Raw genomic sequence first — 50,130 nt, forward strand, 5'->3', positions numbered from 1 at the left:
GCGATGGGAATCGATTTTAAAATGAAGGAAAATGTAGGTCCGTGGCTGGATACCCCGATAAGAACCATGGAACAGGTGCAGAACGTTGCAGGTCCGGATGTGAATGATACCTTAGGCTATGTTTTTGCTTAACAGTCTTTTAATAAGAAAAACCGTCTTCATTAATGAAAAAAATGAATTAATGATTGAAACACAAAGTGGGAAGGTATTTCCTTTAATTAAATTAAGCTCTGGGGAAAAACAATTAATAATAATCTTTGGACAGGCCGTATTACAAGGCGAAAATCCTCATATTTATATTGCAGATGAACCCGAACTTTCTTTACATATTGATTGGCAAGAAAAATTAGTGAAAAACTTAAAAAGCATAAATCCAAATTCTCAAATTATTTTTGCGACACATTCTCCAGACATTGTTTCTGATTATTCTGACAAACTTTTTAATATTGAAAAAAGCTTTAAAGATGGAAGGATTTAGACGGACACGTAATGGAATAAGTAACTTATTTCATTTTTACAATGTTGATTACGTTGTGTATTTGGAAGGAGGAAAAAATAGTTTTAGTAAAGACGATATTCTTGAAAGTTCTGATAATTACACTTCTGACAGTGAAGATATATCTTTTTGGTCAAAAATTTTTGATAATAATATAAACGGAAAGAAATTTAAGTATAAATCTATAGGTTCAAAAAAAACTCTCAAAGAAATTGCAGATGATCTAATTTTAGGACAAATTAGAAATATATATATAGCAATGGATAATGAATTTGATGAAATCTTAAATAAAAGATTATTGCATCCTAATATTTTATACACCCACGGCTATAGTTATGAAAATGATATTTGGAATGCTAAAACAGTTATAGACGTGTTAAAGGAAATAACATCTACAAATGTTGATGAAAATTATATCAATAATGGGTTTAATCGTTTTATAAGCGATATAAAACTGGGGGTGTTTTGTGATGCATATTTATTCAAGAAAAATTTATCCTTTTTTGAAAGAAAATCTGGTATTTTATTTTGTATTGACTGTAGCAACCTTGATACTTTTCCAAGTGTAAAAAAAGATGTTATTGAAGATAGAATTTTATTAAAATCATTAAAAGTTAATACTGTTAGAAATTACGCTTATAAAAATAAAATAAATACATTAAAACATTGTTTTGGCCATCTCTTAGCTGACTTTTGTTGCAGAATAATCAATCATTATATAAGGATTAAACACAATTTTAATACAATTACAAAAGATATAATATATAGATTAGCAATAAATAGGTTTTTTAATGAACAATATCCAACTTGTGCATTTGTAGACCATTATAAAAATCAATTCTCAAGTTAAAACTGCCTCCCATAAGAGGCAAGTTTTTTAACTCAAAAACCAATAATAATCAGAATTACCATTGAGACTTTGTTGAATACCTTTAGTAAAATTAAAAGCATTCAAATTTCTATCTAAATATATATCTATATACTGCTATTATTGCCTTACGTATAAGGACAATACAAGTTCTAAATATTCATATTTTATGTATTATTTCTGCAGAAACTCCCATCTTTGTAATAATCTTTAATAATGGTATGATCATCAGCAAATTTGAATAATGGTATCTTCAATTTTTTTACCGTAAGTAATTAAAATATGTGATTTAATATGCAATCCAAAACTTAAAAGTTGTAAACAAATTGTATGCTTTTTAGATAACAAAATCAAACTTTAATAAGGTATTGTAAACTATTGGAAAAACAGCTTTAATAAAACCAGAAAAGCACCTACAAATGTAAGTGCTTTTCAACGTGGTCCCACTTGGGCTCGAACCAAAGACAACCTGATTATAAGTCAGGGACTTTATTCAATCTCGTATCTTCATATTTGGTCCTTTCGGTTTTAAGAGTGACCAACCAGTCGAGATACATCCCTTCCGGCATGCTTCGGTAGCCGATCTTATGTATATGGGCATATTCCTTGTTCATCCGGTCAAATAGTTCTTTTGCTTTCGGATCGCTTAATACAGACTGGATATCCTTTGTGTTATGCATTTTCATTATCTGCTGAAACAATCTTTTGTGGGTTTCTGCCTGCAACAACAGGGCATTCGCCAGATAAGGATCTATCTGTATGGCACGTTCAGCACATTTTATGGGAAAATCGCCACCATTATCCGGATAGCTTTTGTTATAATTGTTTCCAAGATCTGCCAGCAACAAAGCCAGACTTTCTTTATTACTTAAGGCCTTCATAAAAACGCCGTTCTGGATAGCATCCAAATGGATAAATCCCGAAGCCATAAGCCAGGAATCCTGCGGAAATATCCCGCTTGTGAGTTCGGTATTGTACCAGCCTAAAGATTTTATATGGTGCTTGATATAGATATGATTGGGTGCGAGTGCCAGGTTAGCCTCCACGCCCAGTTCTTCAGCCAAAATCTTATAGAGATAAGGCAAAGAATTACAGTTGCCTTTCTGGGTATCCAATAGTTTCGAAACAAAAAGATTAGACGGTTGCCGATGTCCAAAAACATCATCAAAGTCGTAAGTAAACGGTTTATATCTTATCGTATCGTTGTTTACAATAACCGGAGTGGCTTCACACATCACCGAATAAATTGCCGCATACTTATTTACTTTGTTTTCATCCTTTTCAGAATAATTAAGCTTTCTGTTTTTTAGTAAGGTCAAACAGAAATTTCTAAGAAATCTGACTTTACCGTTTAGTTCAACGGTATCTAATTTGCCCTGATAGTACGCATTTTCTACAGCATATACGCCTTCCCTGAAGCTGTACTTCTGTTTATCGTTGAGCATATTGTCAATGGTTTGATAAGCATCAGAATAAAACCGGTTGCTTTGACTTTTGATACCTGTGCAAAAAAGTATAAGTACCAGCACTGTTATTTTAAAATTCATACTTTTTCATTGAAGTTAGTGATGTAACTCATTATGCACATAAAGCTATTTAGGGCAATTCATCTCAAAATGAGCCAATCTATTTTTTTCAGTATCATAAGTATCCGTAATCAGCGGTGTGTAATCCAGCTTTACAACTTCCCCACTTGCCGGTCTTGGAATATTATCTGCGACTTCAACATAATTCAAAGAGTTGTTGGATATGAACAAAGAAAACGGACTGTTAATTAAGGACGTAAATTTTAATTCTTTTCTTTCCGGTACCAGATAGCAAAGGTAATTCCAATAGTCTGCACCACGTGCAGAAGCGCCGGAAGATTGCCCGATGGCTACAACTGCGTCTTTATCACCATTTCTTAGCAAGTAAAAACGTGTATCTGTAGTGTAAGAAACAAAGTCCCTAAAATTATCGGTTGCAGGCTTATTTCCTGATGTATCTAAAAATTGGAAAATTTTTGTAGTATCAACATTGTAATAGTCAGAATTCGCTGACGACTTAATGTTTATTTGTTTATAAACATCCCCAAAACAATATTGATTTTGATAGGTCTTAAAATCGAGCTTATTCGCGGCTTTAAGATCTAGTTCTGTCAATTTATTTTTGTTAGTACAGCCTATTAAGATTATGGCAGTAATAAAGGCCTGTATTGTTATTTTGAAATGTACCATCTTTTTCCTGGGTTTATGTATCTTGAGAAAGTTGTATTGCCAATTGCACTCGTTGATTGAAATTTATATTGTCCGTTCACTTTGTAATTACCTTGATTAAATAAGTCGTGAGAAGGATTTGTAAATAGATATCCTTGTAAATATCTCGCTTTGTGACCTCCACCCGATTTAAAATCAACTCCATCCCAATGGGTTCCTCCATTCGTGAGATCAGTCTTACTATATATTGCATGCGCTATAGCTCTATGAATATTATTACGCTTCGCATCTGCATCAGAACCTGTTTCATTGGAGTAAGAATATTTATAACCGCTTTGCGAACCGTTATCAGTTTTTCTAACTCCATAAACTCCATAAGGAGATTCATCAGAAAGCTGGTCCATTAAGCTATTTCCTTGATTTGCTGCTCTATTTTTCAGAACATTTACAATTCCCCAAGATTCCAAAAAACTGCCTGAACTTTCTGCATATAGAGTCTGGGCCAATAAGTTAAATTCTCTGGATGTTAAATGCAAATTAGCAGATGAATTTTCTTTTTTTTCTAACTTATCAAAATAAGCAGCTCTGTCGCTTTTAAAATCTTTTTTTGCTGTATTAATTTCGTTTGTAGTAGCTACTATAGTTTGGTCTTTTCCATCTTCTATGTGTGTTTTTTTACCTGAAAAAACATCAATAAAATCAGTTTCCGGAGCCATACCTGTAGGATCTGTAAACTTCAGAGGATTAGAAAACACAAAATTATAAGGCGACCAACTTGAAAACTCCTCACTCAAAGGGTCGGGACTCATCCATCTTCCGTGGGTGTCACCGATAGGCTGCGCATCCGGGTCAGATAAGTCGATATCCAATACTTCAATTACTTTTTGCTGCTTTGTATTGTACTTTACCGAACCAATGATCACAATAGAATCTTTATCGTGGAACTCCAGATATTTCCCTCTGCTTAATGTAGCGACTTTCGGATAATAACCGTATTTCGCAAACGGATTTCCGGCTGCAATATTTTTCCTTCTGCGTTCAGCTTCTTTCGGTGTCAGAGAATCCTTTGTTTTCAGAACCTCACTCATATAAGGTCGGCTCCGTTCTTCTTTTGTCAGCTTGACAGGATTAAGCCATTCTTTTTCTATTTTGGGTTTTGTAGTTTTCCTTTTTATCTGTGCCTGCGATAAGGTTGTTACTGCTAAAGCAGTAAAAAATAATAATTTTTTCATTTCATTAGTTTTTAAGTAAGTACTGGAATCAGGTAAACTTTTGGGGCTTCCTTTTTCGGGGTTATTCTCTGTTTTTTTTGTATTTCTTGTTGTTTTCTTTTTTGCGCTTCAACAGCTTTTATCTTTTCTAAAATTTCATCATTTAGTTGCTTATTCTCTGCTTTCTGTATTGATCCGAGCCATTTTTCATATTGCTCCGCCGGCATTTGTGCAAAACCTGAGCGGTCTATAAAATCAAACTGCCCGTTGATATTATCCAGTTGCAGAACCAGATCTTTATAATTGCTAATTTTCTGCAACTCTTCCTTATTATGTGGATTAATACCCAGATGGTCACAGGATTTTTCGAAACGCTGTTGATTGAGATTGGATTCCCAAAGAACAGCATTGATATTATGAGGATTAAGCTCCTGGGCTTTATTTAAAATTTCCCCTACAAATTCGTCGTATCCAAATTTATGGATATATCCGCTTGCCAGATCAACAAAAGTTTGTGACAATAGCTGCCTTTTACTCAGGCTCTGCATATAGAGCTTATTTTGTAAAGCTTCGGATTTTATATAACCATTATTAAGGACAAATGAATTAGCCGTAAACATTCCGTTAGTCAGCTCAATATTCAAAGGTTCTCCATCGTTGTCATTAAAACGTATATAGGAATGATTCGGAGACATTACCAGAGAAGCCCTGGCACCAATTTGTTCAGCTAAAATCAGGTAAAGCAAAGGCATTGAATGACATTGGCCGGTATTGGTCCGCATCAGCTTGGATACAAACATTTTGGAATAATCTTTAGTGCCCCAATAATCATCAAAATCATACTTGACGGCTTTATGCAATACTTTGCCGTTCTGTCTGGTATCCGTTGAAAAGTATTGGAATAAGGTTAAATTCTTTGATGCATTATCATCATCGTCAATGTTCTGCTGCCTGATTTTATTTCGGATAATATCACTTGCTTTCCGGATATAATCCTGATACATGCTTTGAAATTTCTTATCATTATCGTAAAAGGCATTTTCTACGAAAAATGTGGCATCTGCAATAGAGTAATCTTCAGGATTAAGCTTGGACAGGCTCTTAAAAGCAGAATGATATGCTGGTGCTCCTTCTTTATTGGCCAGAGAAGGTAACCGGAAATTCTGTAAAAATTCTTTTTCTTCATTATCCGAAGAAAGTGGCTTTTGCTGCTCTTTACTCATAGCATTGATGCTCTTCTGAGTTTCCTGTATTAAAGTTTGGTTTTGTTTTTTCAGTAATACATTGCCAGGACTAGGAATATGAGCTGCATTCTTAATACTACTGCCGGACATATTCACAAAATGCGGAATATTAACGGCAGCAGATGGTGCACTAGTTTGAGGCGTAGGGAAATTCGGAATTTGTGAAAAGCCTATACTACAAAAGCATAAAAGCAGGCTGAAAAATAATTTTTTTTTCATTTCATTAGTTTTTGTTTTTTGTTGATACAAGTTTAATAAATTTTTCAGAAATATGAAATAGCAATTTAAAAATGTTTTATAAACAATTATTTATGGTTTTAATAAAAGTTTCAGATATAAATACCAACAAACAAAAAAGCACCTACAACAGTAGATGCTTTTTAACGTGGTCCCACTTGGGCTCGAACCAAGGACAACCTGATTATGAGTCAGGGACTCTAACCAACTGAGCTATAGGACCTCAAAAATTTGGTTAAATTTTGTGATTGCAAAAATAGTAAAATTTCTGTTTCTACAAAATTATTTAGGGTTTTTCTTGGCACAATTCTACGAGGACGCCGTTGGTGGATTTGGGATGAAGGAAGACAACGAGTTTATTATCAGCACCTTCTTTGGGTTCTTCGGAGATAAATTCAAAGCCTTCTTTTTTCAGTCTTTGCACTTCGGCCGCGATATCGTCCACCCCAAATGCCAGATGGTGGATGCCCTCCCCTTTCTTGCCGATGAATTTGGAAACGGGGCTGTCTTCCCGGCTCGCTTCCAAAAGTTCGATTTTGCTCTCGCCGGCGGCATAGAAGGAAGTGGTCACGCCTTCCCGCTCCACCGATTCTTTTTTATAGGATTCCTTTCCCAGCAGTTTCGCAAAAAGTTCGTCGGAAACCCCTAAGGATTGTACGGCAATACCGATATGTTCTAATTTCATAAAGAATAAAATAAATTAAGTCGTAATTTTGAAAGAGCCGCCGAATTTCGGGGCAGCAATTCAAACAAAAGTACTAAATTTGCAGAAATTATGGAAAGTAACAGACAAAGAAAAGTAGCCCAGATCATACAGGAAGATTTCGCAGAACTTTTCCGCAAGCAGGCATCAGAAAGCAAGCAGAGCATTCTGGTAACGGTTTCGGATGTAAAGGTAACGCCGGATCTCAGCATTGCCAAGATTTATTTAAGCATCTTCCCGCAGGAGCATCGCAAGGCGGTGATGAAGGAGATTGACGAAAACAAAGCGCAGTACCGGAATTTCATCGGCCAGAAAATGGCGAAGCAGGTGCGTGTGATCCCGAATCTCAATTTTTACCTGGATACAACGCTGGACGATGTTGAAAAGCTGGAGCGCGAACTGAGAGGCGAAGGCGATAATCCGATTCTTTAAACCTTGAAAAACATTGCTTTTTATATTGCTTCCCGTTACCTTTTGTCAAAAAAAGGGAGCACGGCCGTGACCTTTATTACCTGGTTGGCGGTGGGTGCGATGACGGTAGCCGTAACGGCAATGTTTGTCATCATCTCCGTTTTTTCGGGGCTGGAAGATCTCAACAAAGACCTGATCTCCAACCTCCACGCCGACCTTACCATCAAAAGCACTTCCGGGAAAACCCTGAAAGACCTGGACCGGATCACCTCCGTTCTGAAAAACAACAAGGAGATCAGCCATTTTTCGAGGGTGATCGAAGAAAAAGTCTACATCAGCTTCAACGGCAAAGGCGACATTGCCTACCTGCGGGGTGTTGATTCGGCCTATACCAAAGTGAATCCCATCGATAAAGAAGTGTTCTTCGGTGTTTATCCAGGATTCAAGTACTCCAATGAAGTCCTGATGGAAAATTCGCTGGACATCCGGCTGTCCGTGCCGGTAGCCACGGAGAACGGCTATGCGACGGTATTCATGCCGAAGCCGGGAACCGGGATCATCAATAAGGAAGAAGACATCTACAATAAAAAAGACATTCTGGTTACCGGACTTTTCCCCGGAAAAGACCAACTGGACAACTATATTATTGCCCCGATCGAACTCACAGAGGAACTGCTCAGCCTGCCGAAACATTCGGCTTACCAGATCGTGATCAAGCTTAAAAATCCTGAAAATGCCGATGCCGTAAAGCAGCAGCTTACCACTTCTCTCGGCGGCAGCCTCAAAGGTGAAAAAATACCTGCCGGAAAACAGCTTGAAATCAAGACCAAGCAGGAGGAAAACGCCGCGTTCTGGAAAATGATCAACACCGAAAAGCTGTTCATTTATTTAATTTTCGCCCTGGTTATTTTCATTACGACTTTTAATCTGGCCGGAGCCATCATTATCCTTCAGCTGGATAAAAAGGAACAGGCAAAATCTTTGGTTTCCTTAGGATTTCCGTTAAGCCATCTGCGCCAGGTCTATTTCTATACCGGGATCCTGATCGTGGTATTGGGAATCATCTCCGGTTTAATCCTGGGCACCGGCCTCTGCTATTTCCAGCAGTACACGGAATTCTTCAAGGCGAATGAAAGCCTTCCTTTCCCGGTAAAAATCGTCGGCAAAAACTACCTGATCGTAGCCCTTACCGCTTCCCTTTTCGGGTTTGGCATTTCCTGGGTATTCTCAAAGATCAGCAAAGACTATATTACTAAAAATTAACATCTTCCGTCTTCATTTTTTTGTACCTTTACGGCCCCAATTTTTAAAAATGAAACGACATTTATTCCCTTTTTTACTGGTTTTTGCATTCGCCAGTGCGTTTGCACAGATTCCAACCGGTTATTATGACGGCACAACGGGCCTTACCGGAGCAGCTTTAAAAAGCAAGCTTAAACAGATCATCACCAACGGACACGTAGACCACGGTTACAGCGGGCTTTGGAGCGGATACCAGACTACAGACCGAGACAACATTTCCATGCCGGGCTATGAAAACGACAACACGATCCTGGATATTTATTCCGAAAATCCAAACGGTACAGACCCTTACAACTTTACCTATGGCAGTACCCAGTGCGGTGGGTCAGGCTACAGCAACGAAGGAGATTGCTACAACAGGGAGCATGTAGTACCACAAAGCTTGTTCAATGAAGGTTTCCCTATGAAATCGGATATCCATTTCATCCGTGCTACGGACGGAAAAGTAAACGGGATGAGATCAAACTATCCTTTCGGGAAAGTAGGGCCCGCCTCTTTTACTTCCCAGAACGGATCCAAATTAGGAACTTCCGTTTCTCCGGGATACTCGGGGACGGTTTTCGAGCCGATCGACGCATTCAAAGGTGACGTCGCCCGGATGATCCTGTATTTCGTAACAAGATATGAAACTCAGCTTTCCGGCTTTAGTTCGGGGAATATGCTGGGTGGTTCGGCTTTTCCGGGGTTACAGGACTGGGAACTGAACCAGCTGCTGGCATGGCATGCGGCAGATCCCGTTTCAGCGACTGAAATTGCCAGAAACAATGCATCTTACAATTATCAGGGAAACAGAAACCCTTATATCGATCACCCTGAATATGTGGCCCAGATCTGGGGAACACCGGTTGCCGATACCCAGGCACCGACCGCTCCTTCTAATTTAATTACCAGCAACCCTTCTTCCAATTCCATCTCGTTGAGCTGGACAGCTGCTACCGATAACGTGGGAGTGGCGGGGTATGACATTTATAAAGACGGAACTTTCTATGCGACTGTTACAGGAACCACGGCTACCGTTTCCGGCCTGAACCCATCCACGACCTATAACTTCTACATCATTGCAAAAGATGCGGCAGGAAATGCTTCTGCAGCCAGCAACACCGCTCCGGGAACCACCCTTGCCGGCGGACAGCCGGGAGGAAACTGCGGAACGGAAGACTTTGAGAACATTCCGGCCAACGCCACAAATTATACGACCCGGACATGGACCAACAACAATATTACCTGGACGGCGACGGATGCCAGAACGGATCAGACGATCACCGGCAAGGCCATTACTATCAAAAACGGAAGCTTAACGAGCTCTACGGTTTCCGGAGGGGTCGGTTCTTTAACGGTTACGACGAGGCTTCCCTTCTCTTCCGATACGGCAGGAACCCTGACGTTACAGATCAACGGAAACAATGCAGGGACGATTCCTTTCAGCAGTTCAGCCACAACGACAACGATCAGCAACATCAATGTTCCTAACAATGCCGTTATTAAGATCATCAATCAAAATGACAAACGGATTGCTATTGATGATCTGAGCTGGACGTGCTACAGTGCATTGGGAACTGCGGAGATTTCGAAAGACAAACCGTCTTTCAGCATCTACCCTAACCCGGTAAAAAACAATGAGCTGTTTGTAAAAGGAGAAAACCTGAGCCGGATTTCAAAAGCACAGATCTATGATTTCTCAGGAAAACTGATCGAAACCATTGAGCATCCTTTCAAACATTCCAATAAAATCGATCTTAAAGGCCTGGTAAAAGGAAATTACATCCTGAAAACCGATGCTTTTGCTGCGAAATTCATCGTAGACTAAGATTTAAGAAATATTTCATCCTGAAGACCGGTTTTATCCGGTCTTTTTTTTATTTTTAGGGTATGGATTCCAATAAAAAATTAGGGCTGATCGGGAAAAACATTTCCTATTCCTTTTCCAAGAAGTATTTTGAAGATAAATTCCAGAAGCTGATGCTGAAAGGCTATTCCTACAGCATTTTCGATCTCCCGGAAGTCCATGAGGTAGAAACCCTTCTGGCCAGCCCGGAATTGTTGGGATTCAATGTTACGATTCCCTACAAGGAAAAAATCATCGACTACCTGGATGAGCTGAGCAATGAAGCACAGAAAATCGGTGCCGTCAACTGTGTCCGGATTGAAAACGGCAAAAAAACGGGCTATAATACCGATGCCTTCGGGTTTGAAAAGACGCTGATGCTCCATAAAAAGCCGCATCAACGTTCCGCGCTTATCTTAGGGAACGGCGGAGCAGCCAAAGCCGTGAAATATGTGCTGGATAAACAGGGAATCCCTTCCCTTACCGTTTCGCGGACGACGGAAATCAATTATGAAAACCTTGATCAGGAAACAGTGGCCCAGCATCAGATTATTGTACAGTGCACCCCGGTCGGGACCTTCCCCAACGTGGAAGACTGCCTGGATTTTCCTTTCGACGGCCTTACCGGAGACCACCTGATCATCGATTTAATTTACAACCCGAATTATACGAAATTCATCATCAACGCTTCCGAAAAAGGAGCCAAAACCGTGAACGGCTATTATATGCTCGAACAACAGGCAGAAAAAGCCTGGGAAATTTGGAATTTTCAAAAAAAATAACTTAACTTAGTATTGTATTTGGCTTTTTAGCCATATATTTAGAGGATATTATAATGCCACTCACATAAACGATTTGCTATGATTACAGAAAACAATCTTTCTGAGAACGAGGAAAACAAGAACGATCAGGAAATCCCTCAGGAAAAAACATCAGAACATGTTGCATCCCAGGATGAAAACACCCCGCATGAAGAGCCGGAACATGAAGAAGAGCACGAAGAGGTAGAACTCTCCCTGGCTGATGCGCTGAAAGAAATGGAAAAAATCATCAATGCACCGAATGCCGGTGAAGATTTCAAAAAATTCAATCAGCTGAAAGAAAAAGCAAGTCATTACATCCATGATGAAGTGGAAGACAAAAAGCACGAGTATACCGATGCCGGAAATGCACCGGAAACCTTCAGCTACGAGCATCCTTCCCAGGCAAGGTTTTCCGCTCTGGTAAATATTTTCAGGGAAAAACATGATGATTTCCAGAAAGGCCAGGAGGAAGAGCAGAAGAAAAACCTCGACCACCGCCAGAGCATCATCGAAAGGCTGAAAAACCTGTACACCAATTCCGAGCCGGGAACCAACCTTTTCAAATCCATCCGTGAGATCAAGGAAGACTGGTCCAACGCCGGGCAGGTGGCAAAATCCGAATTCAGGATCCTGAACAACAACTATTTCCATCACCTGAACCAGTTTTATCAGATGCTGGATCTGAATAAAGAATTCCTGGAGCAGGAATACAGCCATAACCTGGAAAAAAGGCAGCACATCATCGAGCGTGCCCGCCAGCTGGAGCATGAGCCGGTGATCCAGAAAGCACTGAACGAACTCCAATACCTTCACAAGCTCTGGAAAGAAGAAGCGGAGCCGGTAGCGGAAGAATTCCGTGAAAAGACATGGGAAGAATTCAAGGAAATCTCCAATAAGATCCACGAAAGGAAATCCGAGCTTTCGGCAGCCATCGAAACCGAACAGGCCGGTAATCTTGAAAAGAAAAACCAGATTATCGCCGACATCAAAAAGCTGTCTGAGCCGGCGGAAAACCCGAACCACAATTACTGGCAGAACGCTATCCGGAAAGTGGAAGACCTCCGTACCGAATTCCTGAAAACCGGAAGTGTGCCGAGAAAGCTCTCCAACCAGAACTGGAATGATTTCAAAACAACGCTCAGAAATTTCAACACGACAAAAAACACCTATTATAAATCGTTAAAGGGTTCCCAGCAGGCTAACCTGGAAGAAAAATTAAAACTGATCCAGACTGCCAAAGACAACCAGAACAACGAAGAATGGGATATCGCCGTTCCTTTATTTAAAAAGCTCCAGGAAGACTGGAAAAAGATCGGCCACGTTCCCAAGAGCATGACCAACAAAATCTGGGATGAATTCCGTGACGCCTGCAATGCATTCTTCAACAATTACCGCGAGAAAAGCAATGCCTCTACCGACAACTGGAAAGAAAATTACAAGCAGAAGAAAGCGATTCTTGAAGATCTGAAAACCGTCAGCAATGAAGAAGGCAGCATCGAAAGGATTGAAGCCATCAAAACGGCCTGGAACAACATCGGGAAAGTGCCGAGGGATAAAATCTCCATTAACACCGAATTCAACAAAACGCTGAGGGAAAAGCTGAAGCTTAACAAGATCAATGAATTCGAGCTGAAAGAAGAAGGGCTTTCTGAAAACCAGCTGACCGATAAAGCCAGAAAGATGAAGAGCCAGATCTCCGATCTTGAAGCGGAAATCGTAAAACTGGAAAACAACCTGGCATTCTTCAAGAATCCATCCCGAGAAAACCCGCTGCTGAAAGATACCTACGATTCGATCGACGAGAAAAAAGCGCATCTGGAAAGCCTGAAACAAAATCTCCACAATATTATTGCCGGAGAATAAAAAATAATCTTAAATCTTAAAAGCGGAGCAAACCATTTGACTTCGCTTTTTTCATGGACTATGCAGGACGAATTGTATATTAAAAGAGGAATTGAGCTGGCTAAGAAAGCCCTGGGCCACACCTACCCCAACCCTTTGGTAGGAAGCGTGATCGTACACAACGGTAAAATTATCGGGGAAGGCTATCACCATAAAGCCGGGCAAAACCACGCGGAAATCAATGCCATCGAATCAGTGCAGGACAAATCCCTGATTCCCGAATCGACGATTTATGTAACGCTGGAACCTTGTGCGCATTATGGGAAAACGCCGCCGTGTGCTTTAAAAATAAAAGAACTCGGCTTCAGGAAAGTCGTGGTCGGAGCCATGGATTCCCACGACAAGGTCAACGGAAAAGGAAAAAAAATCATTCAGGACGCCGGCATCGAAGTAGTGTCGGGAATTTTAGAGAAAGAATGCATTGAATTAAATAAAAGGTTTTTTACCTATCATGAAAAAAAACGGCCTTACATCATCCTGAAATGGGCACAGTCAGCTGACGGTTTCCTGGATAAGGATTTCCAGCCGACGGCCATCTCGAATCCTATAGTCAATCAGTTTGTACATCAGCTGAGAGCCGACGAACACGCCATCCTGGTAGGAAGCCAGACCGCGCTTAATGACAATCCTTCCCTTACGGTAAGAAATGTGGAAGGCGTCAATCCGGTGAGGATACTGATTGATTTTAACCTGAAAGTTCCTGCAGATTTCAGCATCTTTAATCAGGAGGCGAAAACCATCGTGATCAATTCCGTGAAGGAAGAAATCCGGGGGCATATTCATTTTATTAAAATTAAAAAAGAAAATTTCCTGCAGGAACTGATGGAGGCCTTATATAAAGAGCAGATCCAGTCGGTGATTATCGAGGGCGGAAGGTTTACTTTGCAGCAGTTTATTAACGGGAATCTTTGGGATGAGGCTATCATTATTAAAAATGAAAACCTGAAGCTTGAAAACGGAACCAAAGCACCGGAATTTACCGGTAGGAAACCGTTACGGACTGAGGATTTCAGAGATAATATTATAGAATTTTATCACCAGTAAACCCCAAAGTTTTCACTTTCAAAACGTACCTCAATCGCACGTTTATCCCGATAAGTCAGTCCGGAAACGGAATGATAGAATATGTTTTAGCTAACCAATACAGAAGAGAACCTGAACAGCACTCTTTTTGTTGTCCTGATTTTCAGTCTTCCCTTAAAAATTTTACCTTTGAAGAATAATCCTGAAATACAAGGCAGAATCATTTTTCCCAATTCCTATGTTCAATTTCAAAACGATAGAATCCCCGGTCGAAAATATTTTATTAAAAGAAAAAGGAAGCAAGTTCATTGGGTTTGCTTTTCCGGTAAATAATGAGGAAGAACTTAAAGCCGCTTTGGAAAAGATCCGCTCCGAACATCCGAAAGCAACGCATCATTGTTATGCTTTCAGAATGGGGCTGAATGGGGAAAACTACCGCGCCAATGACGACGGCGAACCTTCAGGAAGTGCCGGACTGCCGATCTACAACCAGCTCCTTGCCAACGAAATCACCAATGTCCTGGTGATATCCGTCCGCTATTACGGCGGGACAAAACTCGGCGTTTCCGGTCTGGTAAAGGCTTACAAGGAATCCGCAAAAATAACGCTTGAAGAAGCCCGTATCATTACCAGAGAACTGGAAACCACAGTGGAGATTGAGTTTAATTTTAATCAGCAGAACCTTATTTTCACGCTGCTTTCAAAATATGACGCGAAAGTTTTACAGTTTGATGCCGATGAGAAATGCATCGTCACCGCCTCTTTAAAACTTTCCCAAAAAGAAAGCATCTCGGAAAAGCTTTCCGAGATGCAGTATGTTTCATTTGATTTTTCAGATTAATCCCTTCTTCCGCCCATCAGCAGGGAAGCGAAATACATCAGCTGAACCAGCGAGCCTATGGCTGCCACCACATAGGTTCTGGCCGCCCATTTCAGGCTGTCCTTTACGCCTACATACTCTTCTGTCGTTACCGTTCCGGTATCTCTCAGCCACTTCATCGCCCGGTTGCTTGCATCATATTCCACCGGAAGCGTAACGAAAGCAAAAAGCGTTGTCAGGGCAAACATAATAACCCCGATGGTTAAGATCAGTTTATTTCCGCTCATGGCCATCACGATGATGCCTCCCATGATCACGAACTGCATCAGATTCGAGCTGATGCTCACTACCGGTACAAGCTTGGAACGGAGCTGCAACATGGAATAGCCTACTTTATGCTGAACGGCATGCCCGCATTCATGGGCTGCAACTGCTGCTGACGCCGCATTTCGCTGCATATAAACTGCTTCGGAAAGATTTACCGTTTTATCTTCAGGATTATAATGATCAGTCAGCTGTCCCGGAACCGACATTACCTGAACGTCATTGATTCCGTTGTCCCTCAACATTTTTTCCGCCACCTCCTTGCCGGACATCCCGTTCCGGAGATGCACCTTGGAGTAATGTTCAAATTTTGATTTCAAACGCCATGAGACAAACCAGCTCACCGCCATTGAAATAATTATAATTAAATAATAACCGCCCATCTAATAACTTTATAATATATTTTTTCAACCCAGATGATGTAAAAACTGTGCCAAAGTTTTATATTAATTTATTTATATTTGTTCCATAATTCTCCTAGAAAATCATGTCAGAAATTTCAGTTATTGAAGTAAAAAGTGCTGATCAGCTCAAACAGTTTGTAAGATTTCCGATGGATCTGTATAAAAACAATCCGTATTATGTCCCTTCCTTTGTGAATGAAGAAATCAACATCTGGAATCCGGCGGAAAATCCGGCACTGGAATATTCGGAGGCCCGGCAGTTTTTAGCCTATAAAGACGGTCAGCCTGCCGGCAGGATTGCAGTGATGATCAACCACAAGGAAGAACGTGAACTAGGGATCAGAAAAGTGCGTTTCGGGTGGATTGATTTTATTGATGACGAAAATGTCTCCCGGGCGCTGATTCAGAAAGCCATCGATTACGCCAGGGAAAAGAACATCGCGAAAATTGAAGGACCGATGGGTTTTACCAATCTCGATAAAGCCGGGATGCTGACGATGGGCTTTGACAAGCTGGCCACCATGATCGGCATTTACAATCATGCTTATTACCCGCAACATCTGGAAAAACTGGGCCTGACGAAAGAAAAGGAATGGGTGGAATTTGAGCTGGAGTTCCCGAAAGTACTGCCGGACAAAATCCACAAGTTCAACGAACTGATTTCCCAAAAATATAAACTGAAGGTTCTGGAATTCAAATCGAAAGAAGAAATCATTGAATATGTGGATCCGATGTTCGACCTTCTGGACGAAACATACAAACATCTATCGACTTACACTCCCATCTCAGACGAGCAGCGTAAAACCTATAAGGAGAAATATTTTAAACTGATCGACAAAGATTATATCGTCTGTGTGGCCGACGATACCGACCAACTGGTTGCGTTTGCCATCACCATGCCTTCGTATTCCAGGGCGTTGCAGAAATCCAAAGGAAAACTGCTGCCTTTCGGATGGTGGCATTTCCTGAGAGCCGGAAAGAAAAACGACCGCGCCAACTTTTACCTGATCGGCATCCATCCGGATTACCAGAGAAGGGGCGTCACTTCCATCATCTTTAAGGAAATCTGGAAGCTCTTCCGTAAAAAAGGAGTAAAATACCTGGAGACCAACCCTGAACTGGAAGAAAACAAAAGCGTCCAGCTTTTATGGCAGGATTATGGCCCGGTGAACCATAAAAGAAGGAGAACGTACGCGATGGAGATAAGTAATAGTTAAATTGATGAATTCCTATTTTTTGGTACCGGACACTCTAAAACCTTCATATCTTCATACCCTAACATTCTAAAACACAATAAAAAAAACAACACATGAAACCACAGCTTATCATTTTCGGTGTTTTAGTGGCCGGATATATTTCGTACAATCTTTTTTTCCGGATTGCTGACGAACGTACCAATACCGTTGTTAATATCTTATTTGCAAGCGTTATCTTCGCTTATATCGCTTTTATGGCCTTCTCGCTTCTTAAAAAGATGAAGAAATAGCTGATTTCCGCTTTAAAAATCACCATTCTATGAATAAATTCCTATTTTTACGGAAATCTATTCCATGAACAAACTATTGAAGAGCCTTTCACTTGTAATTTTACTTTTTTCAATTCAGACCACTGCTCAGGATTTTTTCGTTAATACCATTGATTTCGGACCCGGAATTCCGCCTTCCGATAATGTATACAGAATGAATGTTCTAAACGCTTCTGAAACTGTGGAGAGTTTCTGTCTTCCAACCGGGGTAATAGATGCAGGATATACGGACATTGCCGTCGATAAGCTCAGCAATTTCTATTATGTAACCAGTACGGGACTCCTCTACCGGTATAATAAGCAGGAAGGTGCCTGCGAGTTTCTCGGGGATTTTTCTACCGGTGATATCAACTCACTTGTGGCAGACTCGGAAAATAATTTATACGCCATCGGAACCGAAGGAATTTTATATAAATATGATGTCATTGCGGCCGCATTTTCCGTTATGGGCAATGTTCAGGGAGTTACCGCGGGAGGAGACCTTTTCTTTTATGAAAGCAGATTGTTTCTCACAATCACCACAGGAATACTCGAGATCAATATGACAGATCCTTCCCAAAGCTGTCCGTTCATAAATACCGGTTCGCAGTATCCCAGTCTGTACGCAGCTTTTTCCATTAACTACGGAACGTATTCCAAAGCGTACATCACCAGCCTGGCCGGACAAAATTCATTGCTTTACGAGGTAGATATGGTCAATAAGCAGATCGGAGATCCCATCAGAATGTACAACCACCGGATTTACGGGGCTGCTACAGCATACAGCCTGACTTCCGGGAATGCGAGCTGTTCCCCTGTTTTAAGCACCGTCGAAACCGTGAGCAACCACCGGTACTTCGATGTAATCAATCCATCCGGCAGTGCCATTGCTATTAAAACCGATATCGGTATTCATGAGGTAACGTCTATCCGTCTTTATGATCTTACGGGAAGAATGATCAGGGATTTCCCAGGTCAGAATCATTTGCAGTATCTCGACATCAGCGGTGTCTTTCCCGGAAATTATTTATTGACACTGACTACAAAAAAAGGAGAAATCTACACTAAAAAAATAATTGTCAAAAGCTAATTTTTATTGATTCTAAATTACCGGTTTGACGGATTTTAATTCCACTTTTAACCTCATAAATTTCATGCTTTCTTGTTTATTCGCTAAATTTGCAAATTGAGATAATAATGCAAAAATGAATTTACCTGAAAGTTATATTCCAATCCTTTTACAGGCGGGCGTTGCGATAGGTTTCGTAGCGATTTCCCTGCTTGGAGCACATTTTTTAGGCCCGAAACAGAAAAAAGGAGATTCTGTGAAAAACCAGAGCTGGGAATGTGGAGTCCCGGTAGAAGGAAATGCAAGAACGCCGTTTTCCATCAAATACTTTTTAACTGCGGTACTGTTCGTATTATTCGATATTGAAATCGTATTTTTTTATCCGTATGCCGTTAACTTCAGAGAGTTCGGTATGGAAGGCTTCCTGGCGGTACTTACCTTTGTCGCAATCTTCTTCATGGCATTTTTCTATGTCTGGAAAAGAGGCGCGTTGGATTGGGATAAGTAAAGGAATAGAAATTTTAAATGACTGTTTTAGATAAGACAACTGAGGTTTGAAACTAACATTAACACTCATTTGTAATCTAAATTAAAATCTTAAATCAATCAAATGTCAGATAACAAACCAGTAATAAGAACAGATGCACCGGCTCCGGAAGGATTTGAAGGAGAAGGGTTTTTCGCAACGAAACTGAGCAGTGTCATCGGAATGGCCAGAAAATTTTCTCTATGGCCGCTGCCCTTTGCCACTTCTTGCTGTGGTATCGAGTTTATGGCTACCCTGAACCCGACGTATGACGCATCAAGATTCGGGATGGAAAGAAACTCTTTCTCCCCGAGACAGGCAGATTTACTGATGGTCTGCGGAACCATATCCAAAAAATTAGGGCCGGTCCTGAAAGAAGTATACACCCAGATGGCTGAGCCGAAATGGGTAGTTGCCGTAGGTGCCTGTGCATGCAGCGGTGGTATTTTTGACACGTATTCCGTATTGCAGGGAATCGATAAAATAATTCCGGTAGACGTTTACGTTCCGGGATGCCCTCCGAGACCTGAGCAGATCATCGAAGGAGTAATGCAGGTTCAGGCCCTTGCGGAAAGCGAAAGCATCAGAAGAAGAGATACGCCTGAATACCAGAAATTATTAGATTCTTACAACATTAGCAACTAACGGAAAATGACCAACGAATTTGTATTAGAAGCCATCACCAGAGAATTTCCGGAATCCGTTATTGCAAGCTCGGAACCGTACGGGATGCTGACCGTTGAGGTAAAAAAAGACGATATTAAAAAAATCATCCATTACCTGAAGGATTCCTCTCTGGAAATCAATTTCCTCACGGATGTATGCGGAATCCATTACCCGGAATTTCCGGACAAGGAAATCGGAGTGGTATACCACCTGCAGAATATGATGGCCAACTTCAGGCTGCGCCTGAAAATCTTTATGACCAGAGAAAACATTGAAGTGGATTCTCTGGTAGATCTGTATGCAGGCGCCAACTGGATGGAACGGGAAACCTATGATTTCTTCGGAATTAAATTCAAGGGACATCCGGATCTCAGACCAATCCTGAATATGGAAGACCTGGGCTACCACCCGATGCTGAAGGAATATCGTCTGGAAGACGGCACCAGGACCGATAAGAACGATGATATGTTCGGAAGATAAAAATATAAATGATTAATGATGATTGATCAATAATCAATTATCACTTATCGATTATCAATTATATATTATGAAAGATAACTCATTATCTAATATACTCAACCAATACGAAAGTAAGGAACAGATTGACGGACAACTGTATACCCTCAATCTAGGACCTACCCACCCTGCTACCCACGGGATCTTCCAGAATATCTTGACGATGGACGGAGAAAGGATTCTTCACGCGGAACAGACAGTGGGCTATATCCACCGGGCATTTGAGAAAATTTCCGAAAGAAGGAACTATTCCCAGATTACCACCCTTACCGACCGTATGAATTACTGTTCTGCGCCGATCAATAACTTGGGCTGGCACATGACGGTTGAAAAACTGATCGGGGTAGAAGTTCCGAAGCGTGTAGATTATATGCGTGTTATTTTAATGGAGCTGGCCAGGATCGGTGACCACCTGATCTGTAACGGGGTAACCGGGATGGACTCAGGAGCTATTACGGGACTTACCTATATGTTCATCGAAAGAGAACGTATTTATGATATGTACGAGCAGATCTGCGGAGCAAGGATGACCACCAATATGGGAAGAATCGGCGGTTTTGAAAGAGATTTCACCCCGAAATTCCATGAGTTGCTTAAGGATTTCCTTAAAACCTTCCCGCCAAGATTCAAGGAATTCTGTACTTTACTGGAAAGAAACAGGATTTTCATGGACCGGACCATCGGAGCTGGAGGCATTTCTGCCGAAAGAGCCTTAAGCTATGGTTTTACAGGTCCGAACCTTCGTGCGACCGGCGTTGATTATGACGTAAGAGTAGCGCAGCCTTATTCTTCTTACCAGGATTTCGATTTCATTATCCCTGTGGGAACCTCAGGAGATACTTACGACCGTTTCATGGTCCGTCAGCAGGAAATCTGGGAATCGATCAAAATCATTAAGCAAGCTTACGAAAACCTTCCTGAAGGTCCGTTCCATGCGGATGTTCCGGATTTCTACCTTCCTGAAAAGGCAGATGTTTACAAGAAGATGGAAGCATTAATCTACCACTTCAAAATCGTAATGGGCGAAACGGATGTTCCGAAAGGAGAAGTTTACCATGCCGTAGAAGGAGGAAACGGGGAATTAGGATTCTATTTGGTAAGTGACGGTGGAAGAAGCCCTTACCGACTGCACTTCAGAAGGCCTTGTTTCATCTATTACCAGGCTTATCCGGAGATGATTACAGGTTCTGTGATTTCCGACGCGATCGTTACCATGTGTAGTATGAACATTATTGCGGGAGAATTAGACGCATAAAACGGTAAAAAGTATAAGGTGGTAAGGTACCATGTACTTGGAAAATATAAACAGATAATAATACTTTGTACTTTGTACAATGTACATTTTACAACAAAATAAAATGAGCGAAACAATAGCTTTTAAACCGGAAAGTTTAGCACAGGTGCACAAGATGATGGCAAGATATCCTGAGGGAAGACAGAAGTCTGCCCTTATCCCTGTACTTCATCTTGCACAGAAAGAATTCGGAGGATGGTTGGATGTTCCCGTAATGGATTATGTTGCGGAATTGCTGAGCATCAAGCCTATCGAAGTATATGAAGTGGCTACTTTCTACACCATGTTCAATATGAAGCCGGTTGGTAAATATGTGCTGGAAGTATGCAGAACGGGGCCTTGTATGGTTTCGGGAAGCGAAAAGATCCTGAACCATATCAGGACCAAACTGAACATCAGGGACGGAGAAACTACGGAAGACGGAATGTTTACCTTAAAGCCTGCAGAATGCCTTGGTGCCTGCGGATATGCTCCGATGATGCAGCTGGGAAAATTCTTTCATGAAAATTTAACGATCGAAAAAGTAGACGAAATCCTGGATCTTTGCAGAGAAGGGCAGGTTGCTTTGGACTAATTGAATTTTAAATATCAAATAAATAAGAAGCGTACCACCGGAGCCAGAAGCTATCGGCCATTCGCTAAAAGCATATAGAAATGAGTAAAAAACTTTTACTTAAAGACGCACATATCGAAGGCATCCGCTACTTTGAAACTTACCGCAAACAGGGAGGTTACACAGCCGCTGAAAAAGCCTTGAAAATGACACCGGACGAAGTTCTGGAAGAAGTGAAAGCTTCGGGACTTCGCGGACGTGGAGGAGCCGGATTCCCTACCGGAATGAAATGGAGCTTTCTGGCAAAACCGGAAGGCGTTCCGAGACACCTTGTGGTAAATGCCGACGAATCGGAGCCCGGGACTTTCAAAGACCGGTACCTGATGGAATTCCTTCCTCACTTACTGATCGAAGGGATGCTGATTTCATCTTACTGTTTAGGTTCCAACACTTCATACATCTACATCCGTGGAGAATATTCATGGATTCCCGATATTCTGGAAGAAGCAATTGAAGAAGCCAAAGCAGCCGGATTTTTAGGTAAAAATATATTGGGAACAGGTTTCGATCTTGAAATCTATGTTCAGAGAGGTGCCGGCGCCTACATCTGTGGTGAAGAAACGGCATTGCTCGAATCCCTTGAAGGAAAAAGAGGAAACCCGAGACTGAAACCGCCGTTCCCGGCCGTGAAAGGACTTTGGGAAAGACCTACCGTAGTCAACAACGTGGAATCGATCGCAGCGATCGTTCCGATCATCGATATTACCGGAGCGGAATATGCCAAAATCGGCGTAGGAAGATCTACCGGAACCAAACTGATTTCAGCCTGCGGAAACATCAACAAGCCGGGCGTTTATGAAATCGACATGACGATTACCGTTGAAGAATTCATTTACTCCGACGAATACTGCGGCGGAATCAAGGACGGAAAAAGACTGAAAGCCTGTATTCCGGGCGGAAGCTCCGTTCCGATCGTTCCTGCCAATTTATTACTGAAAACCGTAAACGGAGAACCGCGGTACATGAACTATGAATCTTTGGCTGACGGTGGTTTTGCTACCGGAACCATGATGGGTTCAGGAGGTTTTATCGTGCTGGATGAAGACCAGTGCGTGGTAGAGCATACCATGACCCTGGCAAGATTCTACAACCACGAAAGCTGCGGACAGTGTACGCCCTGCCGTGAAGGTACGGGATGGATGTATAAGATTTTAAAGAAAATCGAAAAAGGAGAAGGGAAAATGGAAGACATCGATCTGCTTTGGGACATCCAGAGAAAGATCGAAGGAAATACGATCTGCCCGTTGGGTGATGCTGCGGCATGGCCGGTAGCAGCAGCAATCCGTCATTTCAGAGACGAATTTGAATGGCACGTGAAAAACCCTGAATTGTGTAAAACACAGAATTACGGACTGGCTCATTATGCAGATCCAATTCCTGTCGTTGAGAAGAATGCTTAGGATGAAAAATTTAATGCTGGCAGGGTTAATGATGTCGGGTTTTGTCTTTGGACAGGTGCAGAAGGACACATTACGGGAGAGACTCCTGGATTATCAGGAAATGAATGTGAAAAAGGAAAAGCCAATGCCTTTGACTAAAAAAGGTCAGGTCTTCGCTTTCTTCGGATGGAACAGAGGCGCTTTCAGCAACTCGGATATTCACTTCACCGGAAACGGTTATGATTTTCAACTCAACAATGTATCGGCGAGAGACAGACCTACGAAACTTGGAATTGTATATATTGATCCGTCATGGTTTACCGTAGTTCAGTATAATTTCAGGGCAGGTTATTTTATTAAAGATAATTTAGCTTTGGTTTTAGGAATCGATCACATGAAATATGTAATGAACCAAAACCAGACCGTTGATTTTTCAGGAACAATTTCCGACCCGAAATATGCATCAATGGTTCAGAACGGACAGGTGAATTTATCAGATGAGCAGTTCCTTACCTTTGAACATACAGATGGTCTCAATTATGAAAATTTAGGCCTTGAAAAATATAAAAATCTTGTTCACAAGAAAAATGTAGACCTGGTATGGTCTTACGGAGCCGGTCTCGGTTTCATGTTTCCGAAAAGTAATGTGAAGCTTTTTGGCAATGAAAGAAGTGACCGCTTCCATGTAGCCGGTTTGGGAACTGATCTGAGATCGAGCTTAAACCTGGTTTTCTGGAACCACTGGATGATCAGGGCAGAAGCCAAAGCCGGATACATCAACATGTGGGACATTAAAACCACGTTGAACAACAGACCGGATAAAGCCCGTCAGGATTTTGTTTTCGGACAGGTGCTGGCAGGAATCGGATATACATTCAATACAAAAAAGTATAATTAAACAGAGCTTAATGGCTAAGGCATAAGCGAAAAGCATAGAATATGAGCGAAGAGGTTAAAAAATTTAAAATAACTATAGACGGACAGACTGCCGAAGTTTTGCCCGGAACTTCTATCCTGGAAGCCGCAAGACAGATCGGTGGAAAATCGGTACCTCCGGCAATGTGCTACTACAGCAAATTGGAAACCAGCGGAGGAAGATGCAGAACCTGCCTGGTGGAAGTTTCCAAAGGGTCTGAAGCAGATCCGCGTCCTATGCCGAAATTGGTGGCCAGCTGCAGAACCAATGTGATGGACGGTATGGAAGTAAAAAACCTTACTTCTGAAAAAGCACAGGAAGGCCGTAAAGCCGTAACCGAGTTTTTATTGCTGAACCACCCGTTGGACTGCCCAATCTGTGATCAGGCCGGTGAATGCCATCTTCAGGATCTTGGTTATGAATACGGTAACGAAAACACCAGAACGGAATTCGAAAGAAATACCTACGATGCGGATGACTTAGGTCCTCACATCAAACTGAATATGAACCGTTGCATCCTGTGTGCAAGATGCGTCCTGACCGCTAATCAATTAACGGAAGAAAGAGAGCACGGAATCCTTTTCAGAGGGGATCACGCTGAAATTTCAACCTATCTGAATAAAGCATTGGACAACGACTTTATCGGAAACGTTATTGATGTTTGTCCGGTAGGTGCATTAACGGACAGGACAGCTCGTTTTTCCAGCAGGGTTTGGTTTACGAAACCGATGAATGCTTCGTGCAGCTGTGGAAAATGTTCAGGAAAAGCCGTGGTTTGGATGAAAGGCGACGAAATCGTAAGGGTAACCGCCAGAAAAGACCAGTGGGGCGAAGTGGAAGAATTCATCTGCGATACCTGCCGTTTCGAAAGAAAAAGCTTAAGCGACTGGAATATCGAAGGGCCTAGACATATCGACAGACATTCGGTAATTTCCCTCAACCATTACGAGAAGCCTAAAGACGAATTAAGAGTCTTAGACAACCCAATGGCAAAAGAAATCAGCGAAAAAGACGAAAAATAAAAAAATTGGATGCTGGAAGAAGGAAGCTGAAAGTTTAAAACTTTCCCTCCGCTTTCAACATCAGCCATTTAAAAATATAAAAAACCGGTAATGTGATGATGAGTTGATGTTAAGATGTACTGAACATCCGCTTCCAGCTCCCATCTTCAAAACATTTAAACTAAAATGGATTTAATTACATTTAAACTTATACTTGTATTAGCCCTTTTCCTGCTTTCGCTGACGATTGCAGCCTACTCTACCTGGGCGGAACGAAAAGTGGCCTCGATCATGCAGGACAGGATCGGCCCGAACAGAGCAGGACCTTTCGGATTGCTGCAGCCCCTGGCGGATGGGGGAAAGTTTTTCTTTAAAGAAGACTTTACCCCTGCCAATGCGGAAAAATTCCTTTTCGTGCTGGGCCCGGCTTTGGTAATGTTCATTTCACTGATCACCGGAGCAGTTATTCCATGGGGTAAAAGTTTAAATATTGCCGGCACTTCTTACGATCTTCAGGTGGCCAACATCGATGTGGGGGTTCTTTTCATTATCGGAATGGCTTCCATCGGGGTTTACGGAATCATGATCGGAGGCTGGGCCTCCAACAATAAATATTCATTATTAGGAGCCATCCGTGCTTCTTCCCAGATGATTTCTTATGAACTGGCGATGGGATTGGCTTTGCTGTCCATCATCATGATGACGGGAAGCCTTGATCTGAAAGAAATTACGGCCAGCCAGACCAACGGAAAATTATGGGGTATTATTCCATGGGTATCGGGTCTGAACTGGAATATTTTCTATCAGCCGATTGCTTTCCTTGTATTCTTCGTAGCTGCCCTGGCGGAAACCAACAGACACCCTTTCGATTTACCGGAATGTGAGTCTGAACTGGTAACCGGATATTCTACGGAATACTCATCAATGAAACTGGGACTGTATATGTTCGGTGAATATGTGAACATGTTTATTTCCAACGCATTTATGGTGGTTCTTTTCTTCGGAGGATATAACTATCCGGGGATTGAGTGGGTGACGCAGCACTGGGGGGAAAATACCGCAGGAATCCTGAGCATCGTAGCGTTTTTAATTAAAACCATTATCGGAATCCTGATTTTCATGTGGATCAGATGGACGCTGCCGAGATTCAGATACGACCAGCTAATGCACCTGGGATGGAAAACGCTGATCCCAATGGCACTGGTGAATTTATTGATTACCGGAGCAGTGATTTTAGCCTTCGGCAGTTAAGCATTTGAAATTAAATTAATTTGAAAATTTGATAATGTGAAGATGAGTTGATGTGATGATGCAATTTATTTCCGTCTCCGGCTTTCATCTTCTAACATTTAATAATAAAAATAATGAAACTTACAAACAGATCAAAAGTTGTTTCCAATAAAGAAATGACCCTTGCTGAAAAAATCTACCTGCCTGCCATTTTTACAGGAATGGGGATTACCTTTAAGCATGCTGTAAGAACGGTGCTGAAAGGAGCTCCGGCAGTGTATGCCTATCCGGAGGTACAAAAGCCGAGAGCCGAAATCTGGAGAGGCCAGCACGTTTTGAAAAGAGACGAAGAAGGCCGGGAAAGATGTACCGCCTGCGGATTGTGTGCAGTGGCCTGTCCTGCAGAAGCCATTACCATGACGGCTGCTGAAAGGACAAAGGAGGAAAAGCATCTGTACAGAGAAGAAAAATACGCATCGGTATATGAAATCAATATGCTGAGATGTATCTTCTGCGGGATGTGTGAAGAAGCCTGCCCGAAATCTGCGATTTATCTTACCGACCGGCTAGTAGATGTGGAAACCAACAGAGGGTCTTTCATTTACGGAAAAGATAAATTGGTGGAAAAAATAAATGAAAGGATTGACATCACTGAAAGACAATCCGAGAAACAAAAAAATGCGGTAAAATAATGGATCAGTTTTTATTTTTCTTGGTGGCGTTTTTAGCAGTGGCCAGTGCGGTATATTTCGTATTTGCCAGAAATCCTTTATATGCTATTCTGTCATTAATTGTTACGATGTTTTCGATTGCAGGCATGTACATTCTTCTGAATGCACAGTTTCTTGCAATTATCCAGATCATTGTCTACGCCGGAGCCATCATGGTATTGTTCCTGTACATCCTGATGATGCTTAATCTTAATAAGCAAGACGAGAGTAAGAAGAGCAATACTTTAAAATTTGCCGGAGTTTTTACGGCAGGTCTTGTTTTGATCGGCGTTTTGGGGGTGTTCAGAGGGGTACAGCAAAACCACGTGGTGGTTGAAAATGCAGACCGGGGCATCGGGCTTACCAAAAACCTGGGCAGACTTTTGTTTAATGAATATGTTTTACCGTTTGAGCTTGCATCCATCCTTATTTTGGCAGGTATTGTAGGTGCGGTATTAATCGGTAAAAAAGATTTATAAAATTATGGGAGAAGTAAATACATTTATACAAAGCATCCCTCTGAATTATTTCATCATTCTTTCGTCAGTATTATTCTGTCTGGGAGTGTTGGGCGTATTGTTGAGAAAAAATGCTATTGTTATCTTGGGTTGTGTAGAGCTTATGCTGAATTCGGTAAACCTTTTACTCGCTGCTTTTTCAGCGTACAAAGGAAACGGCGACGGACAACTTTTAGTGTTCTTCATTATGGTGGTGGCTGCTGCGGAAGTGGCAGTAGGCCTGGCAATTATTGCTATGCTTTATAGAAATACCCGTTCTGTTGATGTAAGTATATTTAATAAATTAAGAGGATAAGAATGGAAAATTTAGTGTATGCAATAATACTTTTACCCCTTTTAGGTTTTCTTATTAACGGTTTATTCGGGAAAAATCTGCCAAAAATTGTAGTCGGCAGCCTGGCAACGGCAATGGTCTTTGCTTCTTTCTGCATTGCAGTAAGTATTTTCCTGGGTTTCAATTCCGAAAGCCAGCCGGTTATTGTAAAAGCCTTTGAATGGTTCAGGGTAAACGGGGTTCAGATTAATTTCGGATTCCAGATTGATCAGCTGTCTCTGATGATGGTAATGATCATTACGGGAATCGGTTCTTTAATCCACCTCTACTCTATCGGATATATGAGCCACGATAAAGGATTCTATAAGTTTTTCACTTATCTTAACCTGTTTATCTTCTCCATGCTTTTATTGGTCATGGGAAGCAACTACCTGATCCTTTTCATCGGATGGGAAGGTGTAGGATTATGTTCTTACCTGTTGATCGGATTCTGGTATACCAATGAAGAGTACGGTAAAGCAGCAAGAAAAGCATTCATCATGAACAGAATCGGTGACCTCGCGTTACTGATCGGGATCTTCATGCTGGCTTCTCAGACGAACGCTGTAGATTACCTTACGATAAAAGAAAATGCAGGAAAATTTGAACTGGACGGAAGCGTAATTATCTTTATTACGGCAAGTTTATTTATCGGTGCTACCGGTAAATCCGCTCAGGTTCCTTTATATACATGGCTGCCGGATGCGATGGCCGGCCCTACTCCTGTTTCTGCGTTGATTCACGCGGCGACGATGGTAACGGCAGGGATCTACCTGGTGGTACGTTCAAACTTCTTATTCACCCTTGCACCGAGCGTTCAGGATATTATTTTATTTATCGGATTCCTCACGGCTGCGCTGGCAGGATTCTATGCACTGCGTCAGAACGACATCAAAAAAGTATTGGCTTACTCTACCGTTTCACAGCTTGGATTCATGTTCATTGCATTAGGATTGGGTGCTTATACCACAGCGATGTTCCACGTAATGACACACGCTTTCTTTAAAGCTTTATTGTTCCTGGGGGCAGGTTCTGTAATCCACGCAATGAGCAACGAGCAGGATATGCGTTTCATGGGAGGACTGAAAAAATACATTCCGATTACCCATGCCACTTTCCTGATCGGAACCCTGGCAATCTCCGGATTCCCTTTATTATCGGGGATGATCTCAAAAGACGAAATTCTTGTAGCTGCTTTTTCTAAAAACCCGATCTATTGGGTAATGCTATTCATCCTGGCAGCAGTTACGGCAACTTATATGTTCAGACTGTATTACCTGACGTTCCACGGAGCATTCAGAGGTACGGAAGAACAGAAGCATCACCTGCACGAAAGCCCGTCTAATATGACGCTGCCATTAATCGTTCTGGCTATCCTTTCCGTAGTAGGCGGTTTCATCAACCTTCCACACTTCATCGGGCACGGCCACTACGCCAAATTAATGGAATGGCTGAAGCCGGTGCTTACTGAGGAAAGTTACAACCAGATGGAATCTACCCTTTCAGGAGTTCCTTTCGGGACTGAAATGATCCTTTTAGGGGCGACGGTTCTGATGTTCTTTACAGTTTGGTTTTTGGTTAAGAATACATATGTTAATAAGAAAAAGCAGGCTTTGCCGGAAGAAATGTATACCGGATGGGAAAAGCTGTCTGCGAGAAAACTATATGTCGACGAACTTTACAATGCGATTGTTGTAAAAACGGTAGAAGGATTAGGACGCGGAGGAAGAATGTTTGATAAAGGGATTCTGGACCGTTTTGTAGATTTCGTGGGCGATGGCGCTGAAGACAGCGGAAGAGCCATGAAGCGTATCCAGAACGGAAATGTAGAGAACTATATTCTTATCATGTCTTTGGCAGTGGGAATTATATTAATTGTTAACTTTTTATTACAATAATAATGTCGGGTTTGTTATTAACATTATTGCTATTACCTCTTGTAGGTTCGGGATTAGTTTTTGCCTGGAAAAACAATTCCAGCAAATATTTGGCACTGGGAATTGCGTTGGTACAGATGCTGGTTACCTTCTACATTGCAGCGGATTTTGATTTTAATCCGACCGTAGACAGCGTATTGCAGCACGAGATCAATTATCCATGGTCACAATTTATGAAGAGCTCTCTTCACTTCGGTATCGACGGGATGAGTCTGCTTCTTTTATTGCTGACGAATATTTTAACGCCGATTATTATTTTATCTTCATTCAATGAAAATGTAAGTTACAGGAATACCTTCTACGGTTTGATCCTGATGATGCAGTTTGGTCTGATCGGGGTGTTTACTTCGCTTGACGGCTTGCTGTTCTACATTTTCTGGGAAGTAACTTTGATTCCGATCTGGTTTATCGCCGGACTTTGGGGTCAGGAAAATAAAAGATTTGAATTCACAACAAAATTCTTCGTTTATACCTTTGTAGGATCATTGTTCATGCTGGCAGGATTGATTTATGTTTATAATCATTCGGCATCTTTTGCACTGACGGATCTTTACAATGCCCAGCTGAACGAAACGCAGCAGACCGTGGTATTCTGGTTTATCTTCTTTGCTTTTGCCGTGAAGCTGCCGGTATTCCCGTTCCATACATGGCAGCCGGATACCTATACCTATTCGCCGACTCAGGGATCGATGCTTTTATCAGGGATCATGCTTAAGATGGCGATCTATGGGGTAATGCGCTACCTGCTGCCGATCACACCACTTCCGATTGCGGGGATTTCGGGACAGATTGTTATTATTCTGGCCATTATAGGAATTGTTCATGGAGCTCTGATTGCGATTATCCAGACTGATATGAAAAAAATCATCGCGTATTCGTCTTTCTCTCACGTTGGATTAATGGTAGCGGGTATTTTTGCCTCTGCCGTGATTTCTTTAAGAGGAACCTTCAATATCGAAGGGGCTGAAGGAGCTTTGGTACAGACATTCGCTCACGGGATCAACGTGGTAGGTCTGTTTTACTGCTGCGATATTTTATACAAAAGATTTAAATCAAGAGACATCAGGCAGATGGGCGGCCTTGCAAAAGTAGCTCCTAAGTTTGCCGTGCTGTTTCTGATTATTATACTGGGTTCGATGGGAGTTCCATTAACCAATGGATTTATCGGAGAATTTATCCTGTTGAAATCCGTATATGATTTCAACGGATTGGCAGCGGTGATTGCCGGTCTTACCGTTATCCTTGCTGCAGTCTATCTGTTGAGATTCTACGGAAAGGCTATGTTCGGACAGGGCGATGAAGCAGTACTGAGTACGGCAAAAGACCTTTCTGCAGTTGAATTTTCGGTATTGGCAAGTTTAGCTGTTTTGGTGATCGTATTTGGGATTTTCCCACAGCCGATTATCGAAATGGTGAATAGTTCGTTGAAGTTTATCTACCAGTCAATGGTAAGCTAATTTGATATTTTAAGAAATGAGTGTTTTAATTATTGTTTTCCTAACGGCAGTTGTTGCGTTATTTTCAGGAGTTTTTGAACAAGGGAAATTCGCAAGATACATTGGGATTTTGGGATTAATCATCGCATTATGGGTAAGTTTTATGCCGGAGCTTTCGTTCTTCGGACAGTACAGGCATATGTACGACTACACCGGAAATACGGCGCTGTTCACTAAAATATCAATCGTAACGACTTTATTGTTGTTCTTTTTGGGAGGTTTTGCATTCAGCAACCACAGAAGCCACCAATCGGAACTGTATGCTTTGATGCTTTTTGCCCTTTGTGGCGGGATCATCCTTTTCGGATACCAGAATATGGTGACTTTATTCCTTGGAGTTGAAATTCTTTCTATTCCATTATATGTAATGGCAGGGGCCAACAAAACGGATCTGAGATCAAATGAAGCTTCGATCAAATATTTCCTGATGGGTGCATTCGCAACAGGTTTCCTGTTGTTCGGGATTGCCTTTATCTACGGAAGTGTCGGAAGCTTTGACTTATATAAAATCCAGGATTTCGGAGTTTCCAATCCTAAAGACGTAATGTTTATTCTTGGGGTATTGCTCATTCTTTGTGCCCTGGCATTTAAAGTAGCATTGGCGCCTTTCCACATGTGGAGCCCGGATGTATATTACGGAGCCCCCTCATTGATCACCGCTTTTATGGCGAGTGTGGTAAAAATCTCAGGATTCTTTGCCCTGTTCAGATTAATGACCATCGGATTCGGTGGCGTTACTGCGGAATGGATCAACGTTTTCGGGGTGTTCCTGATCATTACCTTATTGTTGGCGAACGTAATGGGCCTTGCCCAGACCAATGCCAAAAGGATGCTGGCGTACTCTTCCGTTTCCCACGCAGGATATATCGGATTGGTATTCTTCGGAATGACAAGCCTTTCCACGTACAACCTGGCTTTCTACCTATTTGCCTATGCTTTATCAACCGTAGGGGTTTTCATGGCCCTGATCTATGTTGAAAAACTAAAACGGGAAACCTCTTTCGGAGCTTTCAAAGGGCTGGCAAAAACAGAGCCTTTACTGGCGACCGCTGCGGCAATTTCCATGCTTTCAATGGCCGGGATTCCATTAACTGCCGGCTTTATGGGGAAATTTGCCCTGTTTTCCCAGGCAATGAATTCAAAGCACGGGGTGTTCCTGGTATTGGTAGCCGTATTGGGATCTGCGGTTTCTATCGCTTACTACCTGAGATTAATTATCTCCATGTTCTTCTTTAAAGAAAGTACATTCAAATCTTCAGAAAAAGTAACACTAACGTACAATATCGTGGCCGTATTTGTGATCGCCTCGATTATTGTTCTGGGTGTTTTCCCGGACCTGTTTGCAAAACAGTTCGGATTATAAAATATATTTTAAATGAATAAAGTGAGCACAGCCTGATGGCTGTGCTTTTTTATATAAATTATTGCAGGGTCAGAAGTCTATTTAACAATTGATATCCTTAATCAGTACCCTTACCTTAGAATAAGCAAAAAATTTTATTAAACCGATCTTCTTTTACTCCGTACACCTGTACAACGGCGTCTTATTTCAATATAGACATAAAACCCGTGTTATTGACAGACTCCGATATTAACGGACCGTATTTATTGCTGTCATCTACAAGTGGAATATATTATGCCGAGCCTACTAAAGTCCTGTTGCCATCTGAAATATTCAGCAACCGGCAAGCTTTCTTAATATTCCATAACATCATATCTGATACAGCTCTGGATCTATCTAAAATAAATTATCCGTAATCATTTGCCTCATCCTTTGTAATTGACTTTAATAAATTAAGGCATTATTATCAATGGTTTCATTCTCAAATAATTAATATTTTTATAAAAGAGACATTAGAAGCTTATAATTTAAACAACATATCATTTATTTATAAAAAATTTTAATAAAAATCATCTCATTTATTTAAATTATAAATAAAATCTTATACTTTGGCATTCAAATTGTGTATATTGCAACGACTAATAATCTATGCTAAACATAAAACCGTGAGGATTTTACATTTTATCGTTTACTGATAATTTTCCGGGGAATACTTAATGCTGCTATAGAACAATATATATTGTTCTGATAAGAATTTCACTCTATATGATAAATAAGAGTGCCTATATCTCTATGTCTTAATCTAAATAATTAAATAAAATAATAATGACCATGAAAATTGTAAATCAATTATCTCCATCCATGAGACAACGCCTGAGGCAGGCTTTGTTTTTCACCTTATGTCTTCCATCGGCAGCTTTTGCCCAGACCAGGATTATTGTAAATCCCGGGCTGGAATTTGGCGTTACCAACGGAACAGTTGCCCAGCATGATGCCAATTTCGGATCAGGTGCTGCTTTTGATGCCGGATCAGACGTCACTTCTCCCTGGTACACCTCTCATCCGGCACAGAATGGTGTCTGCTCACCGGGTTTTGTTGGCCAGTGCCACCCTATCGAAGTATGGGGAACCGGATTCAACGGGATTCCGGCTGCTCAGGGGACCAACTTCGTAGAGCTTAATGCTTATCAGGCATCGATGATCTATCAGAACATGTATTTAAGCAACGGCGACGACATCAATTACTCATTCAGGCACAGAGCCCGCGGAGCAACTTCCGAACAGGCAGCCATGGTGATCGAGGATGAAAATGAAGTAAATATTGCCACTGTTCACACAACGACCCTTCCTTCAAGTACAGCAGCATGGTCCGTTAACCAGGGTAGCTATACCTTTACAGGCGCTACCGGCATTTACAGAGTCGGATTCCGGGCCCTTAATTCGTCCAATGCAGGTTTCGGCAATCTCCTTGACGACATCCGGGTATCTTTAAAGCCTATTATAGATTTCAAATTTTCCAATCCTTTGGCTTCCTGTGAGGGCTCAAGCCATGGATACCTTTTTATGAGAGTCAATGGTGCGGTCATGGGGACAACAACCATAGCAATCGAAATTATAGATTCCGGTACCGGTATGCCGTTTATTAATGATAATGATATTATTTTAACTGGTGTATCGAATTCAAACGGTACGCCATCGATTTCCCATACGCCGGGTACCAATATTTACTTGGTAACAATACCTCCGGGCAATTATGACGGCGGAACTATCCCGGGATATATGAGCCCCAATAATGATATAGACGGTATCGCTATTAATGTTTCCTCAGTAAATGACGGTACTGATGAACCTACCGAATCGTTCAAGTTCGAAATCAAGCCGCAGGGCACGAACGGCTCCACAGATAATTTCTTCTCCGATATGTCACCCGTATACGGCGATACCTATTATCCCCAAACCGGCGAATATTCTATCCAGCGATGTATCTGTTATGATGATGCCAATACTTCAGGCCCCGGCATTGACTCAAAATTCGGGGTCACGCTCCTCAGGACCGGAAGAGACAGCGGCAACTGGCCTATGGTAAGGAAATCGGCATTGGCCGTCCTGGAATCCAACAGCAAAGGTTTTGTCATCACCCGGATGAATACGGCACAGATCGGTGCCATCACAGCTCCTCAGGACGGCATGATGGTATACGATACCGATGCCAAGTGCCTGAAAGTATATGACGGCAATGCCTGGTATTGTTTTAATACCCCAACCTGTCCTTAATTGTAACCTCTTATAAATTCCAATAAAATAATCATGAAAAAAATCATCGTGTGCCTATTTACCGCACAAGCCCTCATCATAAATGCCCAGGTCATCATTGGTGATGCCATTGGTACGGCTTATGATAAAACATCTGTCCTCCTGGATTTTTCGGCCAACCAAAATAAAGGCATTGTTTTGCCTTATGTACGCACGCTGCCCCAGAGCCCTTCTGAAGGAACGTTGGTGCTGGATGCAACCACCCCTTCCCAGGCAAGGGTAAAATATTATAACGGCAGCTGGATCGACCTCAGCTCACAGGACGCCGATATTACCGGTCAACTTTCAGATCAGCCGACGAACGTACAGACCACGGAAGTGCCGGGAGCAAAAACCATTATCGGGGCAGCCTCCACCGCGGCAGACGGCGTCCTGGTTCTGGAATCAACGACCAAATCCATGATTCTTCCGATTGTAGATGATGTGCAGAACATCATTAATCCTTCACCTGGAATGATCGTGTATATCAACAAAAGCGGCTCCAAACGCCTGGCGGTTTACAATGGCAGCAAGTGGTCTTTCTGGAAGCCATAAGAGTAAATTCAATAAATAATATTTCAAAATTAATTTAAATCATAGAATTTTAATCAAGTGTTAATGCAATCTCTCTGAAAACCTCTTATGGGGTTTTCTTTTTTTTAGTGGTTATCTCGACACAGATGCTCACTACAAATCACGGTTTTTTCATACCTTTACTCTAAATTTCAGCTTTGTCAGACCTTTATAAAAAAGACACTCCCTTTCAGGTGTACATCTCATTCGGAAGATATCTGGATGTGCTGGAACATATCCGGTATAACGACCGGCTGGAATACCGGGTCAACTATGCAGAGTCTTTAATAGAAAAAACGAAAAATTTCCAGGAACTCCGGGACGGATTCCAGGACACTTCCCTACTGGAAAAAAATGAAGACCTCATCCGGCTTTTGCTGGCAGATCTCTTCCCCACCGGATTGACCCACAATGAAATAAAAGCGGCAAGCATTCCTCTTTCAAACATTACCTTCAATTACACCGAAAGGTTTAAAGCCATTCTGAAAGATGCCGGGAAAGATTTTTCCATTGAGCTCAGGAACATTGATGACGATGAGTTTTATGTATTCTGCTGCTGCCTGATCCTGCAAAGCTATTTTAAAAGAGATATTAAGAGCAACCTGCCTTTTTATTATGACATTCCCAACCGGCAGGGTGTCATGAAACATTATAAAATTTCGGTAAATGCCGATTTTACTGAAGTATATCCTACGGAAGATGCCCGGATTCCATCGGAGGAGGTGATTGATATGCTTCTTGAAAACCTGGATGATTTTAAGCTCTGGAAAAAATATTTCCCCTCAAAATCCTGGATTCTGAAAGGGTTCTCCATTGTTTCGCTGGTTGACTGTACCTCCGAAGTGGCACTATCCGATCTGAAATCAAGCATGATCCAGATCGATCCCGAAAATATAAAACCGGACGAAAACCTGGTTGAAATTTTCAAATCCTATTTTGATGTTGCCCAACTGAGCTTTGGGCTTATGCTCTTTAACAAAAAAGACCAGCGTCTGGAAAAGCTGCCGATTTACGAAAACGTTTTCACCAATCATATCCTGGATTTCTGGATCAATACCTTCGATGCGGAAACCAGAAAGAAGACCTTCACCAATCTCAATTATAATTCCAGGCCCATCGTCGTTTCCAATATTGAAAACCTGGACCACCCTATCAAATCTTTGCCGTCGTTCAGCATTTTAAGGGATAACCACATCAACAGCTTTATGGTGATCCCGATCATGAAGGATGGCGAACTGATGGCCATGATGGAGTTTACTTCTCCCATTGCGAACAGCTTTAACGGATTAAAGCTCAAGAAAATGGAGTTTTTTACGGATATGATCCTGTTTTCCCTCAACCGCTTCAGTTTTGAAAAAAATTACCAGATCGAAGCCATCATTCAAAGGGAATATACAACCATCCATGACAGTGTGGTCTGGAAGTTCAGAAATGAAGCCGAAAAATACTTTAATGCTTCCCTGTCTAAAAAGATTTATACGCTGAAACAGATTTCATTTAAAAACCTGACGCCGCTTTTCGGCTTTTCCGATATCCGTTCCTCCTCGGAAAAAAGGTACTACCTGATGCTTGAAGATCTGAACCGGCAGATTGGCTGCCTTCATGATATTTTTCTGATCATCAACTCAGAATCTGAAAAATACCTGCTGGCTCTGGAAATTTTTGAGTACGAGCTCAATAATGAAATTAAAGCCGACACCGAACAGCGTTTCCAGCGACTGTTAAGGGACGAAATCCATCCTTTTCTCCAGGGACAGCTGGAAATAAAATCATCCGGTGAAATAAAATCAAAAATCAAAGATTATTTTGCACAGGTCTTTATCCAGAACGATCTCTTCTATACCCAAAGAAAGAGCCTTGATGACTCCATAACCCTGGTCAACAGAAAGCTTGCGGATGTACTGGACCAGGCCCAGCTCGAGGCCCAGCAGATTTTTCCGCATTATTATGAAAGGTTTAAATCTGACGGGATTGAACATAATCTCTACACAGGACAGAACATCGCTCCGGACCTTCATTATTCTTTTAAAATAGTGCATAAGCTGAGATACTGGCAGCTGAATACCATCTGCAATATGGAACGGGAATTCCGGAATTTCAAAAAAGATCTTCCGTTAGACCTCGATATTGCTTCGCTGATTTTTGTGTATAATGAAAAGATCGACATCCGTTTCAGAATGGATGAAAAACGTTTCGATGTGGATGGCGCCTACAATTCTTATTATGAAGTTATCAAAAAACGCCTTGATAAAGCGCATGTAAAAGATTCTGCCGACCGCATTACCTGTCCCGGGAAAATTACCGTCGTGTATTTCGGCATGGAAAACCAGCGGGAATACCTCGATTATATCGGCAGGCTGCAGAAAAAAGGGATTCTTCAGAATGATATTGAATTTTTAAAAGTTGAGGACCTCCAGGGGATTACAGGCCTTCTGGCTTTGAGGGTTTCCCTAGCCCAATGAAAAAACCCATCCGAAAAATGAATGGGTTAAACAATCTTTATTTTCCTGAATATTAAAGGCTCAGGAAAGCATACCCGAAAGACAGCACGGAAATAATAATCCCGGCCATGAAGATCTGATAGGTAATCGACAGCAGCCTGTATTTACGGTCCAGTACTTTTCCCAGATAATACAGGTCTTTCACCATGGAATCGTAAATATAATCCCGGTCTTTGATCAGAATATCCATTGCATTGCGGTAATCGTCAAAAATCATCCGGTTAAAATTTCCGAAGAACAACAGGTTGACCTTCCGGTCGGCCACATCCTGGGCGGTAAAGCGTACTTTGGTAACATTCGGCTTCGTGGACAAGATAGCAAATATTATCGTTAGAACACTGGATACCAAAAGTATAAAACTCGGAATAATCAGATGTGAATTTTTCGGCGCATCAAGCTTCGGTACCAGCACGGAAAGGCAGACCGAGATTATGATGGCATTAACGGACAAAAGGATATTCGCTTTGCTGTCTGCAATGTCGCTTAACCGGGTATGATTTCCCAGGGTTACCCTGAATAATGTATCTACGCTCCGGTCGGCTTTCGGCTCTTTCTCCTTTTTACTTTCAGAAAGTTCTTTTTTGCCGTCGTCTTTCTCAAGTTTCTTCTCGATCTTTCTGATGTTTTTTTCCTTCAGCGGCTGCCAGTTCTGCTTGGCGTAATCCGTATAAAAGCGGTGCTTGTTTTTAAGCATATCCAGATTGCCTGCATTCCACTCGTCATTGGAAAAGCAGCGGACATTCGTCAGTTCCCACTCTTTCCTTAAGTCATCGGAAATATCGTTGTAATCGTGGCTTGCAAAATGGCTGCAGTCGGCATCCTTTACGATTTTCTCCAGAAGGTTCCGGGGCTGATAGGTGATTTTGGTCGCCAGGATCAGCTGGGATATTTCTTCTATATCCTTCTCAGGGTAATTCTCATTCATCAGGAACGTTTTTGCAATCTTTACGCCGGCTTCCTCATGTTCTTTGGCACATTCTATGTACCCTGTATCGTGAAACCAGAGTGCCAGCAGTACTTTTTCCTGATCTTTCTCGGAAACATCCGTATTTCTGAGAATTTCCTCAGCTTTATTTACCGTAAATGTAGTATGTATGAAATTATGATAAAAGTATACCGAAGATAGTTTATCTTTGAATAAGGTTTCAACATAATCTTTGGCTTTCTGTAAAATATTCATCACCAAAATTTTATTAATGTAAATTTATGAATTTATACTTAAAAACGCATCTAAAAAATTCGTCTGTTGCGCTCAGGCTGGTACTCTCTGCCGGAGTGCTCTATTCCTGCGCCACCTATAACGTAAAAAAAGGGAAAAACTTATCTGAAGTAAGCCGTCCCGGCATCAGTTCCGGAAACGATTACCAGCTTTTCCTGGTAGGTGATGCGGGAAATGCGGATGAGCCACAGGCACAGCAGACCCTTACAATGCTGAAAAGCCAGCTGGATAGTGCCGGCAGCAACTCGATGCTGATTTTCCTCGGTGATAATATTTACCCGAAAGGAATGCCGGAAAAATCCGATAAAAATTATGAGACGGCCAGAAAGAAACTGGAAGACCAGCTGGCCATCACAAAAAACTTTAAGGGCAGAACACTGGTGATCCCCGGCAACCACGACTGGTACAGCGGGCTTGAAGGGATCAAAGCGCAGGAAGATTTCGTAAAGGGTTATCTGAATGATAAAAAAGCGTTCCTGCCTAAAAATTCCTGCCCGATTGATGACATCAGCTTAACCAAAGACATCAAGCTGATTGTAATTGATTCAGAATGGGCACTGCTGAACTGGGACAAATATCCGGGTATCAACAAAGGCTGTGATATCAAAACCCGTGAAGACCTTTTTGTGGAATTCAAGGATTTAATTAATAAAAACCAGGATAAAAGGATCATCGTTGCGATGCATCACCCGCTGATCAGCAGCGGGACCCATGCAGGATTCACTTCTGCCCGATCCAATCTTTATCCGTTTAAAGGGAAGATTCCCGCCCCCGGTGTGGCCAGTCTTCTGAATGTGGTGAGAAGCTCTTCAGGAGCCAGCCCGGAGGATATCAACAACAGCCGTTACGCAGATCTGGCCGGCCGTATCCGAAGCATTGTCCAGGACAAGGAAAATATTATTTTTGTCTCGGGGCACGATCATAACCTGCAATACCATAAAAGCCGCAACATCCGCCAGATCATCAGCGGTGCCGGCTCTAAGGTAGATCCGGCTTCGATAAGGGAAAATGCCGACTTTTCTTACGGCGGGAGCGGTTTTGCCGTGTTAAACCTCCGGAAGGACCAGAGCTCCGATGTGGAATATTTTTCTACCAAAGACACTACCCTGCAAAGCCTTTCCCATATCCAGGTGATGGCTCAACCGAAAGATTTTGTGAACAATTATCCCGATTCCTTTCCGGCAACTGTTACATCAACGATATATCCCGAAAAATTAACCCAAAAAGGAAAGTTTTACACCTGGCTTTGGGGCAGACATTACCGGAAATATTACAGCATGCCGATTGAAGCTCCGACCGCCAACATTTCCACGCTGGACGGCGGCTATACCCCTTTCCGCGAAGGCGGCGGGAACCAGTCGAACAGTTTAAGGCTGAAAGCGAAGGACGGCCAGGAATTCGTGATGCGCGGCGTGAAAAAAAGCTCCCTCCGTTTTCTTAACGCCATGGCCTTCAAAAGAAGTACTTTCGGAAATGAACTGGCCAATACCTTCCCGGACCGTTTCCTGCAGGATTTTTATACCACCAGCCATCCCTTTACCGTATTTTCAGTAAACAACATGGCTGAGAAGATAGATCTTTTCCACAGCAATCCCGAACTGTATTATGTACCGAAACAGAAAGGACTCGGACGATACAACAAAGATTACGGCAATGAAATGTACATGATCGAGGAACGGTTTTCTTCCGATCCGAAGACTTTACAGTACCTTGACAATGCTTCGGATGTGGTTTCTACCCAGGATGTATTAAAAAACCTGAGAAAAGATGCCAAATATTCCATAAACCGGGATGAATATATCCGAGCCAGGCTTTTTGATATGCTGATCGGCGACTGGGACCGCCATGAAGACCAATGGAAATGGGCAGAGTACAAGAAAGACGGAAAAATCATTTACCGCCCGGTCCCGAGAGACCATGACCAGGCATTCAGCAATTATGACGGTGCTGCCTTTAAAGTTATTATGAACGTTCCGGCAATCCGTCATATGAAATCATTCAAAGAAGAAATCAAAAACGTGCGCTGGATGAATATGGAGCCGTATCCGCTGGATATGATCCTCCTGAAAAATGCTGAAGAGAAAGACTGGACTGCCCAGGCCCAGTACATCCAAAAGCATCTTACGGATACAGATATCGATGAGGCCTTCAAAAATCTTCCGCAGGAAGTACAGGACGGAACCATCAGCGATATTCAGAGGAAACTGAAACTCCGGAAAACCGCAATTAATGATGCCGCTGTAAAATACTATCATGTCCTGCAGGAAAAAGTGCAGCTGGCAGGTACCGTAAAACCGGATAAATTCGTTATTATAAAGAACAGGAATGGAGTTACGGTAAAACAGTATAGCCTCAGCAAAGACCGCCCGGAGGAGCTGGTATTTGAAAAAACCTATGACGACAAAACCAGAGAGCTCTGGATCTACGGACTTGAGGAGGACGATATCTATGAAGTTTCAGGAGACGGGAATCCCAAAACCAATATCCGCCTCATCGGTGGCTATAACCATGATACTTATAACGTGGCAAAAGGCAGCCGGGTGAAAATCTATGACTTCAAATCACAGAAAAATACCTATAACGCCCGGACAGCTTCCAAACGGATTACCGATGATTACGAGCAGAATACCTACAACTGGAAGCATCCGAAATACAATTTCTTTGCAGGCTACCCGAATGCCAACTTCAATCCGGATGACGGCGTAATTTTGGGAGTGGTGGCCAATTACACCGTGAATAATTTTATCCGTGATCCGTTTACCCAGAAACATACCCTCAGGGCAAATATGTATACCGCTACAGGCGGATTTAATGTCGGCTACAAAGGAATCTTTAAAAAAGCCATCGGAGGATGGGATGCCGGAATTGACGCTTCATATACCACCCCGTTTTTCGCAAGAACTTTCTTCGGGCTGGGCAATGAAACCATCTATGACAAAGACGCAGTGGACCGGGATTATAACCGGGTGAGGATTTCACAGTTTAAATTTGCGCCTTCTGTTTCCACTACCGGCTGGCACGGACTGAAACACCAGTTCCAGCTGAGTTTCGAACAGGCCAAGGTGCAGAGAAACGACGACCGCTTCATTGCCGTTTCCCCGGATGTGAATCCTGAAGTTTTCAGCGGGCAGAAGTTTGCGGGAGCCAATTATACCTTCGGCTTCAGAAACCTGGACAACAATGCCTTCCCCACCCTCGGATTGGAACTGGCCCTGAATGCAGGATGGAAAGCGAATTTGTCGGAATTCAACCAGAACTTCGCTTCGTTCCAGGGAACGCTGAATATCTTCCACCGGATCGATAAGCGCGGGAAATTTGTCCTGGCCAATTCGGCCAACGCCATGATCATCAACAACAATAATTTTGAATTCTACCAGGCAGCAGCCATCGGCGGGAACAATAAAATGAGGGCTTACCGGAACGAAAGGTTTGCCGGAAAATCCTATTTTGTGAACAATACGGAAGTCCGTTGGGATTTCGGACGCATCAAGAACAATATCGCTCCTGCCAATATGGGGGTCCTGATCGGCTATGATCTCGGAAGGGTCTGGATGGACCGTGAGTCTTCCGATAAATGGCACCAGGGCGTAGGCGCCGGATTCTGGCTCAACATCCTGGAAATGTTCTCTGCAAGGATAGATTATTTCACCGGCGAAGACGGGGGCAGGATTTCAGGCGGTGTAGGCTTGAGTTTTTAGACAATTGTCAATATTTTACTGCCTAATGAGATCTTAATTAAATACATAATCCGCAGATGATTTTCTCTGCGGATTTTTGATTATTGAAAATATAGTATTATCTGACCGTCTGAATTATAACTGTATGTCCATTCAGCATTACCATATCCCGGAGGAAATTGTGTATTTTGCAAGTCTTTTACCGTATACGCTATTTTCCGATAATTATTTTCCGATAAACTTTTCTCATAGAAATTATCATTTGCCAAGTACAGCTTTTTATAAGGATTTTTTGAATGATCAAAATCCAGGTACATGGTGGTAGTCAATTTTTTATCAATACCACCGGACTTTTCCAGTTTTTCAGCTTTGATTAAATTTTTATGAGAATCGAAAAAATAGGTAGTGTAAAATTCCCAAGTGTACATTTTTTCAGAAACAACAATCTTATCAGCTTCATAAAAATAATCTTTTTTGCTGAACAGCAGATTATTTCCATCATACAATTCAGCCTTTTTAGGCCTCCCTTTTTCCATGGTATAAATAATCCTTTTAATATTATTGTCAGCAATTTCCGAATTTTCAACAGTTACCAGATTGTTATTATAAGACAATATCGAGTTCGGTTCTATTAAAAAAACATCAAAGCCTGCAAAAGTTTTAATTTTTCCGGAAATTTTTGTTAAGTTTCCTTGATTATAGGAAAATTCATAATTTAGTTTCGGATCTAAATTAGTAATTTTTGGTAATGCAGCGTACCTCACTGACATTTTTTCGGGTCCGTCAGCCTCTGAAGAAAAACTATTCTCATCTTCATCATGCTCTGTACAAGATAACAATAGTGCTGCAAAAATTGTTAAGATCGTAAGACTTTTATTCATGGTATTTATAAAGAACTGCAAAAATAATCAAAAATTAAATCCATACACATTCCCTCCTGTTTTTTTATCCTTTTCATCGGCTATAAGCAAAGTACGATCATCAAGGAAAACAACGGCTTCCTTTTGGGAATTATGGTTTAATGATACCGGATGGATTTCTGCTTTGCTGAAATCGTCAGCATTAAAACCGGTAAGCACCTGGATATTTTTGTGGTTTAATAAAACAATTTTGTCTTTGGTCCTGTTGATGGCAGCGGAAGTAATGGCGGCATCACTGTAGCCGCCTTTCAGTTTCAGTTTCCCTATTAATTCAGCCTGGAAATCCCCTGGCTGATTGGGAACTTTAAAAACAAGGAACGTCCCGTCAAAACCTTTGCTCCGGTTTTTGGTAAACAGATAAAAATTCCCGTTCATTTCTACAAAAGCTTCGCAGTCGTACAGCCAGTTGGACTTTTTAGGGGGAAATTCCGTCTGTCCTTCATAATGGAATTTCGTTTCCTGTATCACCCGGGTGGATTTCTGGGCAGCATCATTAAGGTCAATTTTTAAAATCGATAAGTCCTGCCGGTCATTGTCATTGTTCCCGAAGTCGCCGATGTACAGGTTTCCCTGAGCATCCGCCGTAATATCTTCCCAGTCATGATTTTCTGCGTTTTCCACCAGAACGTCAGCCGTTAAGCCGCCCTGAAGGTTTAAGCCATACACCACATTTTTGTTTCCCTGGTCTTCAATGGCCCAGAGGGTTTTCTTATCCTGGGACAAGGCTATTCCGGAGACTTCTTTCAGCTTTTTGGGCAAAGAAAATTCGACTTTCAATTCATCGGCTGCAGGAGAATCCTGAGCTTTCGGATTGCAGCTCCAAAGGAAAAATGCAGAAACAATAACAGCACGCCACATATTTATTTTTTTAATTTTTTAAACTTAAAATAAGAAAATCTTATATTTTTCTCTAATTTATTAATTATCTGCTGATGGTGAAGGAAAAATCCTGCCGCCAGACCGATCAGGCTTCCGATGATCGTATCCAGCAGCCTCGCGTGCATCAGCTGTTCCACAGGATGGTGGATTTCGCTTCCGGTTTCTGCCAGAAGAATGGTAAGCGGGGTGATAAAAGCTACGGCAAAACCGTAATTCCTTACAATCAGCAATTCTATGACAAACTGGAGCACGGTAATGATACCGATCATCACGAGCTTTTCAGGATTGAATAAAAGGATCAGCCAGGCGAATCCGATTCCGATAAAAGTCCCCAGGATCCTGTGCACATTGCGCTGCCTGACATGCTCGAAATTGCGTCCCTGAATGATGGCAACGGCCGCAATGGAAATCCAGTAGGTATTGTTGAACTTCAGGAGATGTCCGGCAATCAGGGTCAGCGCCATGAAAATACCGATAACGGTACTTTCGACGAACTTGGTATAGCGTCTTTTATTAAAAGCCCTTCTCGGTACGGTTACTACTTTGCTTTTTTCAATAAAAACCGAATACAGAAAAGCGAGCGAACACGACAGAATAGCTCCCATGGCCACCAGCCCTACCCTTACCGGAATCAGTTCCGGCTCAAAAGGAAATGTTCCGGCCATTGCAGCCACCATGATGAAGAAAAAATTCCCGGGCGGCGGCATCTTAAAATAGGAAGCCAGAAAGTGGGCCAGAAAAGCGATGATTCCCAATGCACAGGCTGCCGCATAAGCATTGAAGCCGAAAAATGAACTCAGGGTAAATGAAAACAGGATCCCGAAAGCACAGACTACCAGATGAACCATCCGCTGGGTAATGGGAGCTGAGGTAAAATACAAAATAACCAGTGCCCCGAGACTGGAAAGGCTTCCGTATCCGGGCTTTCCCATAAAATATCCAATGAAGAGGCAGCTGCCGATGCACAGGGCTGCCAGAAAAGGGAAATGCCATTTCCTTTCCGTCTGTTTGATTTCCAGCAGGTACTGGAACCGGTGATGCAGCGGATTTCTTACTTTCATCTACTGCAGGCGTTTGGCTTGTTCCCAAAGGACATCCATTTCTTCCAGCGACAGATCCGCGAGGCTGACCCCCTGTTCCGCTGCCAGGGCTTCCATTTTCCGGAACCTTGAAATGAATTTTAAATTGGTCCTTTCCAGTGCCGAATCCGGATTGATGCCTGAGATCCGTGCATAGTTGATCAATGAGAAAAATACATCGCCCAGCTCCTGCTCTTTTTTATGAAGATCGGTTTCGTCGTGGAATTCCCGGATCTCTTCATCCACTTTTTTCCAGGCATCTTCCGCATCATGGAATTCGAACCCGATGCCTTTTACCTTATCCTGGATCCGGTAGGCTTTTACCATGCTCGGCAGGCTTTTCGGGACACCGCCTAAAATGGATTTGTTGCCTTCTTTCAGCTTCAGCTTTTCCCAGTTCTGCTTTACCTCTTCCTCATCTTTTACCTCGGTATCCCCGTAAATATGGGGATGGCGGAAAATCAGCTTTTCGTTTAAGGAATTGATGACATCGGCGATATCAAAGCTTTCTTTTTCAGAACCGATTTTGGCGTAGAACACCAGGTGCAGCAAAACGTCGCCGAGTTCTTTTTTAATCTCCTGAAGGTCGTTCTGCAAAATCGCATCCGACAGTTCATAGGTTTCCTCCAGCGTCAGATGCCGGAGCGATTCCAGGGTCTGCTTTTGGTCCCACGGGCATTTTTCGCGCAGGTCATCCATAATATCCAGTAATCTTCCGAAAGCTTCCAGCTTTTCCTGTTTGGTATTCATAGTTTGGGAATTCAAAGTAATGCAAATTTAAGGTAAATTTTCTGTTGTGTTCTTTTGCCGTTTAAATCTCCCCCGGATTACACGGATTTCCACGGATGATTGGGTTTGCTTAACACATGAATCACAAAGAGAGTTTGTGATCGCCTGAAAATATTTTCAGAACACATCAGGGGAAATCATAAATTTTTAAAGCTTTTACCTCTTTAATGGTTAGCCCACGGAGATAACACGAATTTTCACTAGTTGTTGTGTGCTTCCGATATTTATCCGGTCGCCCACAAATGCCTTTTAGAATGACTAAACTTTTTCAAAATACTTATTATTCTTTGAAGGGTGACATTTTATTTACTAATTTTATAAAGCTGGAAATCTGTTTTACAAAAATACCATTATGGATGAAAGTATTTTGCTCTACCAGGTAAAGCCTGGAGATACCCTTGACAAAATCGCGGGTACCATCGGGATGACGGGAAATCAGCTGAAGGATTTCCACAAAACCCTTCTTTTAACGGTACTTATTACCTTTTTTTCTGTTGCCTGTAATAAATCCCAGGAAAAAACAACCTCTGCATCTGTAAAATCCGACACCCTTGTTCTGGATGACCAGGATATTGTTTTCGTTTCGCCAGGTGATCAGACAATAGCAGCCCTCAAAAAGAAAAACGGTGAAGATTTCTACACCATCGCAGACGATGCCAACAACTATTTTTCTGAAGCATCAACCTACCTGGATTCTCTGAAAGTATCTTATAAAAACGCTGATGATACGAAAGTATTCGCGTATAAAAAAGATAACAAAACCGTAGCCATTCCCAAACATAATAGCCCCTGGTATGCCGTATTTTATAAAGACGGAAAATATGAGACCGTCGATCTGATCAACGTAAGGGAGGCCTATCCGAAATTTTTCGGGAATGCGGTGGCGAAAAATTCAGGAACCCTGAATTCCAAAATGGTCATTGCCTCTGTTGCCGGGAATCAGTATTCGGTGGTGGAGGAAAAAGACTGTGATCTAAACAATGATCATTTTACCGACAAAATTGTTGTTTTGGCCAATAACCGCGACCTCGATCCGCAGGATCCCGATACCAAAATTGCGCCGGTACTGATTTTATTGAATGATCAGAATAAAAAATACGACGTTCTGAAAAACGAAAAGATCTACCCGAACAGTTTCGGGGATTCCTTCCGGAAACTGGTGGTGAAAGACCGGTTCTTTACGGTTGAACTCTTCAATGAACTGCCGGACGAATACACTTCGGAAAAATACATCACCTTTAAATTCAGTGAACCGTCAAAGGAAATCGTTCTTTCCAAATACGGGGAAAATACCGTCTGGAACGATGGCAAAAAGACGAACACCTTATGTTCTGAGAAAAATTTCGGCAAGATCCTGTTCCGGGATTACAATTCCGATGACATCCGGGCCAAATGTCCGAAGTGATGCTGAAAAATATTCTTCGTTTTTCGCGGTTAAAATCTCTTACAAAGTTGCATGGCCGGTGGCTGAGCTCGTCGAAGTCCAAATAATGGCGTGGCTTCGAGAGCCTCAGCCACCGGATAGCCGTTCCTTACAATGATGGTGAATAATTTCAACACCCTGTTTGTCATTGACTGCGTCGAATCTGTGATTTCCGTAGCGATCCGGATTTAGTAGTGGAGAATCGTATGGAAAGATTCGTAGCAGGATCCTCTAATGTTACGAAAAAATCTACTACAGATCGCGCAGATTTTCATAGATAATGCCCGTGGCTTCGGCTCCGCTCAGCCACCGGATAGCCGTTCCTCACAATGATGGTGAATAATTTCAACACGCTGTTTGTCATTGACTACGTCGAATCTGCCATTTCTGTAGGGATCCGGGCTTAGTAATAGAGAGAATCGCCTGTTAAGCATTGCATCCGGTGCCTACAAGTTTGCATTTAATGTTTTTATCTTGATGATCTCACTGATTTAATAACCAATGCAGCAAATGTGAGCAAAACCCCGGCAATTAAAAAAGGAACCCAAAATATGAAGCAAAATTCCGACAGGCTGATCGTAGTCCGGCTATAATTGCCCCGTGAAACAAACATTCCGGCTCCAAGGATCAGCATTAAAACCGAAGAAAGGATTAAAACCAGTCCGCTTGCAAATAACTTTTTTACTGAAGATTTTCTATTTTTAATCCTAAGATTTTCAGATTGATTGGTGTCGGAATTGTCTCTTTCCATAGTATTGTCATTATGATTGCTGCCTTTATTTCTGATTTTACTTTACCATCTAAAATTAAGTATAATCAAAGCTTTATTTTTAATTATTCCGTTTTATTATTTTACCCTAATTTTTAACACCATTTACGGTACCTCAACCTCAGCTTTCTCCGGCTGAGATTGCAAAAGATCCTTTTTCCTGTTCTTCCGTTCCACGACCAGCCAGGCGGCGTCCAGCATTTTGATCAGGTGGAGGTACGGGCCAACGATATTACGCTCCGGCACCTGGTTGAACGTTCCGAGCGAGAAATAGACAACGTCCGAAAGAAAGTCCTCCAATTCCTCTGGGCGGTACGCCTTAAAAGCTTTGCGGAACACCAGCACCGGATCGCGGTATTCTTCTTCTGAAAGCGAACCGTACCTCAGCGGATTGCCGGTCTCCGGATCGACCTCTCCCATCCATTTCCCGGATTTCTTCCGGAGGCACCACCCGGCCCGGATCAGCGACCGTAGCGACTGGTAGAAGTGAAAGACCACCGAAGGATCTTCCGGGATCCGCGTTTTCCCCTGTACCGCGTACTGCATCATCAGGTTGAGCCGCTCCTTCGCCGTGGCCAGGTCATGGAACTGGAAAAATACGTCCCCTAAAGCGACAGGTGAAAGTTTGCTCCGGCCGGACCAAAACCGGGATTCAAAGTCTATGTTGTTCTTTTTCATAAGTGTGTGTTTTAACGGCCTTCTCAACTATACAAAGAATTGTTATCCTACGGATATACTACAATCTATAAATAGTTATCTACTACTGTATCACAAATATATAAAAATCTCCTTTTGTTACAAGTTCTTGTAACAAAATTTATTGAAAAAATTACGCCCTTTGTATAAAGTCATAATACATGGATGCCTTACAGGAAGAAATATTAAAAAAATTTGGAGAACACGTTAAGAAAATCAGACTAGAATCTGGACTTACGCAGGATGATGTTGTCCTTAACAGTTCCAAATTGACTAAAGGCACTGTAAGCGATATAGAAAATGGAAAAAGAAACTTTGCGTTTACTACATTAATTGATTTGACCAAAGGATTGAATATTTCTCCTAAAGATTTAATGAATTTTACAATTGAAAAATCCTGACGAAATTTGAAGTTTTATTACTCAATTATTTCATTATATCAGTCATAATTTATAACAAAAAATTTATATTTTCTTAATAATTGTACTTTCTATTACAATTATTTCTCATTTTAT

Annotated in this window: 46 protein-coding genes, 1 tRNA gene and 1 pseudogene; 34 read left to right on the forward strand and 14 right to left on the reverse strand. The window is 42.0% G+C overall.

Annotated elements, in window-relative coordinates; all coding sequences use genetic code 11:
* The 3 genes and pseudogenes from FY557_RS17665 to FY557_RS17675 form a co-directional block, all read left to right on the forward strand.
* Positions 1–126 (forward strand): annotated as a pseudogene (locus tag FY557_RS17665) (uroporphyrinogen decarboxylase family protein); the annotation flags it as partial.
* Entirely contained in the window at positions 119–478 is a 360-nt protein-coding gene (locus FY557_RS17670; protein WP_149248571.1) for an AAA family ATPase, read from the forward strand. The pseudogene FY557_RS17665 and the gene FY557_RS17670, both read left to right, overlap by 8 nt.
* Entirely contained in the window at positions 447–1,346 is a 900-nt protein-coding gene (locus FY557_RS17675; protein ID WP_149248572.1) for a DUF4435 domain-containing protein, read from the forward strand. Before FY557_RS17670 ends, FY557_RS17675 begins: the two co-directional genes overlap by 32 nt.
* A gap of 27 nt (positions 1,347–1,373) precedes the next feature.
* Here FY557_RS17675 and FY557_RS20655 read toward each other — a convergent pair whose 3' ends face one another.
* From FY557_RS20655 to mce, 7 genes are all read right to left on the reverse strand, one after another.
* Positions 1,374–1,475, reverse strand: a complete 102-nt coding sequence (locus FY557_RS20655; RefSeq protein ID WP_149248612.1) for a DUF3871 family protein — start codon at positions 1,473–1,475, stop codon at positions 1,374–1,376.
* A 362-nt stretch (positions 1,476–1,837) separates the two neighbouring features.
* Positions 1,838–2,809, reverse strand: coding sequence for a hypothetical protein (locus FY557_RS17685; RefSeq protein ID WP_228451828.1), 972 nt, complete (start codon positions 2,807–2,809; stop codon positions 1,838–1,840).
* Positions 2,810–2,956: 147 nt separating this feature from the next.
* A complete protein-coding gene (locus tag FY557_RS17690) occupies positions 2,957–3,505 on the reverse strand; it encodes a hypothetical protein (RefSeq protein WP_149248574.1) in 549 nt (182 codons plus the stop codon).
* A gap of 56 nt (positions 3,506–3,561) precedes the next feature.
* Positions 3,562–4,791 (reverse strand): hypothetical protein, encoded by a 1,230-nt coding sequence (locus tag FY557_RS17695; RefSeq protein WP_149248575.1) that lies wholly within the window; start codon positions 4,789–4,791, stop codon positions 3,562–3,564.
* An 11-nt stretch (positions 4,792–4,802) separates the two neighbouring features.
* Positions 4,803–6,233, reverse strand: coding sequence for a hypothetical protein (locus tag FY557_RS17700; protein WP_149248576.1), 1,431 nt, complete (start codon positions 6,231–6,233; stop codon positions 4,803–4,805).
* A 167-nt stretch (positions 6,234–6,400) separates the two neighbouring features.
* Positions 6,401–6,474: transfer RNA gene (locus FY557_RS17705), tRNA-Ile, on the reverse strand.
* Between the two features lie 63 nt (positions 6,475–6,537).
* On the reverse strand, positions 6,538–6,936 hold the full coding sequence (mce, locus tag FY557_RS17710; protein WP_149248577.1) for a methylmalonyl-CoA epimerase: 399 nt from the start codon (positions 6,934–6,936) through the stop codon (positions 6,538–6,540).
* Between the two features lie 90 nt (positions 6,937–7,026).
* Between mce and rbfA the strand changes: the two genes are divergently transcribed.
* The 7 genes from rbfA (at position 7,027) to FY557_RS17745 (ending at position 15,061) form a co-directional block, all read left to right on the forward strand.
* The gene (gene rbfA / locus FY557_RS17715) at positions 7,027–7,386 is read left to right on the forward strand and encodes a 30S ribosome-binding factor RbfA (RefSeq protein ID WP_149248578.1); all 360 of its coding nucleotides are present in this window, start codon (positions 7,027–7,029) and stop codon (positions 7,384–7,386) included.
* A 3-nt stretch (positions 7,387–7,389) separates the two neighbouring features.
* On the forward strand, positions 7,390–8,628 hold the full coding sequence (locus FY557_RS17720) for an ABC transporter permease (RefSeq protein WP_149248579.1): 1,239 nt from the start codon (positions 7,390–7,392) through the stop codon (positions 8,626–8,628).
* 49 nt (positions 8,629–8,677) lie between these two features.
* Entirely contained in the window at positions 8,678–10,474 is a 1,797-nt protein-coding gene (locus tag FY557_RS17725; RefSeq protein WP_149248580.1) for an endonuclease, read from the forward strand.
* A gap of 62 nt (positions 10,475–10,536) precedes the next feature.
* Positions 10,537–11,274 carry a shikimate dehydrogenase family protein gene (locus tag FY557_RS17730; RefSeq protein ID WP_149248581.1) on the forward strand — a complete coding sequence of 246 codons (738 nt, stop codon included), beginning with the start codon at positions 10,537–10,539 and terminating at the stop codon, positions 11,272–11,274.
* A gap of 78 nt (positions 11,275–11,352) precedes the next feature.
* On the forward strand, positions 11,353–13,158 hold the full coding sequence (locus FY557_RS17735) for a DUF349 domain-containing protein (protein WP_149248582.1): 1,806 nt from the start codon (positions 11,353–11,355) through the stop codon (positions 13,156–13,158).
* Between the two features lie 60 nt (positions 13,159–13,218).
* Positions 13,219–14,241 carry a bifunctional diaminohydroxyphosphoribosylaminopyrimidine deaminase/5-amino-6-(5-phosphoribosylamino)uracil reductase RibD gene (ribD, locus tag FY557_RS17740; protein ID WP_149248583.1) on the forward strand — a complete coding sequence of 341 codons (1,023 nt, stop codon included), beginning with the start codon at positions 13,219–13,221 and terminating at the stop codon, positions 14,239–14,241.
* A gap of 217 nt (positions 14,242–14,458) precedes the next feature.
* On the forward strand, positions 14,459–15,061 hold the full coding sequence (locus FY557_RS17745) for an IMPACT family protein (protein ID WP_149248584.1): 603 nt from the start codon (positions 14,459–14,461) through the stop codon (positions 15,059–15,061).
* On the opposite strand, the gene FY557_RS17750 is transcribed toward FY557_RS17745, so the two are convergent.
* Positions 15,058–15,747 carry a zinc metallopeptidase gene (locus FY557_RS17750; RefSeq protein ID WP_149248585.1) on the reverse strand — a complete coding sequence of 230 codons (690 nt, stop codon included), beginning with the start codon at positions 15,745–15,747 and terminating at the stop codon, positions 15,058–15,060. The two genes, FY557_RS17745 and FY557_RS17750, sit on opposite strands and share 4 nt — an antisense overlap.
* A 104-nt stretch (positions 15,748–15,851) precedes the next feature.
* Here FY557_RS17750 and FY557_RS17755 point away from each other — a divergent pair, with 104 nt between their 5' ends.
* The 21 genes from FY557_RS17755 (at position 15,852) to FY557_RS17850 (ending at position 38,125) form a co-directional block, all read left to right on the forward strand.
* On the forward strand, positions 15,852–16,985 hold the full coding sequence (locus FY557_RS17755; RefSeq protein ID WP_149248586.1) for a GNAT family N-acetyltransferase: 1,134 nt from the start codon (positions 15,852–15,854) through the stop codon (positions 16,983–16,985).
* Positions 16,986–17,077: 92 nt separating this feature from the next.
* Positions 17,078–17,254 (forward strand): hypothetical protein, encoded by a 177-nt coding sequence (locus FY557_RS20190; RefSeq protein WP_185151765.1) that lies wholly within the window; start codon positions 17,078–17,080, stop codon positions 17,252–17,254.
* Positions 17,255–17,318: 64 nt separating this feature from the next.
* Positions 17,319–18,362 (forward strand): T9SS type A sorting domain-containing protein, encoded by a 1,044-nt coding sequence (locus tag FY557_RS17760; protein ID WP_149248587.1) that lies wholly within the window; start codon positions 17,319–17,321, stop codon positions 18,360–18,362.
* Positions 18,363–18,477: 115 nt separating this feature from the next.
* Positions 18,478–18,849: an NADH-quinone oxidoreductase subunit A gene (locus FY557_RS17765; RefSeq protein WP_146943915.1), complete on the forward strand. Its 372-nt coding sequence runs from the start codon at positions 18,478–18,480 to the stop codon at positions 18,847–18,849.
* A gap of 102 nt (positions 18,850–18,951) precedes the next feature.
* Positions 18,952–19,512, forward strand: coding sequence for an NADH-quinone oxidoreductase subunit B (locus tag FY557_RS17770; RefSeq protein ID WP_149248588.1), 561 nt, complete (start codon positions 18,952–18,954; stop codon positions 19,510–19,512).
* 6 nt (positions 19,513–19,518) lie between these two features.
* A complete protein-coding gene (locus tag FY557_RS17775) occupies positions 19,519–20,013 on the forward strand; it encodes an NADH-quinone oxidoreductase subunit C (protein WP_149248589.1) in 495 nt (164 codons plus the stop codon).
* 67 nt (positions 20,014–20,080) lie between these two features.
* Positions 20,081–21,304 carry an NADH dehydrogenase (quinone) subunit D gene (nuoD, locus tag FY557_RS17780; protein ID WP_146943909.1) on the forward strand — a complete coding sequence of 408 codons (1,224 nt, stop codon included), beginning with the start codon at positions 20,081–20,083 and terminating at the stop codon, positions 21,302–21,304.
* A 103-nt stretch (positions 21,305–21,407) separates the two neighbouring features.
* On the forward strand, positions 21,408–21,917 hold the full coding sequence (gene nuoE, locus FY557_RS17785; protein WP_149248590.1) for a complex I 24 kDa subunit family protein: 510 nt from the start codon (positions 21,408–21,410) through the stop codon (positions 21,915–21,917).
* 80 nt (positions 21,918–21,997) lie between these two features.
* Positions 21,998–23,356 (forward strand): NADH-quinone oxidoreductase subunit NuoF, encoded by a 1,359-nt coding sequence (gene nuoF / locus FY557_RS17790; RefSeq protein WP_149248591.1) that lies wholly within the window; start codon positions 21,998–22,000, stop codon positions 23,354–23,356.
* 100 nt (positions 23,357–23,456) lie between these two features.
* The gene (locus FY557_RS17795; RefSeq protein WP_317131791.1) at positions 23,457–24,233 is read left to right on the forward strand and encodes a hypothetical protein; all 777 of its coding nucleotides are present in this window, start codon (positions 23,457–23,459) and stop codon (positions 24,231–24,233) included.
* A gap of 41 nt (positions 24,234–24,274) precedes the next feature.
* On the forward strand, positions 24,275–25,273 hold the full coding sequence (locus tag FY557_RS17800; RefSeq protein WP_149248593.1) for a 2Fe-2S iron-sulfur cluster-binding protein: 999 nt from the start codon (positions 24,275–24,277) through the stop codon (positions 25,271–25,273).
* A gap of 165 nt (positions 25,274–25,438) precedes the next feature.
* A complete protein-coding gene (nuoH, locus tag FY557_RS17805; RefSeq protein ID WP_149248594.1) occupies positions 25,439–26,503 on the forward strand; it encodes an NADH-quinone oxidoreductase subunit NuoH in 1,065 nt (354 codons plus the stop codon).
* A gap of 113 nt (positions 26,504–26,616) precedes the next feature.
* Complete coding sequence (locus FY557_RS17810; protein ID WP_149248595.1) at positions 26,617–27,174, forward strand: NuoI/complex I 23 kDa subunit family protein; 558 nt, start codon at positions 26,617–26,619, stop codon at positions 27,172–27,174.
* A complete protein-coding gene (locus tag FY557_RS17815; protein WP_149248596.1) occupies positions 27,174–27,671 on the forward strand; it encodes an NADH-quinone oxidoreductase subunit J in 498 nt (165 codons plus the stop codon). The genes FY557_RS17810 and FY557_RS17815 overlap by 1 nt, the downstream gene beginning before the upstream one ends.
* A 4-nt stretch (positions 27,672–27,675) precedes the next feature.
* Positions 27,676–28,005, forward strand: coding sequence for an NADH-quinone oxidoreductase subunit NuoK (gene nuoK / locus FY557_RS17820; RefSeq protein ID WP_027380123.1), 330 nt, complete (start codon positions 27,676–27,678; stop codon positions 28,003–28,005).
* Positions 28,006–28,007: 2 nt separating this feature from the next.
* Positions 28,008–29,921 (forward strand): NADH-quinone oxidoreductase subunit L, encoded by a 1,914-nt coding sequence (gene nuoL, locus FY557_RS17825; protein ID WP_149248597.1) that lies wholly within the window; start codon positions 28,008–28,010, stop codon positions 29,919–29,921.
* 2 nt (positions 29,922–29,923) lie between these two features.
* Positions 29,924–31,417 (forward strand): NuoM family protein, encoded by a 1,494-nt coding sequence (locus FY557_RS17830; protein ID WP_149248598.1) that lies wholly within the window; start codon positions 29,924–29,926, stop codon positions 31,415–31,417.
* Positions 31,418–31,433: 16 nt separating this feature from the next.
* Positions 31,434–32,819: an NADH-quinone oxidoreductase subunit N gene (locus tag FY557_RS17835; RefSeq protein ID WP_149248599.1), complete on the forward strand. Its 1,386-nt coding sequence runs from the start codon at positions 31,434–31,436 to the stop codon at positions 32,817–32,819.
* Positions 32,820–33,629: 810 nt separating this feature from the next.
* The gene (locus tag FY557_RS17840) at positions 33,630–35,072 is read left to right on the forward strand and encodes a hypothetical protein (protein ID WP_149248600.1); all 1,443 of its coding nucleotides are present in this window, start codon (positions 33,630–33,632) and stop codon (positions 35,070–35,072) included.
* A 33-nt stretch (positions 35,073–35,105) separates the two neighbouring features.
* Positions 35,106–35,645: a hypothetical protein gene (locus FY557_RS17845; RefSeq protein WP_149248601.1), complete on the forward strand. Its 540-nt coding sequence runs from the start codon at positions 35,106–35,108 to the stop codon at positions 35,643–35,645.
* Between the two features lie 176 nt (positions 35,646–35,821).
* Positions 35,822–38,125, forward strand: a complete 2,304-nt coding sequence (locus FY557_RS17850; RefSeq protein ID WP_149248602.1) for a GAF domain-containing protein — start codon at positions 35,822–35,824, stop codon at positions 38,123–38,125.
* 52 nt (positions 38,126–38,177) lie between these two features.
* Here FY557_RS17850 and FY557_RS17855 read toward each other — a convergent pair whose 3' ends face one another.
* Positions 38,178–39,344: a Pycsar system effector family protein gene (locus FY557_RS17855; protein ID WP_149248603.1), complete on the reverse strand. Its 1,167-nt coding sequence runs from the start codon at positions 39,342–39,344 to the stop codon at positions 38,178–38,180.
* A 26-nt stretch (positions 39,345–39,370) separates the two neighbouring features.
* Here FY557_RS17855 and FY557_RS17860 point away from each other — a divergent pair, with 26 nt between their 5' ends.
* Positions 39,371–43,081, forward strand: a complete 3,711-nt coding sequence (locus FY557_RS17860) for a metallophosphoesterase (protein WP_149248604.1) — start codon at positions 39,371–39,373, stop codon at positions 43,079–43,081.
* 80 nt (positions 43,082–43,161) lie between these two features.
* Here the strand turns inward: FY557_RS17860 and FY557_RS17865 are convergent, their stop codons facing one another.
* Genes FY557_RS17865 through mazG form a run of 4 tightly spaced genes read right to left on the reverse strand, consistent with a single transcriptional unit; the run spans position 43,162 to position 46,688 of the window.
* Positions 43,162–43,941: a hypothetical protein gene (locus FY557_RS17865; protein WP_149248605.1), complete on the reverse strand. Its 780-nt coding sequence runs from the start codon at positions 43,939–43,941 to the stop codon at positions 43,162–43,164.
* A gap of 27 nt (positions 43,942–43,968) precedes the next feature.
* Positions 43,969–44,838 carry a hypothetical protein gene (locus FY557_RS17870; RefSeq protein WP_149248606.1) on the reverse strand — a complete coding sequence of 290 codons (870 nt, stop codon included), beginning with the start codon at positions 44,836–44,838 and terminating at the stop codon, positions 43,969–43,971.
* A gap of 2 nt (positions 44,839–44,840) precedes the next feature.
* On the reverse strand, positions 44,841–45,920 hold the full coding sequence (locus FY557_RS17875) for an FUSC family protein (RefSeq protein ID WP_149248607.1): 1,080 nt from the start codon (positions 45,918–45,920) through the stop codon (positions 44,841–44,843).
* Positions 45,921–46,688: a nucleoside triphosphate pyrophosphohydrolase gene (gene mazG / locus FY557_RS17880; RefSeq protein ID WP_149248608.1), complete on the reverse strand. Its 768-nt coding sequence runs from the start codon at positions 46,686–46,688 to the stop codon at positions 45,921–45,923.
* Between the two features lie 391 nt (positions 46,689–47,079).
* On the opposite strand from mazG, the gene FY557_RS17885 reads away from it, so the two are divergent.
* Positions 47,080–48,132 carry a hypothetical protein gene (locus FY557_RS17885; RefSeq protein WP_149248609.1) on the forward strand — a complete coding sequence of 351 codons (1,053 nt, stop codon included), beginning with the start codon at positions 47,080–47,082 and terminating at the stop codon, positions 48,130–48,132.
* Between the two features lie 892 nt (positions 48,133–49,024).
* Here FY557_RS17885 and FY557_RS17890 read toward each other — a convergent pair.
* On the reverse strand, positions 49,025–49,597 hold the full coding sequence (locus FY557_RS17890) for a hypothetical protein (protein WP_149248610.1): 573 nt from the start codon (positions 49,595–49,597) through the stop codon (positions 49,025–49,027).
* 179 nt (positions 49,598–49,776) lie between these two features.
* On the opposite strand from FY557_RS17890, the gene FY557_RS17895 reads away from it, so the two are divergent.
* Positions 49,777–50,016 (forward strand): helix-turn-helix domain-containing protein, encoded by a 240-nt coding sequence (locus FY557_RS17895; RefSeq protein WP_149248611.1) that lies wholly within the window; start codon positions 49,777–49,779, stop codon positions 50,014–50,016.
* Positions 50,017–50,130 lie beyond the last annotated feature (114 nt).

The sequence above is a fragment of the Chryseobacterium sp. SN22 genome (genome assembly GCF_008329705.1).
Taxonomy (GTDB): Bacteria; Bacteroidota; Bacteroidia; order Flavobacteriales; family Weeksellaceae; genus Chryseobacterium.

What these genes read in the sequence shown, in the direction of transcription:
- FY557_RS17670 (WP_149248571.1), top strand. Translation starts at nt 119, where the DNA reads ATGTTTTTGCTTAACAGTCTTTTAATAAGAAAAACCGTCTTCATTAAT.
- FY557_RS17685 (WP_228451828.1), bottom strand. Translation starts at nt 2,809, where the DNA reads ATGCTCAACGATAAACAGAAGTACAGCTTCAGGGAAGGCGTATATGCT.
- FY557_RS17695 (WP_149248575.1), bottom strand. Translation starts at nt 4,791, where the DNA reads ATGAAAAAATTATTATTTTTTACTGCTTTAGCAGTAACAACCTTATCG.
- FY557_RS17700 (WP_149248576.1), bottom strand. Translation starts at nt 6,233, where the DNA reads ATGAAAAAAAAATTATTTTTCAGCCTGCTTTTATGCTTTTGTAGTATA.
- mce (WP_149248577.1), bottom strand. Translation starts at nt 6,936, where the DNA reads ATGAAATTAGAACATATCGGTATTGCCGTACAATCCTTAGGGGTTTCC.
- rbfA (WP_149248578.1), top strand. Translation starts at nt 7,027, where the DNA reads ATGGAAAGTAACAGACAAAGAAAAGTAGCCCAGATCATACAGGAAGAT.
- FY557_RS17725 (WP_149248580.1), top strand. Translation starts at nt 8,678, where the DNA reads ATGAAACGACATTTATTCCCTTTTTTACTGGTTTTTGCATTCGCCAGT.
- FY557_RS17730 (WP_149248581.1), top strand. Translation starts at nt 10,537, where the DNA reads ATGGATTCCAATAAAAAATTAGGGCTGATCGGGAAAAACATTTCCTAT.
- FY557_RS17735 (WP_149248582.1), top strand. Translation starts at nt 11,353, where the DNA reads ATGATTACAGAAAACAATCTTTCTGAGAACGAGGAAAACAAGAACGAT.
- ribD (WP_149248583.1), top strand. Translation starts at nt 13,219, where the DNA reads ATGCAGGACGAATTGTATATTAAAAGAGGAATTGAGCTGGCTAAGAAA.
- FY557_RS17745 (WP_149248584.1), top strand. Translation starts at nt 14,459, where the DNA reads ATGTTCAATTTCAAAACGATAGAATCCCCGGTCGAAAATATTTTATTA.
- FY557_RS17750 (WP_149248585.1), bottom strand. Translation starts at nt 15,747, where the DNA reads ATGGGCGGTTATTATTTAATTATAATTATTTCAATGGCGGTGAGCTGG.
- FY557_RS17755 (WP_149248586.1), top strand. Translation starts at nt 15,852, where the DNA reads ATGTCAGAAATTTCAGTTATTGAAGTAAAAAGTGCTGATCAGCTCAAA.
- FY557_RS20190 (WP_185151765.1), top strand. Translation starts at nt 17,078, where the DNA reads ATGAAACCACAGCTTATCATTTTCGGTGTTTTAGTGGCCGGATATATT.
- FY557_RS17760 (WP_149248587.1), top strand. Translation starts at nt 17,319, where the DNA reads ATGAACAAACTATTGAAGAGCCTTTCACTTGTAATTTTACTTTTTTCA.
- FY557_RS17765 (WP_146943915.1), top strand. Translation starts at nt 18,478, where the DNA reads ATGAATTTACCTGAAAGTTATATTCCAATCCTTTTACAGGCGGGCGTT.
- FY557_RS17770 (WP_149248588.1), top strand. Translation starts at nt 18,952, where the DNA reads ATGTCAGATAACAAACCAGTAATAAGAACAGATGCACCGGCTCCGGAA.
- FY557_RS17775 (WP_149248589.1), top strand. Translation starts at nt 19,519, where the DNA reads ATGACCAACGAATTTGTATTAGAAGCCATCACCAGAGAATTTCCGGAA.
- nuoD (WP_146943909.1), top strand. Translation starts at nt 20,081, where the DNA reads ATGAAAGATAACTCATTATCTAATATACTCAACCAATACGAAAGTAAG.
- nuoE (WP_149248590.1), top strand. Translation starts at nt 21,408, where the DNA reads ATGAGCGAAACAATAGCTTTTAAACCGGAAAGTTTAGCACAGGTGCAC.
- nuoF (WP_149248591.1), top strand. Translation starts at nt 21,998, where the DNA reads ATGAGTAAAAAACTTTTACTTAAAGACGCACATATCGAAGGCATCCGC.
- FY557_RS17795 (WP_317131791.1), top strand. Translation starts at nt 23,457, where the DNA reads ATGAATGTGAAAAAGGAAAAGCCAATGCCTTTGACTAAAAAAGGTCAG.
- FY557_RS17800 (WP_149248593.1), top strand. Translation starts at nt 24,275, where the DNA reads ATGAGCGAAGAGGTTAAAAAATTTAAAATAACTATAGACGGACAGACT.
- nuoH (WP_149248594.1), top strand. Translation starts at nt 25,439, where the DNA reads ATGGATTTAATTACATTTAAACTTATACTTGTATTAGCCCTTTTCCTG.
- FY557_RS17810 (WP_149248595.1), top strand. Translation starts at nt 26,617, where the DNA reads ATGAAACTTACAAACAGATCAAAAGTTGTTTCCAATAAAGAAATGACC.
- FY557_RS17815 (WP_149248596.1), top strand. Translation starts at nt 27,174, where the DNA reads ATGGATCAGTTTTTATTTTTCTTGGTGGCGTTTTTAGCAGTGGCCAGT.
- nuoK (WP_027380123.1), top strand. Translation starts at nt 27,676, where the DNA reads ATGGGAGAAGTAAATACATTTATACAAAGCATCCCTCTGAATTATTTC.
- nuoL (WP_149248597.1), top strand. Translation starts at nt 28,008, where the DNA reads ATGGAAAATTTAGTGTATGCAATAATACTTTTACCCCTTTTAGGTTTT.
- FY557_RS17830 (WP_149248598.1), top strand. Translation starts at nt 29,924, where the DNA reads ATGTCGGGTTTGTTATTAACATTATTGCTATTACCTCTTGTAGGTTCG.
- FY557_RS17835 (WP_149248599.1), top strand. Translation starts at nt 31,434, where the DNA reads ATGAGTGTTTTAATTATTGTTTTCCTAACGGCAGTTGTTGCGTTATTT.
- FY557_RS17840 (WP_149248600.1), top strand. Translation starts at nt 33,630, where the DNA reads ATGAAAATTGTAAATCAATTATCTCCATCCATGAGACAACGCCTGAGG.
- FY557_RS17845 (WP_149248601.1), top strand. Translation starts at nt 35,106, where the DNA reads ATGAAAAAAATCATCGTGTGCCTATTTACCGCACAAGCCCTCATCATA.
- FY557_RS17855 (WP_149248603.1), bottom strand. Translation starts at nt 39,344, where the DNA reads ATGAATATTTTACAGAAAGCCAAAGATTATGTTGAAACCTTATTCAAA.
- FY557_RS17860 (WP_149248604.1), top strand. Translation starts at nt 39,371, where the DNA reads ATGAATTTATACTTAAAAACGCATCTAAAAAATTCGTCTGTTGCGCTC.
- FY557_RS17865 (WP_149248605.1), bottom strand. Translation starts at nt 43,941, where the DNA reads ATGAATAAAAGTCTTACGATCTTAACAATTTTTGCAGCACTATTGTTA.
- FY557_RS17870 (WP_149248606.1), bottom strand. Translation starts at nt 44,838, where the DNA reads ATGTGGCGTGCTGTTATTGTTTCTGCATTTTTCCTTTGGAGCTGCAAT.
- FY557_RS17875 (WP_149248607.1), bottom strand. Translation starts at nt 45,920, where the DNA reads ATGAAAGTAAGAAATCCGCTGCATCACCGGTTCCAGTACCTGCTGGAA.
- mazG (WP_149248608.1), bottom strand. Translation starts at nt 46,688, where the DNA reads ATGAATACCAAACAGGAAAAGCTGGAAGCTTTCGGAAGATTACTGGAT.
- FY557_RS17885 (WP_149248609.1), top strand. Translation starts at nt 47,080, where the DNA reads ATGGATGAAAGTATTTTGCTCTACCAGGTAAAGCCTGGAGATACCCTT.
- FY557_RS17890 (WP_149248610.1), bottom strand. Translation starts at nt 49,597, where the DNA reads ATGAAAAAGAACAACATAGACTTTGAATCCCGGTTTTGGTCCGGCCGG.
- FY557_RS17895 (WP_149248611.1), top strand. Translation starts at nt 49,777, where the DNA reads ATGGATGCCTTACAGGAAGAAATATTAAAAAAATTTGGAGAACACGTT.